Genomic DNA, 55549 nt, shown 5'->3' on the forward strand with positions numbered 1-55549 from the left:
CGCCGAGGAAACCGGACGAGAGCGCCCTGGCCGACGTCCGCTCCCGCTGGGAACAGGCCCGGCACCGGCACTCCTCCGACCGCATCACCGTCGAACACGCCCTGGCCGACCACAAACGCTGGAAGCAACTCCTGCGCTGGAGCCACCGCCGCGACAACCTGCCCGACACCTACCGCACCATCGCCGGCCTCGTCTCCGACCGCACCGCCAACGTGTGAACCACAGCCCTCCGACAGGCGATCCAGCCCTCACCCGCCATCACGCACCAACTCGCTACCGGTGCTATTCACCCCATGGAGTGCACTGATCACCGAAAGTGGCCGAACCCGGTAAGCGGACCGGCCCGCCCCACTCCCCTCCTTCGAACCGGCCGACAGCCGGCCGCGACCGCACCGAAGGAGACCGGTCCCATGACCGTCGTACCGCTCGACCCCGCCTCGCCCGCCTCGCACGCCGTGGGCATCGACTTCGACCAGACGCTGGTCGCGCACGACGACGGCTGGCAGGACGGCCGGATCTACGGCAGGCCGGTCCCGGGGGCGATCGAGTCGCTGCGCGCGTTGAAGCGGGTCCGTTCGGTGTTCATCATGACCGCCCGCCCGCGCCGCTTCCACCCCGCCGTGGCGGGGTGGCTGCGCGAGCACTCCGGGCTGGAGACGCTGGTGGACGAGGACCCGGAGCGCGCCTACTGGCAGGGCGACTGCCTGCTGGTGACCAACAAGAAACTGGGCGCCGCCGTCTACATCGACGACCGGGCGATCCGCTTCACCGGCGACTGGACCGCCACCCTCACCCAGGCCCGCCACGCGATCGGCCTCCCCTCGGCCCCGTCCTCGGCTGCCCGCCCACCGCGCAGCACACCGGCCGACCTGGCCCGGCACTTCCCCGACCGCTGCTGACCCGCCTCCGGTGCGCCACCGGCCCTCGACCGGCGGGCCGCTGACACGCCGTCACCGGACCTGCCGCCGCACCGGCGGGTCCGGCACACTGCTGACCGGGGGTCGGGAAACTTCCGGGAGGAGTGCCGTGTCCACAGCGAAGGCCGTCGGGGCGAGTACCGAGGACGGCGACCCGCTCGCGCTCGCGCTGTTCGGGCTCACCGTGGTCAGCGGGCTGATCGACGCCGTCAGCTACCTCGGCCTCGGGCACGTCTTCGCCGCCAACATGACCGGCAACGTGGTCGTCATCGGCTTCGCCCTGGCCGGGGCGCCCGGCTTCTCCGTCCTCGGGTCGATCACCTCGCTCGCCGCGTTCCTGCTCGGCGCGGCCCTCGCCGGGCGCCTGACGGCCGGGCGGCTGCGGTTCGCGCTGGTCGCGGAGACGCTGCTGCACCTGGCGGCGGCGGGCGTGGTGTTCGCCGCCGGCACCGGCGGGGACGTCCAGTACGGGGTGATCGCGCTGCTGGCCGTGGCCATGGGCATCCGCAACGCGACGGTCCGCAGCCTCGGCGTCCCCGACCTGACCACCACCGTCCTCACCATGACGCTCACCAGCCTCGCCGCCGAGCCGCACTCGCCCCGCCGGCGCCGCCGCTTCCTGGCCGCCCTGACCATGCTCGCCGGTGTCGTCCCGGGCTCCGTGCTCGTCCTGCACGGGCAGGCCGGCTGGGCCCTGGTCGCGGCGGCGGCCCTCACCACGGCCACCTGGGCGCTCTACCGCGAACCGGCGGACGGCTCCCGCAGCGCCTGAGCGGAGGCCAGTGGTCTCAGCCGCCGGTCCCAACCGCCGGTCCCAACCGCCGGTCTCAGCCGCCGGGCCTGCGCCACAGGACGGCCTCGCTGCCGGGCTGCCGCACCGAGAACCGGCCGGACGGTGAGAACTCCCGCAGCAGCGCGCGCAGTTCGGCCTCGAAGGCGGGCAGGCCGGCGCCGAACAGGTGCGGCGCGGAGGAGGACAGCGACAGCACGCCCGCCACCACCTGGTCCGCGTCCCGCTCCAGCGCCTGTCCACCGGGGACGACCAGCCGCTCGGGGCCCAGCAGCCCGGCCCGGGCGTACACCCGGGACTCGCCGCCGGGCGTGCCGTGCGGCAGGACGCCGCGCCCGGCCCGGCGGACCGGGCCCAGGTGGCGGCGCACCAGGGCGTCGATCGCGGGCTGCGGGACGGGCGGGTGCGGCAGCGGGGCGGGCTCGGCGGGGAGCGGCTCGGACTTCCAGTCGGCGAGGTGCACCAGGGTGCCGCCGGGGCGGAGCATGGCGCGGGCGGTCACGGCGACCGGCTCCCGGTCCATCCAGTGGAAGGACTGGGCGAACGCGATGACGTCGAACACGCCCAGCCCGTGCGGGAGTTGCTCGGCCCGGGCATGCACCCAGCGGGTCCGTCCGGCGAGTCCGGCGCGGGCGGCGGACCGGGCCGCCTCGGCGACCATGGCGGCGTCCGCGTCCAGGCCGACCGTCTCGGCGAACCGGTCGGCGAGCCCCAGCGCGAGCGTGCCGGGCCCGCAGCCGACGTCCAGCAGCCGCCCGGTGCCGTCCAGCCGCAGCGCCCCGGCGAGCGCGTCGGCCAGCCCGGGCGCGTACGGGAGCCGGCCACGGGCGTAGTACGGGGCCGCCCCCGCGAACAGCGTGTCGTCCCACTCCCAGCCCTCGACCACGCGTCCCGCCGCCTTCCGGTTCCGTCCCGCCGAGGTCCGATCATGGCGCGGAACCGTCCGGTGCGCCCCGTCTTTTCGCCAACCGTCCGGCTGTTCACCCTTTCTGGCGATCAGTCGGCATTCGTGCGCCCGGGCGGTCGGATTCGGCCGGCGAAGGGCGACGCGGAGCGATCGGCACTGATCGGGAGGTGGGCGAACGGGCGCGATCCGGCCATGATTCCCCCCGACTGGTCCAGACCATTGACGCTGTTCGGACCCGGGCAGAGGATCGATCGCACCGGGACGGAGCGGCCCCGCCCGATCCGGGCCTCCCCCTCCGCCACCGGCTCTCCCCACGACCGACCGATCCAAGGAGTCCCCATGCGCGCTCGCACCACCGCCAAGGCAGCCTCCGTCCTCGCCCTGGGCAGCGCTCTCGCGCTGACCCTCGGCGGCGCCGCGTTCGCGGCCGGCGGCCCGACCGACCTCAGCGGCAAGGGCTGCCCGAGCGTCTACAACAACCAGGCCAACGGCGGCACTTACACCCAGTCGTTGATCAAGAAGTTCGTCGCCGCCAACGGCATCCAGTACGGCGACTACAAGGTGGTCTTCCACAACTCGGCCGGCATTCCGTCGAACCTGCCGAACGCCGAGTACCGCTGCCACTGACCCCGCGCCCGGCAGCACCCGGTAGCGCTCGGTAGCGCTCGGCAGCGCTCGGCAGCACCCGACGCCCGGTCGGCGGAGGAAACTCCCCGGCCGGGCAGCGGCGTTCACCGATCCGTTCTCCAACCGGAGCCCCGCACAACGCCCCTGACGGCGCATCAGCAGAAAACCCGGACGGCGCGATCCGGTCACGCTTCCGGCCAAGTGGTCCAGACCATTGACCGGAGCGGCCGCACCCCAGCAGGATCTTGCACGCCGGGACGGCCCTCGCTCCCCCGGCCCGGCCGCCCCCTGCCCCGGCGGCCCCGCCGCCGACTTCCCCAGGAGTTCCGATGGCCCCGCGCCGCGCCGCCCGAGCACTCACCGTCACCGCCCTCGCCGGCGCCCTGGCCCTCACGCTGGCCGGCCCCGCCGCGGCGTCCCCCGTCGCCAACCTGAGCGGCCTGGGCTGCCCCGCCACCTACTCCAACAACTACGGCGACGGCCAGTTCCAGCAGTTCCGCACCTCCACCTACGTCGCGGGCAACGGCTTCCGGCACGGCGTCTACGACATCTACTTCATCAACTGGTCCGGCAGGCGCTACCAGGGCAGCGCCGACTACATGTGCTGACGCCCCGCCACCCCGGCCGACCCGCCCGGACCCGGCGCCGTCAGGGCTCCGGCAGCTCCGCCGACCGGCCCCCGGCCGCCCGCAGCGACGGTACGCACAGCGCGGCCCCGGGCAGCGCGTCGGGCGGACGGGAGAGCGTCAGGCCGATCACGGCGCACCCGGCCGCCGCGCCCGCCGCGACCCCGGCGGGTGCGTCCTCCGCCACCAGGCAGCGCCCGGGCTCGACGCCCGGCCGGTGCGCGGCCGGCAGGTACGCCTCGGGGTGCGGCTCGGCCTCCCGGACGCCCTCCCCGTCCTCCCCGTCCACCTGCACCGCCGGCAGCGGCGGCCCGGCCGGCGCGAACCTGCGCCGCACCGCGTCCCGGCCGCCCGAGGTGACCAGCGCCCAGCCGCCCGGGCGCAGCGCCGCCAGCAGTCCGGCCGCGCCGTCCCCCTCTCCCGCCCCCTCCCCCGCTCGGTCGGCCCGGTCGGCCCCGTCCGGCCACGGTCAACACCGGTCGGCGCCGCTCCCGCCGACCGTCCGGGGAAGGATGTGCGCACCGGCGGCCCGGAACGGCTGCGATTATTGCCGCCGGGGCGCCGCTATCCGAACGATTTCGGCCGGGATCACCCCTTTGACCATGGTTTGGTCCCGGCGCGGGAGAGTCCAGGACGTGGCCCGGGCATGGCCCGGAGCGGGTGGGGGACGTAGTCTGCGGGCATGACTGACGCCGCACACCTCACCCCCCAGGTCGCCTTCGAGACGCTGCTGGCGGGCAACCGCAGGTTCGTCGCCGGTTCCCCGAACCACCCCAACCAGGACGCCGCCCGCCGGGCCCAGACCGCGCCGTCCCAGACCCCGTTCGCCGTGCTGTTCGGCTGCTCCGACTCGCGGCTCGCCGCCGAGATCATCTTCGACCAGGGCCTCGGCGACCTGTTCGTGGTCCGCACCGCCGGCCACGTGCTGGGCCCCGAGGTCCTCGGCAGCATCGAGTACGGCGCGAGCGTGCTCGGCACGCCGCTGGTGGTCGTCCTCGGCCACGACTCCTGCGGCGCCGTCGGCGCCACCCGGGAGGCCGTCGCCGCGGGCTCCAGCGGCGAGGGCTTCGTCCGGGACGTCATCGAGCGGGTCACCCCCAGCGTGCTGGCCGCCAACGCCGCCGGCTACACCGACAACTCCGACTTCATCGACGAGCACATACGGCACACCGTGTCCCTGCTGGTGGACCGTTCGCAGACGCTGGCGGCCGCGGTCGCCGCGGGCACCACCGCCGTCGTCGGCCTCTCCTACCGCCTGGTGGACGGCACCGCCCACCTGGTCACCACCCGCGGCCTGGACCTCCCGGCCCCCGCCGCCGCCTGACCCCCGCCCGTCCGCCCTCCGGCGCTCCCCGCAGCCCCGTCCCGCACCCCGGGCCGGGGCTGCGGCGTTCGGCGACCCCCACCCCCGACCCGCCCCTCCCGGGTGACGCGGATCACAGCGGGGCGGGCGGAGGAGGCGAAATGCGGCGGCGCGCAGGGCGGTTGACGCGTGGGACCAGCTGTACACGGGCGTCCGCCGCCACCGACCGTGAGGAACCTCGATGACCGTCACCGAGCCCACCCCGGGCACCGACTCCGCCGACTCCGCAGGCTCCACCGCCTCCCGGGCGGCCGAGGTGCTGTCCCGGCCCGTCGCGATCAACGGGCTGACCGTGCCCAACCGCATCGCGATGGCGCCGATGACGCGCCAGTTCTCGCCCGGCGGCGTGCCCGGCGAGGACGTGCGCGGGTACTACGCCCGCCGGGCCGCCGCGGGCGTCGGGCTGATCGTCACCGAGGGGACGTACGTCGGCCACGAGTCGGCCGGCCAGAGCGACCGCATCCCGCGCTTCCACGGCGAGGAGCAGCTGGCCGGGTGGGCCCGCGTCGCCGAGGACGTCCACGCGGCGGGCGGAACCATCGTCCCGCAGCTGTGGCACATCGGCATGGTGCGCAAGCAGGGCCAGCAGCCGTTCCCGGACGCCCCCGCGATCGGGCCGTCCGGCATCCGGCTGGACGGCACCGAGGGGACCGGGCAGGCGATGACCCGCTCCGACCTGGACGCCGTGATCGGCGCGTTCGCCGAGGCCGCGGCCGCCGCCGAGCGGATCGGCTTCGACGGCGTCGAGCTGCACGGCGCGCACGGCTACCTGCTCGACCAGTTCCTGTGGGCGGGCACCAACCGCCGCACCGACGGGTACGGCGGCGACCCGGTCGCCCGGACGAAGTTCACCGCCGAGCTGGTCGCCGCGGTGCGCGCGGCCGTCTCGCCCCGGTTCCCGGTCATCTTCCGCTACTCGCAGTGGAAGTCCGACAACTACGACGCCCGGCTCGCCGAGACCCCGCAGGAGCTGGAGGCGATCCTCACCCCGCTCGCCGAGGCCGGCGTCGACGCCTTCCACGCCTCCACCCGCCGCTACTGGGTCCCCGAGTTCGACGGCTCCGACCTCAACCTGGCCGGCTGGAGCAAGAAGCTCACCGGCCTGCCCGCCATCACCGTCGGCTCGGTCGGCCTGGACGGCGACTTCCTCGGCGCCTTCGCGGGCGAGGGCGCCCCGGTCCAGGGCATCGACGACCTGCTCGACCGGCTGGAGCGCGACGAGTTCGACCTGGTCGCCGTCGGCCGCGCCCTCCTCCAGGACCCGCAGTGGGCCGCCAAGGTCCTCTCCGGCCGCACCGCCGACCTGCGCCCCTACGACGCGGCGGCGGCCCGCACCCTGCACTGACGCCGTCCCGTCCGTCCGTCTGTTCGCCCGTGGGGCCGCTCGGCCGGAAGACCCGCCGAGCGGCCCGCGGACCGTCCGGGGCGCCGGTCCACCCTCACGTCAGTCCTCCTCCCGCGCGGCCGGCAGGGTTGCGGTACCCGCGCAGCGGCGAGCGGGCCAGCAGGACGGCGGGCACGGCCATCGGCGCGACGCCCGCCCACAAGGCGGTGGGCGCCGACCGGGAGGCGGCCAGCGGGGTGGTGCCCCGGGTGACGACACCGGCCGCCGCCGCGACCCGGCCCAGGTAGCGGGTCGGCGTCACCCGGGCCCGCAGGTCCGCGGCGGCGATCGTCCGGCCCACGACGACGAAGCCGACCAGCACCTGGGCGGTCGCCACCAGCGGCACCGCCGCCCCGGGGAGGAGCCCGGCGAGCGGTGCGCCGACGGCGGCGACGGGGGCCGGCGCGGAGAACACGAAGACCATCCGGATCTCGCCGAACCGCCGCCGCAGCCGGGGCCCGACCAGTGAGGCCGGCACGCCCGCCGCCGCCCCCGCCGTCGACAGCGCGCCGTACAGCCACGGCGCCGGGCCGAGGTCGCGCAGCAGGAACACCGGCAGGACCGCCAGGATCGCGCCCGCACCCAGGTTGTTGAGCGCCGCCTGCGGGATCAGCAGCCGCAGCACCGGCCGCCGGGCCGTCACCCGGACGCCCCCGGCGATCTCGTGGCGCAGCCGGCGCGGACCACCGGAGGCTGCGGTGTCCGCGTCCGGCCGGACGCCGCGCACCAGCAGGCAGGACAGCAGGTGCAGGACGACGGCCGGCCCGTACAGCAGCGGGGCCGGGACGCTCTGGGTGAGGACGCCGACCACGCCCGGGGAGACCACCCGGATCGCGTTCTCGGAGGTCTGCCACCGGGCGTCGGTGTCGGCGACGCAACGTTTGGAGACCAGCAGCGGCAGCACGCTGGTGTGCGCGACGTCGAAGAACACCCCCGCCACGCTGACCGCCAGGGCCACCGCGAACAGCTGGGGCACCGTCAGAACGCCCCAGCGCGGAGGCGGCGTCGGCGGCGAGCAGCACGGTCCGCTTGCGGCGCCACCGGTCGACCCAGGCGGCGGCCGGCAGGCCCACCAGCAGGTACCCGAGCCGGGCGAACACCGCGACCAGGCCGGCCTCCAGCGCCGTCGCGTGCAGCACCACCACGGCGGTGACGGGCAGCGAGAACCCGGCGACCTCCGCCGCGGAGTCGCGCAGCACCTCCGTCTCGCCGCCGCCGTCCCGGACCGCCCCGGCCCGGCCCGGCTCCGCTCCCCCGTCCCGGTCACCACCGCCGGGCCCTCCCCTCCGCCTCGCCGCCGCCGTCGCCGTCGCCGACGGGAGCGGACCGGCCCGCACCAGGACTGCCTCGCACCGTCGGGCGGGTGTCCGACCGTACCCGGGAAGTCCTGTTGCGGGCTGACGCGCCGTCAACCGAACAGGGGCGGGGCGTCAGCCGGTGCACGCGGTGGCGCTGCGGTAGACCTCGTCCGAGGTGCCCGACGGCTCCGCCGCCCCCGAATCTGAGTGCGCGTACTCATGCCGCCCCCGCCGCCGTACGAGAGGCTCGCTCCTCGGACTACGCGCGCACAGCAGCACGGAGAGGATGCAGGCCGGTGAGCTCAACCGGGGGGAAGGCCACGCCCAGCCGAGGGACGGGCCGGTGGCGGGCGGTCAGCGGATCGCGCACGGCGAGGTCGGCGGCGGTCGGAGCCGGTCTGGGGCTCTGCTGGCTCGGTCTGGCCGCGCTCCCGTGGGCCGGCCTCCTCCCGTGCGACCGGCAACAGGAGTGGGGCTGCCTGGGGGTGGGGCTGCTGTTCCTCGCGGCCAGCGCCGTCGCCGGCTTCCTGCTGAGCTGGCTCGCACTGCGGCTGGTGGGCGTCCGCCCGGCCTGGCGGGTCGTCGCGGTGGCCGTCCTGCTCTTCTGGCTGGCCGACAACCTCTACTACCGAGCCGGCTCCCGGATCTCCCCGGACGTACTGCTGCCGTTCGCCTCCACCGCGCTGTTCGCACTCGCCGCCGTCCTGACCGCCCCCAGACCGCCCCGCTGGCGACCGCGCATCGCCCTGCTCCTCGTACTCGCCCTCTGCTGGCCGCTGTCCGCCCTCCTCGGCGAGCACCAGGCGGACGAACACCTCCGCGACGAGATCACCGGCGCCGGCGTCCCGCTGTACGCCCCGGACCTCACCGACTACCGCCTGCACAACCCCCTGGCCAACCAGCCCGCCCACTGGTTCGGCTTCACCCTGCTCCCCGCCCACCCGGCCACCGACAACCCCGACGACCCCGACGACGCCGACGACCGAGCCGTCCGGGTGACCGTCCAACCGGTACGGGACACCTTCCGCCCCCCGCTCTGCGACGCCCTGGACCTCGGCAGCACGGTGCGCGCCGAGAACTGCGAGCAGGTCACCCCGGACACCTGGCGCCAGGTCGGCCCCTACACGCTCCACTACTTCGTCCGCCGCGGCGACTACCTGATCGTGATGTCCGCCGACAGCAAGAACACCACCACAGCCGACCTGCAAACCCTGACGTCGACCCTCACCCGACGCACCCCGGACTACTTCCTTCACTGAGCGGCCCACCCCGACCCCGCTCCGAACACGGGACCGTCAGGCCCCGCCGTCAAGCCACGTGCACGACCAGCGGGTCGACCTCGTTCGGGGTGCGCGTCCTCCTCCACGACCGGACGCGGCACGTCCTGGCGCGCGTTGGCGATGACCTCGGTGTTCGCGCCGGTCCGGATGTCCTCCCCGCCGGCCTTGCGGCCGCCGGCCCGACCAGAGGCGGTCTCGTCAGCGCGCCAGAAATCGGCCCAGTTCCCTCGCCCTCCCGCGGAGTTCCTCTTCCCACGCCTGGCTGTCCTCGTTGTCGGCTGCGGATCCGTTCGCTGAAATCTGCAGGTCGCGAAACTCGGAAGCCGGAGCGGCGCTGAGCGACGCCGCCCCGTGCAGCTCGACGCCCGCCCGCTCGGCGAGAGCCAGCACCGTGATGAGGAATCCCTCGGTCAGAGCCCGCACGACGGCGTGCGGAGTCTGTCGGTGCCGGGCCAGGAGTGCGTGGGCGAAGACGCCGAGCGCCGCCGGGTCGACCTGGCACTCGTCCGACACCATGGGCCCGATGCCGGACGGGAGGTCAAGTTCTTCCTCGAAGACCGCCACCTGGCGCAGGAACAACCGGGATGCCCCGTTGGACGGGTTCCAGAGGGTCTCGTCGCCCCTGTCGTAGTACTGGCTCACCCGGTTGCCTCCCAGCCCGTCCGAAGAGGCAGCGTAGCCTGAGGATCTCTTGGGAACGGAGACCGTTGGCGGCACTATCCGGCGATACCAATCCCACAACCCGTCCGGGACCGGACGCTCGACAAGTCCCTCCGCAACCATCCGACGACCCCCGGCACCAGAAGAGACGGCTTCTCAGCCGACCCTCCCGGCCCGGTGGGCGGCGATCAGGTCGCGGTACCAGGCGAACGACGCCTTCGGCGTGCGCCGTTGCGTGGTGAAGTCGACGTGGACCAGGCCGAAGCGCTGGCTGTAGCCCTCGGCCCATTCGAAGTTGTCGAGGAGGGACCAGGTGCAGTAGCCGCGGACGTCGATGCCGTCGGCGGTGGCGCGGGCGAGGGCGTCGAGGTGGGTGGCGAGGTAGTCGATGCGGAAGGTGTCGTCGAGGGTGGCGTCGGTGGAGCAGCCGTTCTCGGTGATGGTGATCGGGGGGAGGGCGGCGCCGTAGCGGTCGCGGAGGGTCAGGAGGAGTTCGTGCAGGCCTTCGGGGACGACGGGCCAGCCGAAGTGGGTGCGGGGGACGCCTTCGACGGGGGCTTCGGCGAAGGGGAGGCCGGGGTCGGTGGGGGCGGCGATCCGGGTGGGGTTGTAGTAGTTGACGCCGAGTCCGTCGAGGCCGGGGGCGGCGATGAGGGTGAGGTCGCCGTCGCGGACGGCGCCGCCGAGGTCGGGTTCGGGGCCGAGGCCGTACGCGGTGAGGTCGGGGTAGCGGCCGAGGAGGAGGGGGTCGGTGAACAGGCGGTTGTGCAGGGCGTCGTAGGCGTCGGCGGCGGCGACGTCGACGGGATCGGAGGAGGCGGGGCGGACGGGGGTGAGGTTGTTGGCGATCAGGACGTCGAGGCCGCGGGTGCGCAGTTCGGCGGCGGCCAGGCCGTGGGCGAGGAGTTGGTGGTGGGCGGCGGGGAGGGCGTCGAGGACCAGGGCGTGGCCGGGGGCGTGGATGCCGAGGGCGTGGCCGTAGACCAGGTGCACGAAGGGCTCGTTGAGGGTGATGCAGGCGGGGACGCGGTCGCCGAGCCGGTCGGCGGCCAGCGCGGTGTAGTCGGCGAAGCGGTGGGCGGTGTCGCGGTGCAGCCAGCCGCCGGCGTCTTCGAGGGCCTGCGGGAGGTCCCAGTGGAAGAGGGTGGGCAGCGGGGTGATCCCGGCGTCCAGGAGGCCGTCGACCAGGCGGTCATAGAAGTCGAGTCCGGCGGGGTTGGCGGGGCCGCGGCCGGTGGGCTGGACGCGCGGCCAGGCGAGCGAGAACCGGTAGGTGTCGAGGCCGAGTTCGCGCATCAGGGCGATGTCCTCGGGCCAGCGGTGGTAGTGGTCGCAGGCGGCGCGTCCGGTGTCGCCGTCCCGGATCGCGCCGGGCCGTTCGCAGAAGGTGTCCCAGACCGACGGGCCCCGGCCGTCCTCGTCGACCGCGCCCTCGATCTGGTACGCGGCGGTGGAGGCGCCCCAGCGAAAGCCGGCGGGCAGGTCGTAGCGGTCGGTCATGGGGGTCCTTCCAGACGGCACGATCCGGGAAACGCGAGGAGTGCTCATATTAGGGAGCCCTGCCCGCTCGAAGCCAGGGTCGGGATCGGGGCCGGCGTCGGAATCAGGGCCGGGGGTCGGGGCCGGGGTCGGACGTGGCCGGGCCGTCCGGCGGAACGGCGCCCGGCCGCGGCGGTACTGTCGTCGCGGACGCCCGGCCGGCCGATGACGCCGCCGGGGTCCGCCCGAACTGACCAGACAGGTCCGTGCGGGGGCCGCGTCCAGCACGGCGGGGCCCGCGCCGGACGAAGCCGGAACGGTGGTCCATGGCCTCGCCCCGTCGTACGACGCTGAACGATGTCGCCCGGGAGGTCGGCGTGAGCGCCAAGACCGTCTCCCGGGTGCTGAACGGCGACGGGCCGACCTCCCGCGAGACCCGGGAGAAGGTGATGGCGGCGGTCGAGCGGCTCGGCTTCCAGCCCAACCTGATGGCCCGCAACATCCGCGTCGGCGGCCCGGACAGCACCGTCGGCCTGATCATCCCCGACATGGGCAACCCGTTCTACGGCTCCGTCGCCGGCGGGATCGAGAGCGCGGTGCGCGAACGCGGGCTGACCCTGCTGATGGGCTCCTGCGCCGACGACCCCGCACGGGAACGGGCGCTGACCGCGACCTTCCTGGCCCGCCGGGTCAGCGCGCTGCTGGTGGTCCCCACTGCGGGCGCCGACCACGCCCACCTGCGCACCGCCCGGGACGGGGGCCTGCCGGTGGTGTTCCTCGACCGTCCCGGCACCGGCCTCACCGCCGACAGCGTGGTCAGCTCCAACCGGGACGGCGCGCGCGAGGGCACCGCCCACCTGATCGCCGCCGGACACCGCCGGATCGCCTTCGTCGGCGACCGCCCGGCCACCCTCTACACCCGCCGCGAACGCCTGGCCGGCTACCGCGAGGCGCTCGACGCCGCCCGGCTGCCCCACGACCGCGCGCTCGTCCTCGACGGCCGCACCGAGGCCGAGGCCGCCGACGCCGTCCAGCGCGTCCTGCGCGCCCCGCAGCCGCCGACCGCGATCCTGGCGGCCAACAACTTCGCCGCCATGGGCACCGTCCTCGGCACCGCCCGGGCCGGCCGGCGCGACGTCGCGCTCGTCTCCTTCGACGACCTCCCGTTCGCCGAGGTCCTGGAACCCGCCGTCACCACCGTGGCCCAGGACCCGGTCGCCATCGGCACCGCTGCGGCCGGGATCGCCCTGGCCCGCCTCGACGGCGACCGCACCCGGGCCCGCACGGTCACCGTCCCCACCCGCCTCATCCCCCGCGGCTCCGGCGAACTCCCCCCGCGCGCCCGGTAGTTCCGCACCGCCGCCGCAGCAGCGACCGGGGCCGGCCACCCTCCCCGGACGCGCGCGGGCCCGCTCAGGACGGTGCCGGGACCATCCGGTGCAGGCCCTTGCGGTCGTAGTAGCGGGTCATGGCGAAGCCGAAGACCAGGGCCGCCGCGAAGCCGAGCAGGATCATCAGCCAGGCCCGGGTCAGGCCGGCGTCCGCGCGGGCGTCGAAGTAGAGGATCGCGCGGACGCCGCCGGCGACCTGGCGCATCGGTTCGAAGGCGCCGAGGAAGCGGTAGAAGGACGGGGTGGCCTGGAGCGGGATGGTGGCGCCGGAGGAGGGCAGGGCCAGGGCGATGAAGACGAACATCGCGACCAGCTGGCCGATCGAGCCGAACGCCGCGTTGATCGCCTGCACGCCCAGGCCGACCGTGAGGCAGGCGCAGAACGAGAACACCCAGAGCAGGGCCGGGTGCGGGGCGTCCATGCCGAGGATGCCGATCGTGGCCAGCATGATCATCGAGGCGGTGACGGCCGACAGTCCGGCCGTCATCGCCATCTTCACCACCAGGGTCTGGGTCCGGCTGATCGGCACCGTCGGGCGGCGCGAGTGCCAGGGGCCGATCTCGCTGTCCGCGTAGCCGAGCGCCGCGTCCACGCCGTTGTGCACCAGGTTGGCGCTGAGGAAGCCGGCCAGCACCAGCAGCAGCGTGTAGTAGAAGGCGCTCAGGCCGAGCCCGGTGTGCCGGGCGATCGGGTGCCCCTGCCGGACCTGCACGTCCACCGGGTCGGCCAGCAGCAGTTTCGAGGTGGCGGGCGCGTCCGGCGCGGCGGCCGTCAGCTGCTCGCCCAGCCGGGTCGAGGAGCGGTGCGCCGCGAGCTGGGTGATCTGCCCGGCCAGCGAGGACGCCAGCGACCCGGTGCCCGGGTTGGTGAGCGTCAGCAGCACCGGACGGGCCGTCGCCTGACCGGTGGTCAGCGCGGCCACGCTGCGGGTGAAGTCCTCCGGCACCACCAGCGCCCCGTACACCCGGCCCGAGGAGAGCCGGTCCTGGGCCTCGGCCATGGACAGCCGCTGCCACTGCACCTGCCCCGGCGGCGTCCCGGCCGCGACCGCGTCCGCCAGCTCCGCGCCCAGCGGCGCCGAGCGGCCGGGCGGCGGCGGCCCGGCGTCCGAGTCGACCAGCGCGATCGGCATCCGGTGCAGGTCGTCCTGCGGCGACAGGATGCCGCCCATGTACAGCAGCGACAGCACCAGCGCCACCAGCGCGCTCAGCACCCCCGGCACCAGCCACAGCCTCCACCGGCGCAGTACCCGCGACGCCGGTGCCTGCGGGACGTGCTCGGTCGGGGGGATTCCGGTCGCCATGCCACTCCCCGCACTCGTCGCCCCGCGGCCCCCGGCCGGGAGCCCTGCCGACGATAGGGCCCGCGGGCGCCGCGACCGGCCGCGACACCCGCCGGGCTCACCCCGATGGGGCAGTCGGCCGGGCCCGGCCGGTACGGCGGCGGCGCGGTTCAGGGCACGGACGGCGCGGCGGCGGCGGCCGGGCGGGTCCGGGAGCGGGCCGCGAGCAGGCGCAGTCCGAGGGTGGTGCCGAGGACCGCGCCGAAGCCGAGGGAGGTGGTGGTCAGCAGGGCGCTGGCGAAACCGGCGCCCGCGCCGCCGGTGCGGGCCGCCGCCGCGGCGAGCGACTGGAAGACCGCGGGGCCGGGCAGCAGGGCGCCGGTGATGCCGCACAGGATCATCACGGTGGGGGTGAGGTGCAGGCGCGGCGCGACGAGGGCGGCGAGCAGGGCCAGCAGCGCCGAGGAGCAGAACGCGGCCGGGGCGGCGGGCACCGGGAGGGCGGTGTGCAGGACGAGGTTGGCGGCCCCGGCGACCAGCCCGGCGGCGGTGGCCGGCAGCAGCAGGCGCGGCCCGCCCCCGTTGAAGGCGGCGTTCCCGGCCGCGCCGACGGCGGAGGCCAGCAGCACCACCGGCGGGGTCAGCGCGGCGAAGTGCACGTAGTGGGCGCTGTCGGCCCAGTCCCGGACGGCGAGGCCGGCCAGGGCGGTGCCGCCGAGCAGCCCGGCGAACAGGGTGGCCACCGTGATCAGGCGGCTCGCGGCCATCAGCGCGTAGCCGTTGACGGCGTCCTCGGCCAGCGAGACCACCGACAGGATCGGCAGCAGCAGCACCAGCACCGCCGCGGCGGCGGCCACCGCCTCCCGGCCGGTGAGGACGTCGAGTTGCAGGAGCAGCGTGCAGGCGCCGACGGTGGCGGCGCCCTGGGCGGCCGACAGGTAGAACGGCTGGAGCCCGGCCCGGCCCAGCAGCCACCCCAGCCGGCCGGAGAGCAGTTGCAGGACGAAGGCCGTCACCACCGCGCCCGCGGTGCCGCCGGCCTGCAGGCTGATCGAGGCCGCCAGGGTGGCCCCGCCGAGGGCGCCGGCGATCCACGGCCGCCGGGAGAGCCGGTCGGAGTCGGCCAGCAGGCGTTCGGCCCGGGCCAGCGGCAGGCGTCCGGAGCGGATCCGCAGCACCAGCCGGTAGAGCCGGTTGAGCCCGTCCAGGGAGCGGCTCTCGTCGGTGCGGGTCACCCGGGTCATCGACGTCGGCCGGCCCTCCGCCGGGCGGTGGTAGAGGGTGATCGTCCGGGCGGTGATGTCCACCTGGAGGTCGTCGTGCGGGCCGTAGGCGGCGGCCACCGAGGCCAGCGCGGCGTCGACGGCGCTGGTCTCGGCCCCGGCCTCGAACAGCCGCTGCCCCAGCGCCAGGGCGAAGCCCATCGCCCGTTCGGCCTGGTCCGTCCGGGCCCGCTCCGTCCGGGCCGCCTCCGGCTCCGTCGATGCGCCCGCCTCCCCCGTCCCGGTCGGTGCCGTCCCGGTCGATGCCGTCCCGGTCGATGCCGTCCCGTCCGATGCCGTCCCGGTCCGCTGCTCCGCCGGCCCGTCGCTCACCCCGTCGCCTCCGCCCGCCCGTGCACCGGCCCGCTGCCGCCGAGGGAGAGCGTACGGTCGCGGCCCGCCCGGACCCGGTAACGACCTGCCCCGGGACGCCCCGGCGGGCGCGATGCCCGTGGAGCTGGCTTCCTGGGAGGCGGGGCTCCGAGCGAGGGGCCCGCCGACCGGGTGCCACCGCCGTGGTGCCCGCCGTTCCGCCCCGGAAGGCGACCACCGTGCACTCCTCCGAAGACCCCCGGCCCGCCCCCGCCGACCCTGCCGCCCCCACGGCCCCCGACGGCGTCGGACCGAGCGTCGGGGACGCGCCCCGGCAGCCGCCCGCCGTCGAGCCGTACCGCCACCCGGCGGCCGGCTGGGGCGCGGCGAAGAGCGTGACGAAGTTCCTGGTCCGCGAGGGCGAGTACCTGGACGGGCCGCGCGCGATCATGAGGATGAACCACGAGGACGGCGGCTTCGACTGTCCCGGCTGCGCCTGGCCGGACGACCTCAAGGGGTTGAAGCTCGACCTCTGCGAGAACGGGATCAAGCACGTCGGCTGGGAGATGACCCGCAAGCGCGTGGACCGCGCGTTCTTCGCGGCGCACACCGTCACCGAGCTGTCGGAGTGGAGCGACTTCGCGTTGGAGGACCAGGGCCGGCTGACCGAGCCGATGGTGTACGACCCGGAGACCGACCGGTACCGGCCGATCGCCTGGCGGGACGCGTTCGAGCTGGTCGGCCGGACCCTGCGGGAGCTGGACGACCCGAACCGGGCCGCGTTCTACACCTCCGGGCGGCTGGGCAACGAGGCGACGTTCCTGTACCAGCTGATGGCCCGTGAGCTGGGCACCAACAACCTGCCGGACTGCTCCAACATGTGCCACGAGGCCAGCGGACGCGCCATGCAGGCCGCGCTGGGCACCGGGAAGGGGACGGTGGACCTCAAGGACTGGGAGGCCGCCGACGCCCTGTTCATCCTCGGCGTGAACGCCGCCTCCAACGCGCCCCGGATGCTCACCGCGCTCGCCGCGGCGTACGAGCGGGGCGCGCGGATCGTGCACGTCAACCCGCTGGTCGAGGCGGCGGCCCGGCGCACGATCATCCCGCACGACTTCGTCGACATGGCGCTCAACAAGTCGACGCGGACCAGCACGCTGAACGTCCAGCCGCGGATCGGCGGTGACATGGCGCTGCTGCGCGGCATGGCCAAGGCCCTCCTGGAGCAGTCGGCGCACGACCCGAAGGCCCTGGACCGGCGCTTCGTGGAGCGGCACACCAGCGGCTTCGCGGAGTACCGCGCGGTGTGCGAGGCCACCTCCTGGGCGGAGATCGAGCGGCAGAGCGGCGTCTCGCGCGCGCAGATCCTGGCGGCCGCCCGGATCTACCGGGACGCGGACCGCAGCATCGTCAGCTGGTGCCTGGGCGTCACCCAGCACGAGCACGGGGTGGACACCGTCCGCGAGATCGTCAACCTGCTGCTGCTGCGCGGCAACCTGGGCCGCGAGGGCGCCGGCCCCTCCCCCGTGCGCGGGCACAGCAACGTCCAGGGCAACCGCACCTGCGGCATCGACCACCGGCCGGGACGGGAGTTCCTGGACCGCCTGCGCGAGGTCTGCCGGATCGATCCGCCCACCGGGCACGGCAAGGACACCGTCGCGACGATCGAGGCCATGAACCGCGGCGAGATCGAGGTGTTCGTCGGCATGGGCGGCAACTTCGCGCTGGCCGCGCCCGACACCGCCTACACCCACGCGGGCCTGCGCACCTGCGCGCTGACCGTGCACGTGTCGACCAAGCTGAACCGCAGCCACCTCGTGCACGGGCGGCAGGCGCTGATCCTGCCCTGCCTGGGCCGCACCGAGAAGGACCGCCAGCGCGGCGGCGAGCAGTCCAGCTCCGTCGAGGACTCGATGAGCATGGTGCACCTGTCCCGCGGCATGAAGCGCCCCGCCTCCCCGCTGCTGCTCTCCGAACCCGCCATCGTCGCCGGGATCGCCCGCGGGGCGCTGCCGGACAGCGCCACGCCCTGGGAGTGGTACGTCGAGGACTACGACCGGATCCGCGACACCATGGCCGAAGTCCTGGACGGGTTCGAGGACTTCAACCGGCGGGTGCGGCTGCCGCTGGGCTTCCGGATCAAGCAGCCCGCCCGCGAGCTGGTGTTCCTCACCCCCTCCGGGAAGGCCGAGTTCTCCGCCGCCCCGCTGCCCGACGTCGTCCCCGCGCCCGGCACCCTCGCGCTCGGCACCATGCGCTCGCACGACCAGTGGAACACCACCATCTACTCCGACGACGACCGCTACCGGGGCGTCAAGAACCTGCGCACCCTGGTCTTCATGAACCCCGACGACATGCGCGAGCGGGGCCTCACCGAGTTCGACCCGGTCGACGTCACCGCCACCGCCCGCGACGGCTCCACCCGCTCGCTGCACGGCTACCTCGCCGTCCCGTACGACATCCCGCGCGGCTGCGCGGCCGGGTACATGCCCGAGATGAACGTGCTGTGCGCGATCGGCGACCACAGCACGCAGAGCGACCAGCCGATCATGAAGCACCTCAAGGTGACGGTCACGGCCGCCGCGTCCCGCCGGAAGGAGCCCGCGGCGGCCGGGTGACCGGCTGCTGGGCGGGGGCGCTCGACTCCCGGGCGGGGACGGGTTCCGGGCGGCGACCGGCACCGCCGGGTCCACCCCGGCCTCCCAGGGTTCGCCCGCCGCCGCGTCGTCCGCCTCCCGCAGTTCGACCACCGACGGAGGACGTGATCTGCGCATACCCCGCTGTACACCAGGTGCTCAGAGCAGGTGCGGCGCCCGCCAGGCACCCACCGGCGGCCTGCCGGGAGCCCGGTGGCGGCTTCAGCGGTGGGGCGCGGGCGGGCATTCATAGGATTCTCAGAGCATTCCAAGCTTGGCCCCGTAACTGACGCCACGCCAGAATTGATCGCAGCTCATCAAGTCGGGCGGTTCGCCGTCCCGGTGCACGCTCCCAGCACCCGTTCCAGGTCTCGTCCCCACACGAGGAGTTCTCATGACCGAAGACCTTTCGCGGCTCGCCGAACGTGCCCGACCCATCCTCCTGGGCCTGTGCCGGATCGTGGTGTCCCTGCTGTTCGCCTGCCACGGCGCGGCCACCCTGTTCGGCGTCTTCGGCGGTGCCCACGGCAAGGCGCCGCAGGTCGGCGAGTGGCCCGGCTGGTGGGCGGCACTGATCCAACTGGTGGGCGGTGTACTGGTGTTGCTCGGAATCGCGGTACGGCCCATGGCGCTGGTGTGCTCGGGCTCGATGGCCTACGCCTACTTCAGCGTCCACCAGGAGCACGCCCTGTGGCCGATCCAGAACGGCGGCGAGCCCGCCGCGATGTTCGCCTGGGCGTTCCTGCTGATCGCCGCCGCCGGCCCCGGCGGCCTCGCCCTGGGCAGCCTGCTGCGCCGCCGCGAGCGGGTGGCGAGCCCCGCCGTCGCCTGACCCGGCACGTCGGAGCGGCCCCGGACCCCGGTCCGGGGCCGCTCCGTTGCGTGCGGGCACCCCCTGGCCCCCGCCCCGAGGACGCCCACCGGGCCCGGCCGACGGTCGCGGCCCACCCCCGCGCGGTCCTGTACGACTGGCCCGCCCTGCTCGAACTCTCCTCCTACCGGACCTGGTTGAATCCGCACCCGGCCCTCGGCCCGGGCCCCGCCCCCGTGCACCTGAGCGGGCCGCCCCACCCGCCATCGTCGCGGCGGTGGTGCGCTCGCTGCTGCCGGACGCGGGCGTCCCGGACGCCCCGATCCGCCACGACGGTGCGGCCACCGCCTGAACCCGGCACCCCCGCCCCGCTGTTCGGTCCCCGCGACCGGGGCCGTTCGGCCCTTCCGGCCGCGCCGCCCGCATGTGGACAGTGACCCGGGTCAGCGATGTGTCCGGCCCGCCAGGCGGGCCGATCGGGTGGGCGTGGACGCCCGGGGAAGGCCGTGCGATGGAATCCGACGAGGTCATGCTGACGGTCCGACTCACCACCGCGGAGCGGACGTTGCTGCGACGGCTGGCGCACGGGCACCGGGGCGACGTCTCCGAGGTGGTCGCGGACGCGCTGCTGGACGTGCTGCCCCTGCTGCTCACCCGGGACGCGCCCCGGCCCGCCGAGCCCCCGAACCGTTTCGCCCCGTGCGCGGTGACGGTCTGGCTCCCGCCGGAACTCGTCGAACTGCTGCCCGCCCTCGCCACCCACCTGGCCACCCGGTACGCCGCCCAGCACGTCCCCCACCCGGCGCCCACGCCCTCCGCCGCGCTGGGCACCGCGCTGCGCCTGTGGCTCCGCCAGGACCCGGCCCGCCTCGCCGCCGCCCTGCAATCCCTGCACGGCGGCCACCCGCACGTCCGCACCGCCGCGGCCTGAACCGCAGCACCCCGTCCAATGCCTCCTGGGCGAACCCGGTCGAGGCGCGCTTCGGGCCCTTGCGACAGTTCACGCTCGCCAACTCGAACCATCCGAACCACCCGGTCCAGACCTGGGCCCTGCACTCCTGCCTCCGATGGCGCGGCACCGACGTCCGCCACCCCGACATCCTGGAAGCCCAGCGCAAGGAGCGCGCCCGCATCCGCAGCGAGAAAGTCATGCGCTGGGAAGAACGCTCCCTCAAGTCCCCGGGGCAACCGAATTTTCAAACCGGCACACTGCCTTCGTGAAAGGCTGCCGGCATGGACGAAGTGTCGGACCATCAGGCCATACGGAGTTTTCTGTCGACGATCCACGTCGGTGATCTCTGCAACGGGGTGGCGACGGAGATCACCCGTTCTCACGGGGTGGCGGTGACACTGGACGGATTCCCCGCCAAACCGCTGGGATCAGTCGGGCCTCTGGACCTGCCCTGGGGGCGACCTCGGACCGAAGCCGTGGAGCTCGGTCAGCGGATCATCGCCGAGGTGACAGCCGTAGATCTGGACAAGGGCCATGTCCGACTGTCAATGGCCGCCACTGAGAACCCGGAACTCTGGACGTTTCTGAAGCGACTCGACCGCGGCGAGATTCTCTCCGGCACGATCGCGGCGATCGAGTCGTTCGGCGTGTTCGTGGCGCTGGACGACGGTCCTGACCATCCGGTCTTCCCCGGCGTCGGATTCATCACGATCCCCGAACTCTCCTGGCACCGTTTCGAAGCAGCCTCGGACGTCGTTCAGGTGGGGGAGCGTGTCTCATGCGAGTTCCTTCAGTTCGACACCTGGAACGGAGAGGCCCGGCTGTCCTTGCGAGCGACGCAGCCGGACCCCTTCCAGGCCTTCGCCGACGGCCTTGCGGTGGGTCGGACATTGCGCGGAACCGTCACCAAACTGCTGCCGTTCGGCGCTTTCGTCCAGGTGGCCGACGGGATCGAAGGACTGATCCATCTCGAAGAGCTCGCGTGGACGCCCGTGAAGACGCCGGGGGACGTCATCCAGGTCGGCGACGAAGTCTCGGTCGTCGTCACCAGCCTCGACCGCGAATGGAGAAGGTTGGCTCTCTCACGACGGCAGGTCACTGCTTCAACCGGTGAACCTTCCCGGCCACAGCACTAGACACCGCGGTACCCCGGCCCCGCACCTGAACGGCAGCGCCTGGCACCTGCCCGCCGGGCTCCTTCGGAGCGCCGGGCGGTCGGACCGTGTACTGCCGTGTGCCCTGGCGCGCATCCGCCCAACCAGGGGAAACGTCTACCGAAGGCACGCAGGCCCGTGCTGTGCTGGTCGCATGACTCACAGTTGGCACTCCGGCCGTCGCGTCCCGTTCCTCGACACACTCACACCCGACGCGCGAGCGGCTCTGACCGAGCTGGGAGGAGGCCCACAGACGTTCTCCGCCGGGGAGGTCCTCATCGAGGAGGGTGAGGACCGGCAGGAGCTGTGGTTCCTCCACCGGGGAAAGGTGAAGGTGACCTGCCTGCTGGGCCGCGGTCGAGCCTGGCTGATGGACGTCAAGGGCGCCGGTGACGTAGTGGGTGAGGTGGCCGTGATGGACTCCGGACCGAGGTCGGCGACCGTCGTCGCGTCCACCGAGGTGGTCGCCACCGTCGTCTCCTGGCGGGACCTGCAACCGTTCTTCCGGAGCCATCCCGACGCGCTGCACGCCCTCTACCAGGTGCTCGGTGACCGGCTCCGCACGTCCGACCGCCGCCGCATGGAGTTCGGCGCGTACCCGGTCATGGTCCGACTGGCCCGGATCCTCGTCGAACTCGCGCTCACGTACGGGAAGCAGGGCCGGAACGCGACACGCATCGACGTGAACCTGTCCCAGCCCGAGTACGCCGACCTCATCGGGTCGAGGACGAACACCGTGCACAAGGCCCTCGCCGCGCTGCGCGAGGCCGAGCTGATCACCACCGGAGAACGGCAGACCCACGTCCAGGACCTCACCGAGCTGCGGAAGACCGCCCGACTGAGCGTGCCCACCGGCCGTCGCCGCCGCCACCGTTCCGCATAAATGCGGGATCCATGAGCCGGCCGCCCCCTTTCCCCCACAGTTGGCGTGCACCGCATCCAACTTCCTTGGAAAGGCGGCGAGTTGCCGTGACAGACACCCTCTCCCTCCGTCCTCCGGACGGATTCCCGCCCCGCCGGCTGTGCCTGGCCGCCGACATGGAGCACTACAGCCGCCTCGACACCCGGGCCCAGTCCGCCGTCCAGGCGGACCTGGTCCGGCTGCTGGACGAGGCGGCCCGGCTCTCCGGGCTGGACCGCACGGCCTGGGAACGCCAGCCGCAGGGCGACCTGGAGTTCGCGGTCCTCCCCGAGACGACGCCGGAACCCGCCCTGCTGGGGCCGTTCGTCCACCACCTGGCGGCCCGTCTCGGCACCCTCAACAGCCGTCCGGCCGCCCCGCGGATCCGGTTGCGGCTGGCGCTCGACACCGGCGTCGCCACCAGTGCCGCCCTCGGCCACGCCGGGCCGGCCCCGGTCGCCGTGGCACGGTACGTCAACGCGCCGCAGCTGAAAGCCGTCCTGGCCGCCCTCACCTCGGCCGACCTCGCCGTCATCGTGTCGGACCGGCTGTTCCAGGACACCGTGCGCTCCGGCCGCCCCGGGCTCGACCCGGCTCAGTACCTGCGCGCCCACGTGCGGGTCAAGGAGTTCGGCGGGTACGGCTGGATCCGGGTACCCGGCCACGGCCCCGACGAGATGCGGCCGTTCCTGGAGGGGCCGCCCGAACCGCGGCCCGCGCCCGAGGGCTCCGCCACCCGGCTGACCTCACTCTTCCAGCACGTGCGCCACGGGGTCGCCGTCGGCCGGGACGTGAACGGCGGCCTCACCGTCGGAGCGCCCCCGCCCGCCCCTGACAGCTCCCGGGTCCCCCGGTGACGGCCTCCCAGGACGCCGTGGCTCGGCCCCACCCGGACGTCGCCGCCCAGTGGGCGGACTACGGGGTGAACGTGGGTCACGCGGTGTACGGCGACATCCACATCCACCCGATCGCCGCCGCGGTCGGCCCGCCCGGGCACCGACCGGACGCGACCGGCCCGGCCTGGGCGGTGCGCCGCGCCGCCCTGGGCACCGCGTTCCGCTCCTTCGCCCGCGCCTGCGAACGGGCCGCCGCGGCACTGTCGTCCATCGGCCGGGTCCCGGCCGGAGAAGAGGAATGATGTCCTGGAACGATCCCCGCGTCTTCACCCTGGTCAACCGGGCGCTCCGCGCCATGCCCGACAGCAGCCGACCGCACCTCACGGTGGACGTCGGCCACCGTGAGGTGCGGCTCTCCCCGGAGGAGTGCAAGAGCGCCCTGTACGGACCGCACCGCGACGAGGCCCTGTGGACGGCGATCTGGCGGCAGACCGCCGCAGAGGCCCGGTACGAGCCCCGGGACGCCGCCGGCACGCACCGCCTTCTCGCCGTCTGGCTGGCCATACCCGGCGTGAACCGGAGCCTTCACCGGATCCTGCACCAGTTGCGGGTCGAACGCACCGACCTGGAGGCGGAAGCCGTGCTCGGCGTGCTCACCGCCCTCGACACCTCGGGCCCCGACACCACGAACACCGGCGGGCACCTGATCCGGACGGCGGTGAACCGGATGTGGAACTACGCCGTCCGGGCCCGGAGGGAAGTACCCGTGGTGGATGTCGCCCGCTTCGCCCGGGCCCGCAACACGCTGCCCCCGGCAGAGGAGCACCAGCGGCGACCCGGTACGTGGGAACTGCACGTCTCACCCCCGGCGCATCCCACCGGGCTGTTCGCCACCATCCGCTTCACCGAGTCCCGGCGCCGGGTGGAGGGCGAGCGGCTCGGTGCGCTCGCGCACGGCGCGGGACTGTCCGAGCTGGTCTTCCGCGCCCGCCGCCACCAGGAGGAAGAACTCCTCGGCACCCTGACGCTGCACCCTGCGGCAGGCCGGCGATGAACGCCCGGTCCGGCCCGCCCATGGGATTCGCCGAGGCCTTCGACCTGCCCCTGAGCATCGACGTGCGCACCGCGGCCCGCGCCGTCGGCGTCTGCCCCGGCACGGCGTACCGGCTCATCCGCCGGGGCACCTTCCCCTGCCCCGTGCTCCGGCTCGGCCGCCGCTACCGCATCGCCACCGCCGACCTGCTGCGCGCCCTCGGGATCGAGGAGCGCCCGGTCTACACGGCCGACCTGGAAGCCGGCGCCGCACACGCCGCCTGGCTCGACGACCTCTACACCAGTGAGACGGAGGAACCCTCGTGAACGCGCCGCAGCCCACCTCCCAGGAACTCGACCGCCCCCGGTCGTGCTTCGTCATCGGCCCCATCGGCAACCCGTACGCGAAGCACGGAAGCCCCGAACTCGACGCCTACGAGCACCACCTCACTGTCTTCGAGAAGGTGATCGCGCCCGCCTGCGAGAAGCACGGCTTCGTCGCCGTCCGGGCGGACGGCATCGCGCACGCCGGCGACATCACCGAGCAGGTCTGTCGGCACGTCATCGAGGACGGACTGGACGAGATGACCCGGCAGATGGACCTGATCACGCAGGCGATCGAGACCATCGGAACGGTCACCGAGCAGAACAGCAGCGAGTTGCTCGTCCTCACCCAGGCCAACGCCCCGATGAGCGCGTGTCTCGCGTCGGTGGCCCGGTTCTCGAGCACGCTCAGCACCCCGGCCGGTGAAATGCACGCCGCCGCCCAGGAGTTCGCGACCCGGATGACAGCCCTCGACAGCGGAATGCGAGCCGCGTTGAGCCTCATCGAAAACACCCCGCCCAAGGAGCGCGACGAGGGCAGTCTGGAATTCCTGGAACAGCTCGTCGCCCTGGAGGAGGCGTCCCGGATCGGGCTGTCGCAGATCAGCTCCTTCGGCACGGCTGCTGACGGCATGACTCTCCTGAGCCGCCACCTGCGCAAACCGGTGAAGGACATGTCCTCCGCTGTGAAACTGATGCTCTCCGTCGGCGCGTACATAGGCGAATGGGCCGACAAGGCCCGCACCCTGATCGAGAAAACCCTTGAGTGAATTCACTCCGGGCGGTACCCGGGCTCCGGAGCCCGGGTACCGCTCGCCGATGCGCCGATAGCCGCAACCGGCGTGCTGCTACAGCCAGTTGCGGCGCTTGAAGATCAGGTAGAGGCTGACGCAGACCACGCCCATCAGGCCGATCGCGAAGGGGTAGCCGAACATCCAGTGGAGTTCCGGCATCTCGTCGAAGTTCATGCCGTAGACGGTGCCGATGAGGGTGGGGGCGAAGAGGATGGCGGCCCAGGAGGAGATCTTCTTGATCTCGTCGTTCTGGGCGTGGCCGGCCTCGGCGAGCTGCTTCATCTCCTCGTTCTGGCGCTGGGAGACCAGGGTGGCGTTGACGGTGAGGATGTTCTGGAGCATCTGGCGGAAGCCGTCGACGCGTTCGGCGGCGTAGGTGGCGTGGTCGGCGACGTCGCGCAGGTAGCGCTGGAGTTCCTCGTCGGTGCCGTACTTCTGGAAGCCGCCCTCGAGGGCGCGGAGGATCTCCAGCAGGGGGCCGGTGGCGCGCTGGAACTCGATGACCTCGCGCGAGAGTTCGTAGATGCGGCGGGAGACCTCGGGGTCGCCGCCGAAGACCTCGGTCTCGATCTCGTCGATGTCGTGCTGGAGTCCGGCGATGACGGGGGCGTAGCCGTCGACGACGGCGTCCAGGACGGCGTAGAGGACGGCTTCGGGGCCGAGGGCGAGCAGTTCGGGGTCGGCTTCGAGGCGGCTGCGGACCATGGAGATGTCGGGCGACTGGGAGTGCCGGACGGTGAGGACGAAGTCGGGGCCGACGAAGAGGTGGATCTCGCCGAAGTCGACCTCCTCGACGTCGTCGAGGTAGCGGGCGGCGCGCAGCACGACGAACAGGGTGTCGCCGTAGCGTTCCAGCTTGGGGCGCTGGTGGGCGACGATGGCGTCCTCGAGGGCGAGCTCGTGGAGGTCGAACTTCTCGGCGGCTTCGACGAGTTGGGCCTCGGCGGGGCGGTAGAGGCCGATCCAGGCCATGGTGCCGGGCTTGCCGGGGAGTTCGCGGTAGATCTCGGCGAGGCTGGTGGGTGTCTCTATCCGGCGGCCGTCGCGGTAGACGGCGGCGTCGACGACGGAGCGTTCCAGCGAGACGGGTTCGTCGGAGTGGGGGTGCTGTTCGGAGCGCGGGTCCATCGAGTGCTCGGGGGCCGCGGTGCGGTCGGCGGGCCGCGGGGCGGGACGGCTGAAGGGTCGCTTGCTCGCGCGCACGGCGCGCACACGCCAGTCGGACACGGCGGTACCTCCACGGTTCTGGTGCCGCCGGGCCCGGACGGACGCGGACGCGGACGGGCGGGCGGGGCGGCGGGCCCCGGTGGCGGCCGCACGCGGGCGCGGGGCGGGGCCGGGCGTGAACGCGGGGGTTCAGCGGGCGGCGCGGCGCGGGCGCGGGCGGTGGTGCCGGGGGCCAGGAGCGGATGAGAACGTCCCGGAGCGGGGCCGACTTCGACCCGGACTACTGCACTCCACTGCTCTCACCTCCTGACGCTCCGGACGCCCGGGGGCGTCACGACCGCGGCCCAGTGTAGCCCCGTCGGCCCCGCCCGCCGCCCACCCGCGCCGCCCGCCCGCGCCGCCCGCCCGCCGCCCGCCTGCGCGGGAACACCGCCGGAAGCGCCCGCCCCGCACGCCCGTCCCGAATCGCCCGCGCGCGTCGCACGGCCGTTCCGGGCGTCCGAGGTGCCACGCTGGGCACGGCGGGTGGTCGGACGGTCCGCGCGACCGGTCCGCGGGTGGCCGGACGGTCCGCGCGACGCGCGCGCCGCCCGCGTCCCGGCCCCGCCGGCGTCCCGGTCCCGCCGCCTCCCCGGACCCGCGCGAGAAGGACCCGGCCGTGCCGCTCTTCGTCCCGTCCCCGCAACTGCTGCGCCCCGCGAGCCTGTTGGACGCGCCCGACAAGGTCCCGGACGCGCTGGCCGCCGGCACCCCGGAGCCGCTGCGGGCGGGCCTGGTGGGCCTGCTGGGCGAGGCGAAGGTGCTCAGCAAGGTGTCGGACCTGGTGAAGTACGCCTCCGACGCGAGCCCGTACCGCTTCGTGCCGCAGGTGGTGGTGGTCGCCGAGACGGTCCAGGACGTGGCCGCGGTGTTCGGCTACGCGCACCGCAACGGCCGCACGCTGGTGTTCCGGGCCGCCGGGACGTCGCTGAACGGGCAGGCGCAGGGCGAGGACATCCTGGTGGACGTCCGCCGCGCGTGGACCGGCGCCCGGATGCTGCCGGACGGCGTGCGCGCCCGGATCGCGCCGGGCACCACGGTGCTGCGGGCGAACGCGGCGCTGGCCCGGCACGGCCGGCTGCTGGGGCCGGACCCGGCCAGCGGGCGGGTGGCCACCGTGGGCGGCGTGGTCGCCAACAACGCGTGCGGGATGACGGCGGGCACCACCCGCAACTCCTACCGGCTGCTGTCCGAGGTGACCTTCGTGCTGCCGTCCGGCACCGTCGTGGACACCGGCGCGGCGGACGCCGACGCCCGGCTGCGGGAGGCCGAACCGGCGCTCCACGCGGGCCTGGCGGCGCTCAAGCGGGAGGTCGAGGCGGACCCCGCCCTGGTGGCCCGGATCCGGGCCAAGTACGAGCTGAAGAACACCAACGGCTACCGGCTGGACGCGCTGCTGGACGGCGCCACCCCGGTCGAGGTGCTGCGCGGCCTGGTGGTCGGCTCCGAGGGCACGCTGGGCTTCATCGCCGACACGGTCTTCGAGACGGTGCCGCTGGAGCGCCGCGCCACGACGGCGCTGCTGTTCTTCCCCGCCCTGGCGGACGCCGCCGCGGCCGTCCCCGGCTTCACCGCGCTGGGCGCCCGCGCCGTCGAGCTGATGGACGGCAACACGCTGCGCGCGCTGGCCTCCGTGCCGGGCGTCCCGGACGACTGGGCCCGGGTCCCGCGCGAGGTGACCGCCCTGCTGGTGGAGTTCCGCGCCCCGGACGAGGAGGCGCTGGCCGGGTACGAGGAGGCCGCCCGGCGCACCGTCGAACAGCTCGCCCTGGTCCGGCCGGTCGACTCCGCGACCAACGGCTTCACCCGGGACCGGGCCGTCGCCGCCGGGTACTGGCACGCCCGGGAGGCGTTCGTGACGGCCGTCGGCAAGGCCCGGCCGCCCGGCACCACGCTGATCACCGAGGACTTCGCCGTCCCGCCCGCCCGGCTGGCCGAGGCGTGCGCGGCGCTGCTCGAACTCCAGGCCGCGCACGGCTTCGACGCCGCCGTCTCCGGGCACGCCGCGCACGGCAACCTGCACTTCCTGCTCACCTTCGACGCCTCCCGCCCCGAGGACGTCCGCCGCTACGCCGCGTTCATGGACGCCTTCTGCACCATGACGGTCGAGCGCTTCGACGGCGCGCTGAAGGCCGAGCACGCCACCGGGCGCAACCTCGCGCCGTACCTGGCGCTCGAGTGGGGCGAGCGGGCCACCGCCCTGATGTGGCGGATCAAGGAGCTGTTCGACCCGCACGGGGTCCTCGCCCCCGGCGTGGTGCTCAGCCGCGACCCGGAGATCCACCTCAAGGGGCTCAAGTCCATCCCGCCGGTCGAGGCGGTCGCCGACCCCTGCATCGAGTGCGGCTTCTGCGAGGCCGTCTGCCCCAGCCACGACCTGACCACCTCGCCGCGCCAGCGGATCGTGCTGCGCCGCGAGATGACCCGCCAGGACGAGGGCTCCAGGGTGCTGGACGAACTGCTCGACTCGTACGGCTACGACGCGGTCGACACCTGCGCGGGCGACTCCACCTGCAAGCTGGCCTGCCCGGTCGGCATCGACACCGGCGCGCTGATGAAGGACTTCCGGCACCGGCGGCACTCGGCCTTCGAGGAGCGCGGCGCGCGGACGGCCGCCGACCGCTTCGCCCTGCTGGAGGCCGCCGCCCGCACCGGGTTGACCGCCGCCGCCCACCTGCCCGACCCGCTGCTGGCGGGCGCCACCGGCCTGGCCCGCGCCGCCGTCCGCCCCGACCTCGTCCCGGCCTGGCTGCCGGAGATCCCGTCCGGGGCGGCGAAGGCGCTGCCGCCCACCGGGCCGCGCGAGCGGGCCGCCGCCGTCTACTACGTGGCCTGCGTGAACCGGATCTTCGACTCCTCCGGCGACGGGCGGCACGCCTCGCTGCCGCAGGCCCTGGTCGAGGTCTCCCGGCGGGCCGGGCGGCCGGTGTGGATCCCCGCCGACCTGCCCGGGACGTGCTGCGCGACCATCTGGCACTCCAAGGGCTACGTCGAGGGCAACGCCCTGATGGCGAACCGGATCGTCGAACGGGCCTGGGAGTGGACCGGCCACGGCGAGCTGCCGCTGGTGGTCGACGCCTCCTCCTGCACGCTCGGCATCGCCGAGGAGGTCCTGCCGTACCTCGACGCGCGCAACCGGGAGCGCCACGCCCGGCTCACCGTCGTCGACTCCACCACCTGGGCCGCCGGCCTGCTCCCCCGCCTCACCGTCACCGCCCCGCTGACCAGCGCCGTCCTGCACCCCACCTGCTCGATGCGCCACCTGGACGTGGTCGGCGACCTGGCCGCCGTCGCCGGGGCCGTCAGCGCGGAGGTGGTCACCCCGGTGTACGCCGAGTGCTGCGGCTTCGCGGGCGACCGCGGCATGCTGCACGAGGAGCTGACCGCCGCCGCGACCCGGCACGAGGCCGCCGAGGTCCTCGCCCGGGACTTCGACGCCCACCTGAGCGCCAACCGGACGTGCGAGATCGGCATGGACCACGTCACCGGCCGCACCTACCGCTCCGTCCTGATCGCCCTGGAACAGGCCACCCGCCCGGCCGACTGATCCCCCGTCGGCCGGGCTACGGGCGGTGGACGGCCTCGCGGGCGACGATCAGCCGGTCCTCGGGGCGGATCGCGCCGATCCGCGGGTCGTTGTAGCGCAGCGGGCTGCCGTCGCGGACCACCGCCAGCAGGGGTTCGCGCACCCGGTCGGGGGACTGCCCGGTCTCGGCGACGGTGGGCGGGCGCTCGGCGACCTCCAGGCCGAGGCCCGCCGAGAGCAGGTCCTCCAGCACGGTGCCCACGGTCGGGTTGAGCGAGGCGACCCCCAGCAGGTGCCCGGCCGCGGCCGAGGAGGTGATGACGTTGTCGGCACCGCCCTCGCGCAGCAGCGGGGCGTTCTCGGCCCGGGCGACCGAGGCGGTGATGACGGCGGCGGGGTTCATCCGACGGGCGGTCAGCGCGGCGAGCACCGCGGTGTCGTCCCGGGTGGTGGCGATCAGCACGTGCCCGGCCTTGCCGAGCTCGGCCCGGTCGAGGATCTCGGCCCGGGTGCCGTCGCCGACGATGCCCGCCAGGCCGTGCCGGTTGGCCTCGTCCACCGCCGCCGGGCTGGTGTCCACCACCACGATCGCCCGGGGCGGCACGTCGCGGGCGCGCAGGGTCGCCACCGCCGCCCGGCCCTTGGTCCCGTACCCGACCACCACGGTGTGTCCGCGCACCGAGCGCCTCCACTTCTGCTCGCGCCACTCCGCGCGGGTGCGCTCGGTCAGCGCCCGGAACGTCGTCCCGACCAGGATCAGCAGGAACCCCAGCCGCAGCGGGGTGATGACCGCGGTGTTGACCAGCCGGGCCGTCCCGCTGACCGGCACCACGTCGCCGTAGCCGATCGTGGTCAGCGTCACTGCGGCGTAGTAGAAGCTGGTCGGCCAGTCGACCGGCCGCCCGGTGGAGTCCCGGTAGCCGCCGCGGCCGACGAACACCACGGCGGCGGCCAGCACCAGGATGCCCAGCCCGAGCAGCAGCCGCCCCAGGATCGTCCGTAGCGGCCCGCGCACCCGCCGCGGGGTCCGCAACCGTGCCCGCCACCGTTCCTCCCCGCCACCACCGCCCACTTCGCTCACGTTCCGAGTCTGCGCCGACCGGCCCGGCCCGGCGAACGCTCCGCCGCCCACCGGCGCCATCGGTCCCGTCGGCGGGGACGCTCACCGGACGTACCGTCATATGAGCGGACGGCAGGGGCGTGCGCGGGCTCGGCGGCTTGCCTCCGTGCGCCGGTCGGGTGAGGGTGCGGGAAGGTTTTGGCCGGGAATGCCCTGGGTTGCCCGAACCTGACGCACCACCGGAGCGTGAACGAGTGAGCACCCCTCCCCCGGCCGAACCGCAGCCCACCGACTCGCAGCCGACCGCCGACCAGCCCACCGTCCCGCAGCAGGCCGCCGTGCCGCAGCCGGCCGGCCCCGCACAGGCACCGGTCGTGTTCAACGCGCCGTTCTCGGACCGTTCCCAGTGGGCGGCCGGCGCCTCCTCCGCGTACCCGCGGGGCGGGCGGAACCCGGACGACAACAAGCTCGACCACCTGGTGCCCGGCTACGGCCCGGACGGGGACCGCTTCACCGCGGTGCGGGAGAACGCGCGCAGCTGGCGGACGCCGCTGGTGACCACCGAGGGCACCGCGGGCGGGTTCGAACTGCGGACCGGGGACCGGCTGGAGGCCCGCTGCCAGGTGACGGCCGACCAGGGCGTCTGGCCCGCGATCTGGACCTGGGGGCGGGACGTCGCCCCCGGCCGGTCGCAGCCCGGCCACGGGGAGGTGGACGTGATGGAGTACCACGACGGCCACCCGCGGATGCTGGAGCTGAGCAACCACGTCCGCCCCGGCGACCCGGCCTACCTGGACGACCTGGTGACGCCGGGCCGGTGGTTCACCCTCGCCTGCCTGTTCGGCCCCGACTCGGTCCGCTGGGAGCTGGACGGCCGTGAGGTGTACGCCGACGGCCGGGGCGTCGGCTCCGGCTGGCGGGCCTGGATCATCGTCAACCTGTCGGTCGCGGGCGGCCGTTGGGGCCACCGCAGTCCCCGCGCCAACAGCGGCCGGCTCTCCTGGCGCTGCCGGGACCTGACCGTCCGCCGCCCGCACTGACCCCACCCCGTCAGCCCGGCAGCGCGGCCAGGAACCCGGCGGCGGGGCCCCGTCACAACGCGACGGGGCCCCGCCGTACCGCGGCGGTCGCGCCCTACAGCTCCAGCGACACCCGGTAGCGGCGCAGCCACCCGTCGAGCAGCAGCACCACCTCGCCCGCGTTGCGCAGGTCCCGTCCGGGCGCGTCGGCGACGGCGTCCACCGCGGCGGTCAGGTCGAGCAGGTCGCGGCCGGGGGCGTTCCGGTCGGCCAGCAGGTCGCGCAGTTCGCCGCGCAGCGCCTCGCCGTAGCGCGGGTCCTGGGTGGAGGGGTAGGGGCTCTTGACCCGCTGGGCGACCGCCTCGGGCAGCACGTCGCGGGCGGCGGCGCGCAGCAGGGACTTCTCCCGGCCGTCGAAGGTCTTCATCGCCCAGGGGGTGTTGAAGACGTACTGGACCAGCCGGTGGTCGCAGAACGGGACGCGGACCTCCAGGCCGACGGCCATCGAGGCGCGGTCCTTGCGGTCCAGCAGGATCTGCACGAACCGGGTCAGGTGCAGGTGGCTGATCTCCCGCATCCGGCGTTCGTGGCCGCTCTCCCCGGCCAGCCGGGGCACGGCGGCCAGGGCTTCGCGGTAGCGGGCGTCCCGGTAGCCGGGGAGGTCGAGCCGGGCGAGCAGGCCGGGGGCGAGCAGCGACTGCGGCCCGAGGGTGGCGGTGCCGCCGCCGAATCCCCTGGTGAGGGTGTGGATCCAGGGGAAGCCGTCGTGGGCGACGGCCTGCGGGTCGTGGAACCACAGGTAGCCGCCGAACACCTCGTCGGCGGACTCGCCGGACAGCGCGACGGTGGACTGTTCGCGGATCGCCTTGAACAGCAGGTAGAGCGAGGTGTCGGCCTCGCCGAGGCCGACCGGCAGGTCGCGGGCGGCCAGGACGGCGTCGCGGTGGCGGCGTTCCATCAGGTCGGCGGTGTCCAGCACGATGTCGCGGTGCGCGGAGCCGACGTGGGCGGCCAGGGCGTGCGCGTAGGGGCCGTCGGGGGTGGCGCGCAGTTCGTCGGGGACGAAGTTCTCGGCCTGGCCGGTGAAGTCGACGGCGAAGGAGCGGACCGGTCCCCGTCCGGCGGCGGCCAGGCCGCGGGCGGCGAGCGCGGTGATCACCGAGGAGTCGAGGCCGCCGGAGAGCAGGGTGCAGAGCGGGACGTCGGCGATCAGTTGGCGGGCGACGATGTCGTCGAGCAGTTCGCGGACGGTGGCGATGGTGGTGGGCAGGTCGTCGGTGTGCTCGGACGACTCCAGCGCCCAGTAGCGGCGTTCGATCAGTCCTTCGCGGCGCACCCGCAGGGTGTGGCCGGGCTTGAGTTCGCGCATGCCGCGGTAGACGGCGTGGCCGGGGGTCTTGGTGAAGGCCAGCAGTTCGGCCAGGCCCTCGGCGTCGACCACGGCGCGGACCTCGGGGTGGGCGAGGATCGCCTTGGGTTCGGAGCCGAACAGGACGCCGTCGGGGGTGGGCCGGTAGTAGAGCGGTTTGATGCCCATCCGGTCGCGCACCAGCAGCAGTTCCTCGGCGCGCGGGTCCCACAGCGCGAAGGCGTACATGCCGTTGAGGTGCTCGGTGAACGCCTCGCCCCACTCCAGGTAGGCGTGCAGGGCGACCTCGGTGTCGCTCGCGGTCCGGAAGGCGTGGCCGCGGGCCTTCAGCTCGGCGCGCAGCTCTCGGTAGTTGTAGATCTCGCCGCTGTAGGTGGTGACCAGCACGGTGCGGCCGTCGTGCTCGGCGGTCATCGGCTGGCGTCCGCCGTCGAGGTCGATGACGGCGAGCCGGCGGTGTCCGAGGCCGACGTGGGTGTCCAGCCAGACGCCCGAGGCGTCCGGTCCGCGGCAGGCCATGGTCTGCGTCATCGCGGCGAGGGTGGCGTGCTCCGTGCTCAGGTCCCGGTCGAACGAGACCCATCCGGTGATCCCGCACATGCGAGGGGTGGCCCTTCCTCGAAGAGGCCGGTGCCGTGCCGTCCCGGTGGTGGCGGGGCGGGGCCGTCTCCCGTACGGCCGCACCGGCGCCCCGACGCTAGGCCCGGTGGGTGCATTCGACAACCAAAAGTTGGTCATGTACGCACAGTTCGGGCCACCCCCTCACCACCCCCCGCCATCACCCCCGCCACCACCCCCGTCGCCGCTCCTGCCGCCGTCCCGGGCCCGCCCCGCCCGGGGAGCCGGTCCGTTCGCCCACCCCCGCATCTGGCCCGAACCCGCCCCCGGGCCGCCCGAGCGGGCGTCAGGCCGACGCCGACGCCGACACCGGTGCCGGTGCCGGTGCCGACACCCGGTGCTCGGTGAAGCTGCGCGCCGTCGTCACCCCGGCCGTCCAGCGCAGCGCCTCCGGCCGGACCGGCTCGCCGCGCAGCAGCCGCAGGTACTGGCCGACCAGGTCCGCGCCCGCCGCCAGCGAGATCGGCAGGCCGCCCGAGCAGCGCGGGTTGACCTCCACCACCCGGGCCGGGCCGTCCTCCGCCAGGAAGCCCTGGACGTTGACCAGGCCGGTCAGGCCCAGCGCCCCGGTCAGCTCCGCCACCAGGACGTCCACCCGCGGGTCCGCGAACGTCGTCCCGCGGGTGGCGATGCCGCCGCGCACCTGGGTCCGCCAGCGCGGCACGGCGGCGTGCACGGTGCCGTCCCGGCCGATCAGGCAGTCCGCGGTGAACTCCCGTCCCGGCAGCAGGGTCTGCACGATCGGCTCGGGGACGCGGCGCAGCAGGGTCGGGAAGTCCGCCGGGTCGTGCACCGCGTGGACGTCCCGCGAGCCGCGCCCGCGCCGCGGTTTGACGATCCACGGGCCGGGCAGCTCGCCCGGCCCGCCGAGCGACGTCCCCGGGGCGGGGATGCCCTCGACGGCCCCGGCGAAGGCCCACTTGTCCAGGCAGGCGGTGACCGTCTCCGGGGCGGGAAACCAGGCCGCGACGCCCTTGTCCGCGAACTCCCGCTCCCGTCCGGCCAGTTGCTCCAGCTCCTCGCCCACCGTCACCACCAGCGCGTCGCACCGCCGCTCGACCGCGGTCGCCAGCAGCCGCTGCGCGAAGTCCGCCTCGCCGGCCGCCGGCAGCAGCACGCCCTCGTGGCCCAGGTGCAGGCCCACCCCGTGCGGGTCCGCGTCGCCCACCACCGGCACCAGGCCGGCCCGGGCCGCCTCCCGCGCCAGCACCACCCCGGCGGGCCCGCCGCCCCCGGTCACCAGCACCCGCACCGTCATCGCTCCTCCACCTCGTCCGTCTCGTCCGCCCTGTCCGTCCCGTTCGTCCTGTCCGCCCCGCCCGCCCCGCCCGCCCCGCCCGGCCCGCCCGGCCGCCGCGGGCGGCGTCCGATCCGCAGCGCGACCATCAGCAGCACGGCCAGCAGCAGCATCAGGTAGGACCACAGGGTGCCGCCCCAGTCGTGGAAGCCGACCATGGTGGGGATGCCGTAGTCCTGGCCCACCCAAAGCACGGCCACCAGCCGCGCCAGGTTCGCGGTGGCGAACAGCGCCGCCGCCGCGACCGCCCCGACCAGCCGCTGGCGCCACGTCCCGCCGAGGATCAGCAGCGAGACGCCCGCGCAGGCCGCCACGACGGTGAGCGCCGAACAGGACGGGGTGATCCGGATGAAGAACGGCTGGTACCCGTGGAAGCCGTGCACCAGGTCGGTGCCGGGCAGTTGGCGGACCATCGACAGCCCGCACCAGCGGGCCACCGTCCCGGTCGCCGCCGCCTCCGCCCGGGTGACCGGCCCGGCCGCCCAGTGGCCGAGGGCGAGGGTGGTGGCGATGACCGCCAGGACCCGCAGCAGCGGGGCCAGCGGCCGGGCCGGGCCGACCGCCGGGCGGGGCCGGGACGGGCGCGCCGCCCCGGGGAAGGTCGGGAGCCTCACAGCCGGGCCCCGATCGCCGCGTTGGGGGCGGCCGCGGTCCGCTCGGTCTTGACCCAGGAGTACGCGGAGCCGACCCGCCGGTCGATCAGGGCCCGGGTGCACAGCAGCATGGAGAGCACGAACAGCGCGGGGAACAGCAGCAGCAGGAAGACCTCCCGCCGCCGCGTCCCGGCCCGGACGAGTCCGCCGCCGATCTCCAGCACCGGTCCGGCCAGCATCAGCGGGGCGACCGGCCACAGCGGCACGGTGAGCGCCAGTCCGGGCCAGGAGGCTTCGACGCCCGCCAGCAGCAGGGCGACGGCGCACAGCACCGGCACGTGGTAGAGGTACAGGAACAGCAGGGCCTCCACCTTGCCGAGGGCGCCCAGGTGCCGGGAGCGCAGCAGCGCGTCCCGGTGGTCGGCGCAGACCTGCTGGTGGCCGCGCGCCCAGCGGTAGCGCTGGCGCCAGTAGCCGCGCAGCGTGGTGACGGCGAGTTCGGTGTCGACGGCGTCCTCCGCGTAGCCGACCCGGCGGCCGGAGAGCCAGACCCGGACGGTCAGGTCGGTGTCCTCGGTGACGGAGTCGACGTTCCAGCCGCCGAGTTCGCGCAGCACCGAGGTGCGCACCGCGCAGTTCGCGCCGCCGTACGCGGGCAGGCCGAAGGCGCTGCGCCGGCCGGCCATGTTGACCAGGTAGCCGCACAGGTAGTCGACGGCGACCAGGCGGGCGATCAGGCTGTCGCCGGGGTTGCGCACCACGCAGCGCCCCTGCGCGGCGCCGGTGCCGGGGTCGTCGAAGGCCCGTACCAGGGCCCGCAGGCAGCCGGGTTCGGGCTGGTGGTCGGCGTCGAAGACGACGGTGATCTCGCCGCGCACCAGTTCCAGCGCCTCGTTCAGCGCGGCGGACTTCCCGCCGACGGCGCCCGCGGCCCGGCGCAGCACCCGCCAGCGGGGGTGCGCCTCGGCGGCGCGCTCCAGCAGGGTGCCGGTGTCGTCGGCGGAGCGGTCGTCGACGAAGACCACGTCCAGCCGGTCGGCGGGGTAGTCGAGGGCGGCCAGCGCGCGGGTCAGCCCGTCCACCACCCTGGCCTCGTTGTGGCAGGGCACCAGCACCGTGACGCTCGGCAACTCGCCCTGCTCGTCGGCCGGTCGGGCCGGAGCGTGCAGCGCCCCGGCGAGCAGCACCAGGTGCCGCAACAGGTAGAGCCCGAACACCCCGGCGAGGAAGCCGGCCAGCGCGTGGTGCGCCCAGGCCGGGCGCCACCACAGCAGCCCGGCCGCCGCCACCGCCACCACCGCCGAGAGCGCCCACCGCGCCCGTTTCACAGCGCCTCCCGTACGGCGTCGAGCGCCTCCGCGACCGTCCCGAAGGACGCCGACTCGCTTCCTTGGTCCGCCCGTCGGCGGTACTCGCCCTGCCGGACCCGGAGCACCGGGATGCCCAGCCGGGCCGCGCCCGCGACGTCCTTGTCGGGCCGGTCGCCGACCATCAGCGCCTCGCCGGGCGCGCACCCGAGCAGTGCCAGCGCCTGCCGGAAGCCGTCGGGGGCGGGCTTGCGGGCGGCCCGCCCGCCGGGCAGTTCGTCGGTGCACACCACGTGCGGGAGCAGCGGGGCGAGGCCGGTGGCGACGAGTTTGGCGCGCTGCTGGGCCGGGTTGCCGTCGGTGAGCACCACCAGCGGGACGGCCGCGGCGAGCCGGGCCAGCCGTTCGGTGACGCCGGGGTACGGGTCGAGCCGCACCGGCCGGAACTCCCGGAACACGTCCACGAGTTCGGCCGCCGTCCGGGCCTCGTACCCGCCGACCCGCTCCAGGGCCCGGTCGACGATCCGCCCCCGGTCGCTGCCCTGCGCGGACACCTCGGCCAGCGCGGCGCGCAGGGCCGGGCGCAGCGCGGCGGGGGCGGCCTGCGCGACCGCGTCCCAGGCGGCGGCGAGGAACTGCGCCTGCGGGTAGAGGGTGTCGTCGAGGTCGAGCAGGACGCCCCGGCAGCGCGCCCCCGCGCCGGAGGCCGCCGTCCCCGTACCGGAACCCGCCACCGCCGTACCGGAACGCGCAGTCCCCGCGCCGGAGCCCGCCGTCGGCGTCATGCCCGGACCTGCCGGGGGACGGCCGTCGCGGCGGGCGCGGTGACGGTGAGGGTGAGCAGGCTGCGGGTCGCGGTGAACGCCTCGGCGGCCTCCAGGCGGCCCTGGAAGCCGCGGAAGCGGGCCTGGGCGGCGAGCGCGTCGAGGTCGACCCGGCGGGAGCCGACCACCTGGGAGAGGTGGTGGCGCAGCAGGGCGAGCTTGCCGGGGACGTGCCCGGTGACGTCGCTGTAGACGGTGGGGTGGAAGTCCAAGGTGGTGGGGCCCTCGTAGTGCAGCAGGTGGGGGTGGGTGCGGGCGGCGGCGACGGTGGCCCGGGCGGCGGCGCGGTGGTCCTGGTGGGAGTCCTCGGCGGCGTGGGTGAGCACCAGGTCGGGCCGGAACTCGGCGAGGACGTCCTCGATCCGCCGGGTGAGCGCGGCGTCGTGCGCCAACTCGCCGTCCCGGAAGCCACCCCGGTACAGCCGGGCGTCCAACTGCCGGGCGGCGGCCTGCTGTTCGCGGTCGCGCAGTTCGGGGTCGCCGGGGCCGAGCCGGCCGTCGGTGAGCACCAGCAGGCCGACCTCCGCGCCTTCCGCCCGGGCCTTCACCAGGGTCGCGCCGCAGCCGAGTTCGATGTCGTCGGGGTGCGCGCCGACGGCGAGGATCCGCATCAGGCCGCCCCCCGCCCGGGTTCGCGCAGCGCGAGCCGGTCCGCGCGGTGCAGGGTGGTGACGAGGGCGGCGATCCGCTCGCCGGTGCGCCCGTCCCCGTAGGGGCAGGGCAGTCCGGCGATCCGGCGCTGTTCGGCGGGGTCGAGCAGCCGCCGGGCGGCGGCCACCGCCCGGGCCGGGTCGAGTCCGGCGAGCGCGGCCTGGCCGAGGGCGACGCCCTCGGGCCGGGGGGTGCTCTCGCGCAGCACGACGGCGGGGACGCCGAACCAGCCGGCCTCCTCCTGGAGGCCGCCGGAGTCGGTGGCGACCAGGGTCGAGGAGGCGATCAACTCCAGCATCCGGCCGTGTGGTTGGGGTTCCAGCAGCTCGATGCCGGGGTGCCGCAGGCCGTCGGTGAGCCGGTGCGCGGCGAGCCGGTCGGCGGTGCGCGGGTGCAGCGGGAAGACCACCGGCCCGCAGCTGTCGGCCAGCGCCCGGACGGTGGCGACCAGCGCGGCCAGCCGCTCGGGCGCGTCCACCGTGCCCGGGCGGTGCGCGGTGACCAGGACGCCGCGCCGCCGCCCGACCGGCACCGCCGCCACGCCCGAGGTCCGCAGCACGTCCAGCACGGTGTTGCCGACCACGTGCACGGCGTCCGCCGGGACGCCCTCGCGCAGCAGGTTGTCCCGGGCGCCCTCGGTGGGGGCCAGGTGCAGGGTGGCGAGGTCGGCGGCGACGGTGCGGTTGTTCTCCTCCGGGGAGAGCGGGTTGCGCGAGCGCAGCCCGGCCTCGACGTGCGCGACGGGCACGCCGTGCCGCCGGGCGGCGAGCGCGACCAGCGGCACCGTCCAGGTGTCGCCCTGGACGACCGCCAGGTCGGGGCGCGGCCCGGCGGCGAAGTGGGCGAGGGCGTGGGCCAGCAGGGCGCCGGTGCGGGCGGCCTCGTCGCCGGTCAGCTCCCAGGACTCGTCCGGGGGGACGCCCAGGTCGGCGAAGAAGGCGCCGGCCATCCGCCGGTCGTGGTGCTGGCCGGTGGCGACGACCCGGACGCCGGCCCCGGCGGCGCGCAGGGCGTGCACGACGGGGGCGAGCTTGACGATCTCGGGGCGGGTCCCGGCGAAGACGGTGAGCTGCGGGGCCCGGCCGGGACGGGTGGTCCCGGCCGGGGTCCGCCGGTGTGCGGCGTTCATCAGGAGACGGGGACCTCGAGTCCGCTGCGGTGCTTCTGCCAGGCGGAGTAGCCCGCGTACCCAGCGCCGGCGGCGAGCGCGGCGCCGGCCAGCAGCGCGCCGGAGCCGAAGGCGGGGGTGTCGACGGTGGCGGCGGTACGAACGATGGTGACCCGGTCGATCTCGGTGCCGGCCTTGGCGCCCTCCACCGAGATGCCGCGCACGGTGAGCGTGGCGGTGCCGCCGGGGGCGGCGGGCTTGACGTCCACGGCGAGCAGGTTGTGCCCGCGGTAGCGCACCCGGGACCAGTCGACCGCCTCGGTGACCTTGCCGCCGGCGCCGAAGTAGCCGGCCGCGACGCCGGAGGCGTCCTTGACGTTGCCCGCGTAGCTCTCCGGCCCGTTCGAGGGCAGGCTGTACAGGCTCGCGCCGCCGCCGCCCGCCACGATGTAGGTGGTGCCGTCGGTGACCGGGCTGACGGTGTCGCCGACGCCCGCGGTGCGGGTGGGCTTGCCGCCGCGGATCGGGTCGGTGCGCTCGTACATGTGGTTGTGGCCGTTGATGACCAGGTCCACGTTGTACTTGTCGAACAGCGGGGCCCACTTCTCCCGGACGCCGCCGTCGGAGACGTGGCTGGTGGTCACCGCGTAGGCGCAGTGGTGGAAGAAGACGATGATGAAGTCGATGGTGGGCTTGGCCCGCAGGTCGGCGAGGGTGCGCTCCAGCCAGCTGGTCTGGGCGCCGCCCGAGTAGTCCTTGTTGGCCGGGATCTCGTAGGAGACGTCGTTGGCGTCCAGCGACAGCACCGCGACGTTGCCGTAGGTGAAGGCGTACACGCTGGGGCAGTTGGCGGGGCCGTTGGTCGGCAGGTCCAGGCGCTTGGCGTGGCCGCCGTAGCCGTTGGGCGAGTACCAGGCCTCCATGTCGTGGTTGCCGGTGGCGACCATCCACGGCACGGACTGGGCGACCGGCTCGATCTGCTTGAGGTAGCCGTCCCAGACCGCCGGGTTGTAGCTGTCGTTCAGCTTGCCCTGGCCGTTGGGGTCGGCGTAGCAGATGTCGCCGGCGAGCAGGTGGAAGACCGGGTTCTGCGCGGTGATCTGCGCGTTCTCCAGCGCGGCCTGGGCGCTGGCGCCCTGGTCGCCCATCGCGGTGAAGGTGAACGGCTTGAGGCCGGAGCCGCTGCCGGCGGGGCCGGTGGTGAAGGAGTTCACCGGGCCGGACGCGGCCTCCAGGCCCTCGTGGCCGACGGCGTAGTAGTACGTGGTGTTCGGTTCGAGCTTGTCGAGCGCGGCGTGCCCGTAGTACTGCTCCAGCGGGGCGCCGGTGCCGTAGTCGCTGTGCAGGTTGCGGATCTCGGCCTGCACGGTCTGGCTCAGGTCGGTGGGCGAGGTGCCCACCCGCAGCACGGGGTTGGTGACCGCGGACGGCACCTGCCAGCCGACCCGCATCTGGGTGGCCGGGTCGTTGCCGAACGCGAGGTGCCGGCCGAACGGCACCACGGCCGAGCCGGGCGTGTCGGCGTACGCCGGGCGGCTGAGCAGCATCGGTCCGGCCGCGACGGCGGCGGCGCCGAAGACGCCGGCCCGCAGCACGCTGCGCCGCGACACGCCCTTGCGGACGTACTGCCAGTACTCGTACTGCTCGGCGATGGTCATCTCGTCGGCCCGGCGGCGCGACACCCGGAAGCCGGGAAGGTCCACGGGATTTCCCTTCGTGGTGTGGTGGTGCGGAAGCGGAACCTCGCCTTCGCCCGATGGAGGTTCACGCCCCGAGATGACCTGTTCGGAGACAGCCGGTAAACATTCATACGATCAGATCGGGCGCTCCGGTGAAGATCGCCTGAATGCCACCTGGTGGTCCCCGGCGGCACCCCCCTCTCGCGCCCGCCGCCCGGCGGTGGTGAACTGTTGCGGTGAGTGATCAGCGCGACAGCACCGAACCCCCGCTCCCCGGCACGGCCGTCGAGCGCCGCCCGGCCCCCGTGGTCCGCTGCCGCCGCTGCCACCGCCCGCTGCACAGCCCCGAGTCCCGCTGGGAGAAGCTCGGCCGCCACTGCGCCGACGCCCCCGAGCGCACCCGGGTCTACGTCATCGACCAGGACCACCTGCCGGGCACCTGATCCCCCGTCAGCCCCCGCCCGCCCGCACCGCACCGGACCGGAGCGCACCGGACCGCACCGCCCCGGACCGGCGGGGGCTCCCGCTCACCCCGCCGCCTCCCGAACCGCCCGGCTCCCCCCGCCCGCCAGCACGTCCTCGCACCCGCAGCCGGGCCCGGTGGCCGGATGGGTCGGGGGGCCGTCGTACCCGGCGCGGCGTTCGCGGTCGGCCAGCGCCCCGGCCAGGACGGCCCGGTGGACGGCCCGGGCCAGCCGGGCGCCCCAGCGGGAGCGGGGGCCGCCGAAGGGCTCGACCGCCGCGCCCGGCCGCGGGGCGCGGACCGCGACGCAGACCGCGTCGGAGGGGGTGCCGGAGCAGTCGTACCCGGCCTCCAGCAGGGCCTGGACCTTCGCCTCGGTGGCGGTGGTGAGCAGGTTGAGCAGCCCGGCGTCGGAGAGCGGCGCGGGGACGACGGCCAGGATGTTGATGGTGCCGGGCGCGTGGCGGGCGGGCGGGACCTCGGGGGCGGCGGCCCAGGTGGGGACGCCGATGCCGGTGGTGACCACGGCGGTGGCGCCGCCGTCCTCGGCCCAGGTGCAGGCGTCCACCTCGGCGGCCGTCATCAGTCCGGTGCCGGGGCCGGTCAGGCCCTGCGCGGCGGCGAGTTCGGCCAGGTGCCCGGCCGGGTCCATCCGCCCGTACCCGGCCCGGACCTGAGCGTTGAGCACCCAGTGCCGCTCGCCCAGGCCGCCGCCGAGGACGCCGGAGCCGGCCATCCGCCAGCCCGGCCCGGCCCGCCACACCAGCAGGTGCCGGCACGCCCCGTCCTCGATCCGCCCGGCCCGCTGCACCGTCACCACCGGGGCCGCCGGGTCCACCAGGTCCCCCGCGCCCGCCCCGTCCGCCCCGTCCGCCCCGTCCGCCGCCCGCTCCTCGCTCATGGTCCGCCAGCCAACCACACCGCGGCGGCCGGAATTCGCCCCGGCCCGACCGGATGCGGCAGAGTGGCGTCATGACCCCGCCCCCCGCCGCGCCCGCCGCCCGCGCCGCCCGCGCCCCGGCGGCCGGGGCGCGCCGCCGACCGGTGCAGCAGCGCAGCCAGGAGCGCTACGAGCGGCTGCTGGACGCCTGCGCGGGGCTGCTGGACGAGGCCGGGCCGGCCGGGCTGACCACCAAGGAGGTGGCGCTGCGCGCCCAGGTGCCGATCGGCACCCTCTACCAGTTCTTCGCGGGCAAGGAGGGCCTGCTGGCGGCCCTCGCCGAACGCAACCTGGCCCGCTTCCTGGACGGCCTGGCCCGCCGGGTCGCGGCGGCCGGCTCCCCCGACCTGGCCGCCTTCACCGACCACGCGGTGGACGAGTTCGTCACGATGAAGCGCTCCGTGCCGGGCTTCGGCCACCTGGACTTCGGCCTGGTCGGCACCGTCCCCGCCGAGGTCGACGAGCTGCACCTGCTGGACGCCGAGCTGGACAACAACGCGGCGGTCGCCGTCCGGCTGCGCGCCATCGGCGGCGGGCTGTTCGCGGCGCCCGGGTACGGGCTGGCCCTGCGGGTGGCGATGGAGTGCGCGGACGCGGTGCTGAAGCTGGCGTTCCGGGCCGATCCGGCGGGCGACCCGGTGCTGATCGCCGAGTGCAAGCGGCTGGTGCGCAGCTACCTCGCCGACGTCCCGCCGCGCGGGTGACGGGTTCGGCTTTGCGCCGTCCGGGTAGCCGCCGCACAGTGGAAGGGAAGTCCGAAGGCCCTGTCCGATCCGCCGGCGGGAGTTGTCCGATGCAAGCCACCGTGGGAGACCACGTCCACATGTACAGCAGGTCGGTCGGCATGACCGACCGCACGGGTGAGATCGTCGAGGTGCGCGGCGCCGACGGCGAACCGCCCTACCTGGTCCGCTTCGAGGACGGCCACGCCGGCCTCGTCTACCCCGGCCCCGACTGCCTCGTCGAGCACCGCGTCGACGGGGAGCAGCGCTGATCCCGGCCCCCGCCCGGGCCAGGTAGGAGGAGCACCCGCCCTTGTCGCCGACCCTGCCGGGCCCGCTGGCCCACCTCGCCCCGCTGCTCGACGACTACGGCTACCTCGCGGTCGGGGTGCTGGTCTTCCTCGACAACTGCCTGCTCCCGGTCCCGGGCCAGACCATCCTGGTGCTGGCCGCCGTGTACGCGGGCGCGGGGCAGCTGTCGCTGCCGGTGCTGCTGCTGGTGGCCGTCCTGACCGCGTTCGCGGGCGACGCGCTGGCGTACGTGCTGGGCCGCACCGGCGGCCTGGCCCTGGTGCAGCGCTGGGGCCGGTACGTCCGCCTCACCCCGGAGCGGATGGCCCGCGCCGACGCCTTCTTCCGCCGCCGCGGCGCCCTGGTGGTCACCGGCGCCCGCTTCGTGGACGGCCTGCGGCAGACCAACGGCCTGCTGGCGGGCACCACCGGCATGCCCTGGCGCCGCTTCCTGCTCGCCAACGCGGCGGGCGCGGCCCTGTGGGCGGGCGTGTGGTCGGCCGTCGGCTACTTCGCGGGCAGCAACATCGACACCCTCTACCGCGAGGCCGTCCGCTACCAGGTGCTCCTGTTCGCCGTGCTGGCCGCCCTCGCCGTCCTGCTGGCCGTCCGCACCTGGCTCCGCCGCCGCCACCGCCCGCCCCGCGACGGCGCCGCCGGCCGCATCCCGCACCAGGGCGGCCCGGACGGCGGTCAGGGCGGCGGCGGGGACGGTGGCGACAGCGACGGCAGCGACCTCCCCAGCGACCACCGGTGAGCCGCCGGCCCGGTCAGCGCAGGGGGACCACCTCGAAGGCGGCGGCGAAGCGGGTGCCCAGGCGGGAGCCGGCCGCCCGGCCCGTGCCCTCCAGGAACTCGGCGGCGTCGGCCATCTCCCCGCCGAGGCCGTCGAGGTAGGCGCGGTGGGCCTCCAGCGAGGCGACGCCGGCGGCGAAGGTGTCGGTGGTGTCGGCGGCGTGCCGGGCGTCGGGGGAGCCGGCCGCCCAGAGCTGGCGGACGCCGTTCCAGGGGTCGAGTCCCTCGGCGGCGAGGTCGCGGAAGACCCAGCGGTTGCCCGCGTCGCGGACGGCGTCCAGGGTGGCCCGGCCGACGGCGATGTGGTCGGCCTGGTTGGGGAGGACGCCGCCGTAGCTGTCCCGGAAGTTGGTGGTGATCACGATGTCGGGGCGGTGCCGCCGGATCGCCCGGGCCAGGTCGCGGCGGAGCGGCAGCCCGTACTCGACGGTGCCGTCGGGGTGGCCGAGGAACTCGACCGTCCCGACGCCGACGATCCGGGCCGACTCGACCTGTTCGCGCTCCCGGACGGGCCGGCACTGCTCGGGGTCCAGGCCGTCGATGCCGGCCTCGCCGCTGGTGACCATCAGGTAGCTGATCCGCTTGCCCTGGCCGGTCCAGCGGGCGACCGCGGCGGCGGCGCCGTACTCCATGTCGTCGGGGTGGGCGACGACGGCGAGGGCGCTGTCCCAGTCCTCGTCGAGCGGCCGGTACGGGGGCGGGGCCTGGTCGGTGGTGTCGCTCATGGTCCTGTGCTGCCTTTCGCCGGGGCCCCGCCCGTCCGGGGCCGGATGGTGCGGACGGTGCCGTGCGCCGGGGTCCTCTGACGGGGGGTCACCGCCCCCGGAGCGCCCGCCGCGACGCGACCGGCCGCCGCGACGCACTTCCACGGTAGCCCCGGCTCAGCCGGGCGTCGCGGTGTGCAGGCGCAGCGGCAGGCCGTGTGGGGCGGCGCGCTCGGCGGGGTCGAGGCGGGCGAGGAGGTCGTCCTGGACGGCCCGGGCCTCGGCCTGGAGTGCGGCGAGGCGGGTGCGGCCGGCGTCGGTGAGGGTGAGGCGGCGGCGGCGGTCGGCCGGGTCGCGGGCGCGGTCGATCCAGCCGTGGGCGGCGAGCAGGTCGGCGGCCTGGGCGGGGTCGCCGGGGTCCGGGCGCAGGCGGGTGGCGGGGCCGCGCTGGGTGTGCGGGCCGAGGGCGGCGAGGGCGGCCGGCGCGGCGCGGTGGTACGGGCGCGGGCCGTCGGCTCCTGTGCGACCGCGCCGCGGTGGCGCAGGCGCTCGGCGCGGCCCCGGGCCCGCCCCGGGGGCGACGCGTTCGTCTGCCGGGCCGCGGACGTGGCCGCCGCGCACGAGCCGGCCGGGCGGGTGGCAGCTCGGCCCCGGCGCCCGCCGACCGCCCGGGGCGGGGCGCGGGCCTGCGCGCCGCGCACCTGCGCCACCGCGGCGCGGTCGTACTGACGGGCCGTCGGCTCGTACGCTGGCCGGATGTGCTGGAGCGCGGAGGCCGATCTGATCGCCGGGGGCGCGGTGGCGGCGGTCGGCGCCGCCGCGGTGGTGCGCGCCGGGGTCTCGCGGCGGCTGCCGCTGGCCGCGCTGCCGCTGCTGCTGGGCGGGCACCAGCTGGTGGAGGCGGGCGTCTGGTCGGGCTGGGCGTGGGCCCGGACGGTGTGGGCGGTGATCGCGCTGCCGCTGCTGCCGCTGTACGTCCCGGCGGCGGTGTGGTGCGCGACCCGCCGCCGCGCGGCGCTGTGGTGCGCCGCGCTGGGCGCGGCCGTCGCCGTCCCGCTGGCGCTCGCGGTCGCCCGGCACCCGGTGGCGGCGCACGTGCACGGCCACACGCTGGGGTACGCGATCGGCGTCCCGGCGGCCGGGCCGCTGCTGGCCGGGTACCTGGTGGCCGTGCTGGGGGCGCTGCTGGGCTCGGGCGACCGGTACCTGCGCCTGCTGGGGTGGATCACCGGCCTGGGCGCGCTGGTCTGCGCCCTGCTGTGGCGCCTCGCGTTCGTCTCCACCTGGTGCGCGCTGGCCGCCGTCGCCTCGGTGCTGCTCTACCGCTGGGCGGCCGTCAGCTCGTCGAGCAGCGCCAGCGCTTCGCCCACCGAGCCGCCGGGGTCGGGGACGGGGTAGAGCACCCCGCGCACCGTCCGGTCGGCGTCGACCACCAGGGTGAGCCGCTTGAGCCGGTCGGCGCCGCCGGCCCGGAAGGTGGGCAGCCGCAGCGCGCCGGTCAGCCGCAGCGCGGCGTCCGAGAGCAGCGGGAACGGGATCGTCCGGTGGGCGGCGAACGCGGCCTGCTGGTCGGGGCGCTGGGTGGAGACGCCGTGCACGGTGGCGCCGCGGGCGGTGAACTCGGCCAGCCGGTCGCGGTAGGTGCAGGATTCGAGCGTGCAGCCGACGGTGCCGGGGATGTCGTCCCAGCCGGGCGGGTAGCCCTGGGTGCCGGGGGCGTACGCGCCGGGGAAGCAGTACAGCACCGTCCAGGGGGTACGCCCGACCGGGTCGGTGAGCGGCGGGCGGGCGCTCTCCGAGGCGGCGGGCAGGGCGAGTTCGGGCAGGCGGGTGCCGACGAGGGCGTGCACCCGGTGGGCCTCGGCGGAGTCGGGCGGCGCGGTGGCGGTGAGGGTGCCGTCGCCGAGCAGGTGCCGGCCGCCCCAGTCCTGGAGCGCGACCAGCACCGGCAGCAGCCCCCAGCCCTTGTCGGTCAAGTGGTAGGCGTAGCGCGGCGGGTGGGCGTGGTAGAGGCGTTTCTCGACCACGCCGTCCTCGACCAGGGCGCGCAGCCGGGCGGTGAGCACCTTGCGGCTGATGCCGAGCGATTCGTGCAGGGCGTCGAACTGGTGGGTGCCGCCCGCGAGGTCGCGCACCAGCAGCAGGGTCCACCAGTCGCCGACCACGGACAGCGCCTGGGCGATGGAGCAGTCGGTGTCGCCGACGTCGGTGTAGCGCATGGCACCACCTTGCCACCGCGGCTCCCCCGCCGCCTATAGTGAGTTCCCCAAGGGAACTCACTGCCTGCCACCAGGGGGAACGCCACATGAGCACCACCCGCACCGAACGACCGCCCACGGCGCCCGCCGCCCGCCCGGCCGCCGCGTTCTGGCGCTACTGGACGGCCACCACCGTCAGCGGCCTCGGCGACGCCGTCACCGCCGTCGCCCTCCCGCTGACCGCCGTCTCGGTGCTGCACGCCAACGGCTTCCAGGTCGGCCTGGTCACCGCCGCCGGGTACGTGGCCTGGCTGGTGATCGGCCTGCCGGCCGGCGTCCTGGTGCAGCGCCTGCCGCTGCGCGGCACCCAGATCGCCATGGACCTGCTGCGCGCCGCCGCGATCGCCTCCGTCCCGCTGGCCGCCGCGTTCGGCGTGCTGGGCCTGCCGCACCTGGTCGCGGCGGCGCTGCTGGTCAGCTTCGCGAGCGTGGTCTTCGACGTCGGGAACTCGACCTTCCTGCCCGGTGTGGTGCCGGCCGAGCAGCTCACCGCCCGCAACAGCCTGACCTCCGGCACCCACGCGGTGAACCAGCTCGCCGGGCCCTCGATCGGCGGCGTCCTGGTCCAACTCCTGGGCGCGGCGGCGGCGTTGGTCGTGGACGCGGTCAGCTTCCTGTGCTCGGCGGCGCTGCTGCGCACGCTGCCCCGGGCCGCCGCCGAACGCCCCGCGCCCACCGCCGGCCGGCCGTCCTTCGGCGCGCAGATCCGCGAGGGCTGGCGCTACGCGACCCGGCACCCGGTGATCGGCCCCTGCCTGGCCGAGGCGACCTGCGTCAACTTCGTCTGCGGCGCGCTGATGGCCGTCGTCCCGCTGTTCCTGGTGCGCACCCTGCACGCCCCGGCCGGACTGGTCGGCGTGCTGATGGCCGCCGAGGGCGCCGGCAGCCTGCTCGGCGCGGCGCTCACCCCCCGGCTGGCCGCCCGCTTCGGCACCGCCCGCACCCTGGTGTACGGCTCGCTGGTCGGCGTGGCGACGGCCCCGCTGATGCCGCTCGCCCCCGGCGGGCCCGGGCTGCCGCTGTTCGCGCTCGGCAACGCCGGGTTCGGCGCCTCCGTGGTGGTGCTCAGCATCCTGACCCGCACCTACCGGCAGCGCACCGTCCCCGCCGCGCTGCTGCCCCGGGTGATGGCCACCGTCCGGTTCGTCTCCTGGGGCGCCATCCCGGTCGGCGCACTGGCCGCGGGCGCCGCCGCCTCGCTCTGGGGCCCCCGCACCGCCCTGGCCCTGGCCTGCGCGCTGACCGCGCTCTCCCCCGTCCTGCTGCTCTCCTCCCGGCTGCGCGGCGCCCGCGAGCTGACCGACGTCACGGCCTAGTGCCGCGTCAGGCCGCCTTCGCCCGTCAAGGAGCGGTGTCCGGTGCGTGCTCTCGGCGTGCCGGCCGGAAGCCCCCGTCCTGGGTGTACTCGGCTTTTCGGCCGGTGCGGCGCGAGGGCGTGCCAGACACCGCGACGGGGCGAAGGGTTGCCTGACGCGGCACTAGGCCGGGTCCGAGAGCCGGACGAAGCGGCACCCGGCGTCCAGCATCGCGGGCAGCGCCCGCGCGTAGCCCTCGCCGGTGCCGGCCGCCGGGTGGTTGAGGTGGCTGATCACCACCGATCCGGGCGGCGTGGCGGCCACCGTGGCGGCGACCTGGCCGGGGGTGAAGGTCGCGCCGCCGTCGCCGTTCACCGCGAAGCCGGCCACCCGCTCGCCCAGCTCCCCCACCAGCGCCACCCCGACCTCGTCGTAGTGCGCCGTCCCGGCCCGGAACCAGCCGGGGGCCCGCCCCAGCAGCCCGGTCAGTTTGGCCCGGTTGCCCGCCACCTCCTCGTACGCGGCGGCCGGGTCCGCCGTCCCGGTGATGCCGTACGCCGAACGGCCGGTCACCGACAGCGGGCGGTGCGCGGTGCCGTGGTTGCCCAGTTCGAACAGCGGGTCGGCGGCCAGCTCGGCGAACGGCCCCGGGTTGGCGTCCACCCAACGGGCGTTCAGGAACAGCGTGGCGGGCACCCCCAGGCGCCGCAGGGTGCCGATCAGCGCCGCGTCGTACCCGTCCCCGCCCGGCCCGCCGCACGCGTCGAAGGTCAGCGCCAGCGCCCCGCCCGGGACGGTCGTCACGACGCCCGGCAGGTCGGTGCCCCAGCGCTGCGGCGCCCGCCCGGCGTACCGGGCCAGCACCTGCTCCCGGTGGGGCGGCGCGGGCGGCTGCGCGCCGGACGGGGCGGCGGGCGGCGCGGACGGGACGGACGGGACGGCGGTGCCGGGTGCCGTCGGCGGCCGTCCGCCCGGTCCACCCGGCCCGCCCCGCGCCGCGCCGCAGCCCGCCGTGAGTCCGAGCGCCGCCGCCAGTACCGCCCGCCGTCCGACCGTCCGCGCCACCCGCGCCGTCCGCGCCATCCGCGCCGCTCCTCGCCGTCCGCCGTGGCCGCCGTGACCACCGCCACGAGTGTCACTTCCCGGCGCGGCCGGTGCCATCTGCGAAGCTCGGCCGTATGGCTTCCTCCCCGCGACCGCACTACCTGCAGTGGACGACCGTGGCCCCGGTGCTGGCGTTCCTGCTGCTCCTGGCGACCTGGCACCGGGACCTGCCCTGGCCGGTGGTGGCCCTGGTGGCCTGCTTCCTGGCGGTCTCGGTGGTGGCGGCGGTGCACCACGCGGAGCTCATCGCGCACCGGGTCGGCGAACCGTACGGCTCGCTGGTGCTGGCGGTGGCCGTCACCATCATCGAGGTCGCGCTGATCGTCACGCTGATGGCCGACGGCGGCGACAAGAGCGCCGGCCTGGCCCGGGACACCGTGTTCGCCGCCGTCATGATCACCTGCAACGGCATCCTCGGACTGTCCATCCTGGTCAGCGCGTTGAAGTACCGGGTGGCGGTCTTCAACGCGGAGGGCACCGGGGCGGCGTTCGGCGCGATCGCCACCCTGGCCACGCTGAGCCTGGTGCTGCCGACCTTCACCACCTCGCAGCCCGGCCCGCAGTTCTCCACCACCCAGCTGGTCTTCGCCGCGACCGCCTCGATCGTCATCTACGGCCTGTTCGTCTCCACCCTGACGGTCCGCCACCGGGACTACTTCCTGCCCGTCACCGCGGCGGGCGAGATCGTCGACCCGCTGGACGAGCACTCCGAGACGCCGACCATGCGGGAGACCCTGGTCAGCGTCGCGCTGCTCGCCGTCGCGCTGGTCGCGGTGGTCGGCCTCGCCAAGGGCGTCTCGCCCACCATCGAGCGCGGCGTCGCCGCCGCCGACCTGCCCAACGCGGTGGTCGGCGTGGTGATCGCCCTGCTGGTGCTGCTGCCCGAGTCGATCGCCGCCGTCCGGGCCGCCGTCCGCAACCGGGTCCAGATCAGCCTCAACCTGGCCCTCGGCTCCGCCCTGGCCTCGATCGGCCTGACCATCCCGGCCGTGGCGATCGCCTCCAGCTGGCTCTCCGGGCCGCTCGAACTCGGCCTGGGCGCGAACCACATGATCCTGCTCGCCCTGACCGTCGCCGTCGGCACCCTCACCGTCATCCCCAAGCGGGCCACCCCGCTACAGGGCGGCGTCCACCTGGCCATCCTCGGCGCGTACCTGGTCCTGGCCGTGAGCCCGTAGCGGCCCCGGGCCCCGCCCGGGCACGGCTGGACGAACTCGCGGTGCGCCCGCGGGGTCGTCCAGCCGCCCCGGCCGACTCGTCCGCCGGCGCGCTCTCCTCCCCCCGACGGCGCCCGCGTCCGCACTCCCCTGCGGCGTCCCGTCCCGCATCCGCCTCGACCCCGCGGCCCGTACGCGGGGCACGGGCGGTCCAGCCGTTCCGACTCGTGGGGTTGGGGCGGCGAGGCAGGGGCACACGTCCCGGGCGTGCGCGGGGCAGCAGGCGGCCCGGCCCTCGGTGGACGGGCCGCGGTGGGAGGACGACGACGGGGTGGGGATGGACGACAGGATCGACGTCGACGCACTGGCGGTACCGGAAGTGCTGGACAGTCCCGCCCTGCGGCCCGGGCCGCCGCGGGGCGGAGCAGCGGGCTGGCTGCTGCGGCACCGGGTGCAGCCGGTGGGGCCCGCGGCGGCGGAGGAGCACAGCGAGCCGCAGGCCTGGTGGAAGGTGATGTGCCTGACCGGTGTCGACTACTTCTCCAGCCTGGCGTACGTGCCCGCGATCGCCGCGCTCGCGGCCGGAGCGGTCTCGCCGCTGGCGACGCTGCTGATCGTGGCGCTGACGCTGGTGGGGATGCTGCCGATGTACCGCCGGGTGGCCCGGGAGAGCCCGAACGGCGCGGGGTCGGTGGCGATGCTGGAGGACCTGCTGCCGTTCTGGCGGGGCAAGGTGTTCGTGCTGGTCCTGCTGGGGTTCGTGGCCACGTCCTGGATCATCACCATCACCCTGTCCTCGGCGGACGCCTCCGTGCACCTGGTCGAGAACCCCTACCTCTCCGGTGCGCTGCACGGCCACGAGGTCGCGCTGACCGTCGGTCTGCTGCTCCTGCTGGGCGGGGTGTTCCTGCTCGGCTTCAGCGAGGCGGTCACCGTCGCCATCCCGCTGGTCTCCCTCTTCCTGCTCCTGAACGCGGTGACCATCGGCGCGGGCGTGGTGGAGGTGTTCACCACGCCGGGTGCCTGGTCGGCCTGGACGGGGGCGCTGGGCGAGGGCGGCGGCGGCTTCGGCGGCCTGCTCGGCCCGGCGCTGCTGGCATTCCCCCTGCTGGTGCTGGGCCTGTCCGGCTTCGAGACGGGGGTGAGCATGATGCCCCTGGTGGCCGCCGAGGGCGCAAGTCCCGAACAGCGGCTGGACGCGCGGGTCCGCAACGCCCGCAAGCTCCTCACCACCGCGGCGGCCGTCATGAGCGTCTACCTGCTGGCGGCGAGCTTCGTCACCACCGTCCTCATCCCGCACCGGGAGTTCGAGGCGGGCGGCCGGGCCAACGGCCGGGCGCTGGCCTGGCTCGCCCACCAGGAGCTGGGCGAGGCGTTCGGCACCGCCTACGACGTCAGCACCATCCTGATCCTCTGGTTCGCCGGCGCGTCGGCCATGGCGGGGCTGATCAACATCGTCCCCCGCTACCTGCCCGACTACGGCATGGCCCCGGAGTGGGGGCGGGCCGTGCGCCCCGTCGTCCTGGTCTACACCGCCCTGTGCATCGTCATCACCGTCGCCTTCGGCGCCGACGTCAACGCCCAGGCCGGCGCCTACGCCACCGGCGTCCTCGCCATGATGGTCTCCGGCGCGTTCGCCGTCACCGTCTCGGCGGTGCGCCGGCGCCGGCGCGTCGCCACCGCCGGTTTCGCCGCCCTCACGGCGGTGCTGCTGTACGCCCTGGTGGCCAACATCGTCGACAAGCCGGACGGCATCGCCATCTCCGGGATGTTCATCGCCGGCATCGTCGCCGTCTCGTTCGTGTCCCGGGTCTCGCGCACCACCGAACTGCGCGCCGAGAGCATCACCCTCGACCCCGCCGCCCGACGGTTCGTCACCGACACCCTGGCGCACGACGGGTCCATCAACATCATCGCCAACCGCCGACAGGCCGGAACCGCCGACGAGTACCGGCACAAGGAGCAGGAGCAGCGCGGGGACAACCCCGTCCCCGGCCCCGCCGACGTCCTCTTCGTCGAGATCGACGTGGTGGACCCGTCGGACTTCAGCGGCGCCCTGCTGGTGCGCGGCGTCGAAGTGGACGGCTACCGGATCCTGCGCACCGAGGCGCCCGCGGCGCCCAACGCGATCGCCGCGCTCCTGCTGGCCCTGCGCGACTCCACCGGTGTCCGGCCGCACTGCTACTTCGCGTGGGCCGAGGGCAGCCCGTTGAAGCACATGCTCCGCTACTTCCTGCTAGGGCGCGGCGACACCGCCCCCGTCACCCGCGAGATCATCCGCAGGCACGAACCCGATCCCGCCCGCCGCCCCGGCATCCACGTCGGAGCCTGACCGGCCTCGCCCCCGGTCCGGCCGGAGAGCACCCGCGGTCGACGGGTCCGGCCGGTCGACCGCCACCCGGGACCTGCGAGGCGACCCCCGCGCCCTGCGGCAGTCGGCTCCGGCATCCGGGGTGCACCTCCTCGACACCTCGGCCGCTCCTCGGCCACCCGACCGGGACCCGGCTCGGTCGGGTGGCCGAGGAGCGGCACCGCGGCGCTTCCGGCGGCGGCACCCGTCAGGCGTCCACGGTCCTGGCCTCCAGCGGCGCGGCCGCGTCCTCCGGGGTCTTCGCCGGCCGGTCGGCGAGCTTGAGCCAGATCACTCCGGCGATGATCACGGCCAGCCACACGGCCTGGACCGCGGTGAGGGTCTCGTCGAAGATGACGGGGCCCAGCAGCGCCGCGCCGACGGAGCCGATACCGGCCCACACGGCGTAGCCGATGCTGACGTCGATGGTGCGCAGTGCGACGCTCAGCGCCCAGAGCGTCAGCAGGAAGAAGACGACGGCGACCAGGGACCACGTCAGGCGGGTGAAGCCGTGGCTTCCGCCGACGGAGAGCGCGTAGCCGACTTCGAACCCGCCGGCGAGTAGGAGCACGATCCAGGAATTGGCCGAGGTGCGCCCGGTGTCGGACATGTGTGGAAGTCCTTTCGAGGGATGGGTCGGACGGGGACGAGGACGGGGCGGGATTCTCAGGCGGCGCCGCTGAGTTGGAGGCCGACGACCCCGGCGATGATGACGACGATGCCCACGGCCTTGCGCCAGTTCAGGCGCTGCCCGAAGAGCAGCGCGCCGAGGAGGGTGATGCCGATGCCGGCGACGGAGGTCCAGATCGCGTACCCGACGCCCACGTCGAAGGTGAGCAGCGCCCTGCTGAGGAAGAAGGTTCCGAGAGCGCCGGTGATCAGGGTCACGGCTGTCCACGTACGGTTCTTGAAGCCTTCGGCCTTACCGGCCGCGATCGCGACGGCGATCTCGAAGATGTCCGCGATCGCGAGGTAGAACCACTGCATGGCTGGTCCTTTCGTTCGTTGGAGGTCGGTGTTGCGCCGGGGGAAGAGGGAGCGGGAACGGTCCGCCGCGGGTCTGCGGCACGGGAGGTCGCGGGCGGGGCGGCAACGGCGAGGCGGTGTTCCGCTGCGCGCCGACGGGCGGGAGCGGACGGCGGGGCAGGCCGGTCCGGGCTCGACGGGGCTGCCGGGCGGCCCGGCGGGCCGATGTGATCGGGCGTCGCGCCGCACCCGGGTGGCACGGCCGGTCGACGGCGTCAGCGACGTTCCGCCGGCCGGCCGGTGCGACGGTCCGGCACTCGGGTCAGGTCAGCACCCGTCGATCCGGCAGGCGGGGGCGTCGCCGGCGGCGGCCTGTTCGGCCCGGGCGTCGAGCACGGCCTTGCGGATCTGGGCCGCGGTGGGGACGCCTTCGATGCGGTGGCGCCCGTCGATGATGATCGTGGGAGCGACGGAGACGCGGAAGGCCTCGGCGGTCCGCAGCGCCGCCCGGTGGGTCTCGGTGTAGCTGCCGGCGATCAGCGCCTGACTGAACTCGTCGGCGTCGAGCCCGAGTTCGGCGGCGATGTCGGCGAGGACCTCGATCCGGCCGATGTCCCGGTTCTCCTGGAAGAAGGCCCGCAGGAGGCGCGGGGTGTACTCCGCGGCCCTGCCGTGCTCGGCCGCGTACTGGTAGCCCTCGAAGGCGAGCCGGGTGTAGGGCTGCGGGGAGACCGTCGGCAGGGTGAGGTCCACGCCCATCCGCCGGGCCATCGGGTAGACCGAACGCTCCCAGATCGCCGGCAGGTACGGGTCCTCCGGACGCAGGGTCGGAGCCGGGTGGGGTCGCAGCTCGAACGGCATCCACTCGATCTCGACGTCGAGGTCGCGGACGGCCTCCTGCAGCGGTCCCTCGGCGAGCATGCAGAACGGACAGACGTAGTCCGACCAGACCTTGATGCCGACCTTGCCGGTCGCCGTACCGGTCATGACCGCCCCCGTTCCATCGCGAGGAACTCCTCGAACGGCTTCGTCCCCTCCGGGAGCCGCAGCCAGGTGACCTTGATCGGCCAGTTCTCCGGATCGTCGGCGAAGATCGAGTACGAGCTCGTGTAGTCGAAGCCGTACCGGGCGGCCGTCTTGCGGTCGACCACGTTCACGATGTGGCTGACGTTGAAGTACAGCGCGGCCATGTAGCACAGGGCGCACGGCTCGCCGGAGGCGAACAGGGT

At 75.0% G+C, this 55549-nt stretch carries 53 protein-coding genes and 3 pseudogenes (1 of these 56 cut by a window edge); 30 read left to right on the plus strand and 26 right to left on the minus strand.

The genetic code is table 11. The annotated features are described in order from the left end of the window. The 3 genes and pseudogenes from ACIP60_RS18275 to ACIP60_RS18285 form a co-directional block, all read left to right on the plus strand. A pseudogene (locus ACIP60_RS18275) lies at window positions 1-218 on the plus strand (IS5/IS1182 family transposase); the annotation flags it as partial. 192 nt (window positions 219-410) lie between these two features. Further along, window positions 411-899, plus strand: coding sequence for a hypothetical protein (locus ACIP60_RS18280; protein ID WP_400685412.1), 489 nt, complete (start codon window positions 411-413; stop codon window positions 897-899). 127 nt (window positions 900-1026) lie between these two features. Next, complete coding sequence (locus tag ACIP60_RS18285; protein ID WP_400685415.1) at window positions 1027-1689, plus strand: YoaK family protein; 663 nt, start codon at window positions 1027-1029, stop codon at window positions 1687-1689. 55 nt (window positions 1690-1744) lie between these two features. On the opposite strand, the gene ACIP60_RS18290 is transcribed toward ACIP60_RS18285, so the two are convergent. Next, window positions 1745-2593, minus strand: coding sequence for a class I SAM-dependent methyltransferase (locus ACIP60_RS18290; protein ID WP_400685417.1), 849 nt, complete (start codon window positions 2591-2593; stop codon window positions 1745-1747). A 360-nt stretch (window positions 2594-2953) separates the two neighbouring features. Here ACIP60_RS18290 and ACIP60_RS18295 point away from each other — a divergent pair, with 360 nt between their 5' ends. Together ACIP60_RS18295 and ACIP60_RS18300 are read left to right on the plus strand one after the other, a co-directional pair. After that, complete coding sequence (locus tag ACIP60_RS18295; RefSeq protein WP_400685420.1) at window positions 2954-3241, plus strand: hypothetical protein; 288 nt, start codon at window positions 2954-2956, stop codon at window positions 3239-3241. Window positions 3242-3570: 329 nt separating this feature from the next. Beyond that, window positions 3571-3849 carry a hypothetical protein gene (locus ACIP60_RS18300; protein WP_100834882.1) on the plus strand — a complete coding sequence of 93 codons (279 nt, stop codon included), beginning with the start codon at window positions 3571-3573 and terminating at the stop codon, window positions 3847-3849. Window positions 3850-3889: 40 nt separating this feature from the next. Here the strand turns inward: ACIP60_RS18300 and ACIP60_RS18305 are convergent. Next, a pseudogene (locus ACIP60_RS18305) lies at window positions 3890-4267 on the minus strand (HAD-IA family hydrolase); the annotation flags it as partial. Window positions 4268-4549: 282 nt separating this feature from the next. Here ACIP60_RS18305 and ACIP60_RS18310 point away from each other — a divergent pair. Next, the gene (locus ACIP60_RS18310; protein WP_100834884.1) at window positions 4550-5191 is read left to right on the plus strand and encodes a carbonic anhydrase; all 642 of its coding nucleotides are present in this window, start codon (window positions 4550-4552) and stop codon (window positions 5189-5191) included. A gap of 220 nt (window positions 5192-5411) precedes the next feature. Next, window positions 5412-6575, plus strand: coding sequence for an NADH:flavin oxidoreductase (locus ACIP60_RS18315; RefSeq protein WP_400685423.1), 1164 nt, complete (start codon window positions 5412-5414; stop codon window positions 6573-6575). Between the two features lie 94 nt (window positions 6576-6669). On the opposite strand, the gene ACIP60_RS18320 is transcribed toward ACIP60_RS18315, so the two are convergent. After that, window positions 6670-7590 carry an MFS transporter gene (locus ACIP60_RS18320; RefSeq protein WP_400685425.1) on the minus strand — a complete coding sequence of 307 codons (921 nt, stop codon included), beginning with the start codon at window positions 7588-7590 and terminating at the stop codon, window positions 6670-6672. 807 nt (window positions 7591-8397) lie between these two features. Between ACIP60_RS18320 and ACIP60_RS18325 the strand changes: the two genes are divergently transcribed. Beyond that, a complete protein-coding gene (locus tag ACIP60_RS18325) occupies window positions 8398-9171 on the plus strand; it encodes a hypothetical protein (RefSeq protein WP_400685428.1) in 774 nt (257 codons plus the stop codon). 219 nt (window positions 9172-9390) lie between these two features. On the opposite strand, the gene ACIP60_RS18330 is transcribed toward ACIP60_RS18325, so the two are convergent. Further along, on the minus strand, window positions 9391-9834 hold the full coding sequence (locus tag ACIP60_RS18330; RefSeq protein ID WP_400685431.1) for a DUF6086 family protein: 444 nt from the start codon (window positions 9832-9834) through the stop codon (window positions 9391-9393). A 174-nt stretch (window positions 9835-10008) separates the two neighbouring features. Then, window positions 10009-11352 (minus strand): GH1 family beta-glucosidase, encoded by a 1344-nt coding sequence (locus tag ACIP60_RS18335; protein WP_400685433.1) that lies wholly within the window; start codon window positions 11350-11352, stop codon window positions 10009-10011. A 305-nt stretch (window positions 11353-11657) separates the two neighbouring features. Between ACIP60_RS18335 and ACIP60_RS18340 the strand changes: the two genes are divergently transcribed. Continuing rightward, window positions 11658-12680, plus strand: coding sequence for a LacI family DNA-binding transcriptional regulator (locus ACIP60_RS18340; RefSeq protein ID WP_400685436.1), 1023 nt, complete (start codon window positions 11658-11660; stop codon window positions 12678-12680). Window positions 12681-12744: 64 nt separating this feature from the next. On the opposite strand, the gene ACIP60_RS18345 is transcribed toward ACIP60_RS18340, so the two are convergent. Together ACIP60_RS18345 and ACIP60_RS18350 are read right to left on the minus strand one after the other, a co-directional pair. Continuing rightward, window positions 12745-14025, minus strand: coding sequence for a YhgE/Pip domain-containing protein (locus tag ACIP60_RS18345; protein ID WP_400685439.1), 1281 nt, complete (start codon window positions 14023-14025; stop codon window positions 12745-12747). A 149-nt stretch (window positions 14026-14174) separates the two neighbouring features. After that, window positions 14175-15599, minus strand: a complete 1425-nt coding sequence (locus ACIP60_RS18350; RefSeq protein WP_400685442.1) for a threonine/serine exporter family protein — start codon at window positions 15597-15599, stop codon at window positions 14175-14177. 218 nt (window positions 15600-15817) lie between these two features. On the opposite strand from ACIP60_RS18350, the gene ACIP60_RS18355 reads away from it, so the two are divergent. The 11 genes and pseudogenes from ACIP60_RS18355 to ACIP60_RS18405 all read left to right on the plus strand — a co-directional run bounded on the left by ACIP60_RS18355 (window position 15818) and on the right by ACIP60_RS18405 (window position 24994). After that, window positions 15818-18196: an FdhF/YdeP family oxidoreductase gene (locus tag ACIP60_RS18355; RefSeq protein WP_400685445.1), complete on the plus strand. Its 2379-nt coding sequence runs from the start codon at window positions 15818-15820 to the stop codon at window positions 18194-18196. A 412-nt stretch (window positions 18197-18608) separates the two neighbouring features. Continuing rightward, window positions 18609-19046, plus strand: coding sequence for a DoxX family protein (locus tag ACIP60_RS18360; RefSeq protein WP_111552443.1), 438 nt, complete (start codon window positions 18609-18611; stop codon window positions 19044-19046). Between the two features lie 490 nt (window positions 19047-19536). After that, complete coding sequence (locus ACIP60_RS18365; protein ID WP_400685449.1) at window positions 19537-19956, plus strand: hypothetical protein; 420 nt, start codon at window positions 19537-19539, stop codon at window positions 19954-19956. Between the two features lie 8 nt (window positions 19957-19964). Further along, window positions 19965-20246 (plus strand): annotated as a pseudogene (locus ACIP60_RS18370) (hypothetical protein); the annotation flags it as partial. Between the two features lie 12 nt (window positions 20247-20258). Next, window positions 20259-21113, plus strand: a complete 855-nt coding sequence (locus ACIP60_RS18375; RefSeq protein ID WP_400685452.1) for a S1 RNA-binding domain-containing protein — start codon at window positions 20259-20261, stop codon at window positions 21111-21113. A 172-nt stretch (window positions 21114-21285) separates the two neighbouring features. Next, window positions 21286-22014, plus strand: coding sequence for a Crp/Fnr family transcriptional regulator (locus tag ACIP60_RS18380; protein ID WP_400685455.1), 729 nt, complete (start codon window positions 21286-21288; stop codon window positions 22012-22014). An 86-nt stretch (window positions 22015-22100) separates the two neighbouring features. After that, on the plus strand, window positions 22101-22889 hold the full coding sequence (locus ACIP60_RS18385; RefSeq protein WP_400685458.1) for a hypothetical protein: 789 nt from the start codon (window positions 22101-22103) through the stop codon (window positions 22887-22889). A 17-nt stretch (window positions 22890-22906) separates the two neighbouring features. Then, window positions 22907-23170, plus strand: a complete 264-nt coding sequence (locus tag ACIP60_RS18390; RefSeq protein WP_400685461.1) for a hypothetical protein — start codon at window positions 22907-22909, stop codon at window positions 23168-23170. Then, window positions 23170-23922 (plus strand): hypothetical protein, encoded by a 753-nt coding sequence (locus ACIP60_RS18395; RefSeq protein ID WP_400685464.1) that lies wholly within the window; start codon window positions 23170-23172, stop codon window positions 23920-23922. The genes ACIP60_RS18390 and ACIP60_RS18395 overlap by 1 nt, the downstream gene beginning before the upstream one ends. Continuing rightward, on the plus strand, window positions 23919-24227 hold the full coding sequence (locus tag ACIP60_RS18400) for a helix-turn-helix domain-containing protein (RefSeq protein WP_400685466.1): 309 nt from the start codon (window positions 23919-23921) through the stop codon (window positions 24225-24227). Before ACIP60_RS18395 ends, ACIP60_RS18400 begins: the two co-directional genes overlap by 4 nt. After that, window positions 24224-24994, plus strand: a complete 771-nt coding sequence (locus ACIP60_RS18405) for a hypothetical protein (RefSeq protein WP_400685469.1) — start codon at window positions 24224-24226, stop codon at window positions 24992-24994. The genes ACIP60_RS18400 and ACIP60_RS18405 overlap by 4 nt, the downstream gene beginning before the upstream one ends. A 78-nt stretch (window positions 24995-25072) precedes the next feature. Here the strand turns inward: ACIP60_RS18405 and ACIP60_RS18410 are convergent, their stop codons facing one another. After that, entirely contained in the window at window positions 25073-26245 is a 1173-nt protein-coding gene (locus ACIP60_RS18410) for a magnesium and cobalt transport protein CorA (RefSeq protein WP_400685472.1), read from the minus strand. A 598-nt stretch (window positions 26246-26843) separates the two neighbouring features. On the opposite strand from ACIP60_RS18410, the gene ACIP60_RS18415 reads away from it, so the two are divergent. Next, window positions 26844-29771 (plus strand): FAD-binding and (Fe-S)-binding domain-containing protein, encoded by a 2928-nt coding sequence (locus ACIP60_RS18415; RefSeq protein ID WP_400685475.1) that lies wholly within the window; start codon window positions 26844-26846, stop codon window positions 29769-29771. 16 nt (window positions 29772-29787) lie between these two features. On the opposite strand, the gene ACIP60_RS18420 is transcribed toward ACIP60_RS18415, so the two are convergent. Beyond that, complete coding sequence (locus ACIP60_RS18420) at window positions 29788-30831, minus strand: potassium channel family protein (protein ID WP_400685478.1); 1044 nt, start codon at window positions 30829-30831, stop codon at window positions 29788-29790. Between the two features lie 233 nt (window positions 30832-31064). On the opposite strand from ACIP60_RS18420, the gene ACIP60_RS18425 reads away from it, so the two are divergent. Next, complete coding sequence (locus ACIP60_RS18425) at window positions 31065-31850, plus strand: beta-glucanase (protein ID WP_400685481.1); 786 nt, start codon at window positions 31065-31067, stop codon at window positions 31848-31850. Between the two features lie 94 nt (window positions 31851-31944). Here ACIP60_RS18425 and asnB read toward each other — a convergent pair whose 3' ends face one another. The 8 genes from asnB to ACIP60_RS18465 form a co-directional block, all read right to left on the minus strand. Further along, window positions 31945-33798 (minus strand): asparagine synthase (glutamine-hydrolyzing), encoded by a 1854-nt coding sequence (gene asnB, locus ACIP60_RS18430; protein WP_400685484.1) that lies wholly within the window; start codon window positions 33796-33798, stop codon window positions 31945-31947. 304 nt (window positions 33799-34102) lie between these two features. Next, window positions 34103-35074, minus strand: a complete 972-nt coding sequence (locus ACIP60_RS18435) for an ATP-grasp domain-containing protein (RefSeq protein WP_400685487.1) — start codon at window positions 35072-35074, stop codon at window positions 34103-34105. Beyond that, a complete protein-coding gene (locus ACIP60_RS18440; protein ID WP_400685490.1) occupies window positions 35071-35727 on the minus strand; it encodes a hypothetical protein in 657 nt (218 codons plus the stop codon). The genes ACIP60_RS18435 and ACIP60_RS18440 overlap by 4 nt, the downstream gene beginning before the upstream one ends. Beyond that, on the minus strand, window positions 35724-37034 hold the full coding sequence (locus tag ACIP60_RS18445; RefSeq protein WP_400685493.1) for a glycosyltransferase: 1311 nt from the start codon (window positions 37032-37034) through the stop codon (window positions 35724-35726). The genes ACIP60_RS18440 and ACIP60_RS18445 overlap by 4 nt, the downstream gene beginning before the upstream one ends. Continuing rightward, window positions 37031-37747, minus strand: coding sequence for an HAD family hydrolase (locus tag ACIP60_RS18450; protein WP_400685496.1), 717 nt, complete (start codon window positions 37745-37747; stop codon window positions 37031-37033). The genes ACIP60_RS18445 and ACIP60_RS18450 overlap by 4 nt, the downstream gene beginning before the upstream one ends. A 47-nt stretch (window positions 37748-37794) precedes the next feature. Further along, window positions 37795-38448: a PIG-L deacetylase family protein gene (locus ACIP60_RS18455; protein WP_400685499.1), complete on the minus strand. Its 654-nt coding sequence runs from the start codon at window positions 38446-38448 to the stop codon at window positions 37795-37797. Then, entirely contained in the window at window positions 38448-39617 is a 1170-nt protein-coding gene (gene wecB, locus ACIP60_RS18460; RefSeq protein WP_400685502.1) for a non-hydrolyzing UDP-N-acetylglucosamine 2-epimerase, read from the minus strand. Before wecB ends, ACIP60_RS18455 begins: the two co-directional genes overlap by 1 nt. After that, window positions 39617-41299 (minus strand): purple acid phosphatase family protein, encoded by a 1683-nt coding sequence (locus ACIP60_RS18465; protein ID WP_400685505.1) that lies wholly within the window; start codon window positions 41297-41299, stop codon window positions 39617-39619. The genes wecB and ACIP60_RS18465 overlap by 1 nt, the downstream gene beginning before the upstream one ends. A 212-nt stretch (window positions 41300-41511) precedes the next feature. Here ACIP60_RS18465 and ACIP60_RS18470 point away from each other — a divergent pair, with 212 nt between their 5' ends. Continuing rightward, window positions 41512-41718: a DUF6011 domain-containing protein gene (locus tag ACIP60_RS18470; RefSeq protein ID WP_100834910.1), complete on the plus strand. Its 207-nt coding sequence runs from the start codon at window positions 41512-41514 to the stop codon at window positions 41716-41718. Between the two features lie 84 nt (window positions 41719-41802). Here the strand turns inward: ACIP60_RS18470 and ACIP60_RS18475 are convergent, their stop codons facing one another. Continuing rightward, the gene (locus tag ACIP60_RS18475) at window positions 41803-42639 is read right to left on the minus strand and encodes an adenosylcobinamide amidohydrolase (RefSeq protein ID WP_400685509.1); all 837 of its coding nucleotides are present in this window, start codon (window positions 42637-42639) and stop codon (window positions 41803-41805) included. A gap of 71 nt (window positions 42640-42710) precedes the next feature. Here ACIP60_RS18475 and ACIP60_RS18480 point away from each other — a divergent pair, with 71 nt between their 5' ends. The 3 genes from ACIP60_RS18480 (at window position 42711) to ACIP60_RS18490 (ending at window position 44448) form a co-directional block, all read left to right on the plus strand. Then, the gene (locus ACIP60_RS18480; RefSeq protein ID WP_400685512.1) at window positions 42711-43382 is read left to right on the plus strand and encodes a TetR/AcrR family transcriptional regulator; all 672 of its coding nucleotides are present in this window, start codon (window positions 42711-42713) and stop codon (window positions 43380-43382) included. 89 nt (window positions 43383-43471) lie between these two features. Next, entirely contained in the window at window positions 43472-43672 is a 201-nt protein-coding gene (locus tag ACIP60_RS18485; protein ID WP_400685515.1) for a DUF1918 domain-containing protein, read from the plus strand. 41 nt (window positions 43673-43713) lie between these two features. Beyond that, window positions 43714-44448: a DedA family protein gene (locus tag ACIP60_RS18490; RefSeq protein ID WP_400685518.1), complete on the plus strand. Its 735-nt coding sequence runs from the start codon at window positions 43714-43716 to the stop codon at window positions 44446-44448. 13 nt (window positions 44449-44461) lie between these two features. Here the strand turns inward: ACIP60_RS18490 and ACIP60_RS18495 are convergent, their stop codons facing one another. Beyond that, a complete protein-coding gene (locus ACIP60_RS18495) occupies window positions 44462-45211 on the minus strand; it encodes a PIG-L deacetylase family protein (RefSeq protein ID WP_400685521.1) in 750 nt (249 codons plus the stop codon). Between the two features lie 156 nt (window positions 45212-45367). Beyond that, window positions 45368-45811, minus strand: a complete 444-nt coding sequence (locus ACIP60_RS18500; RefSeq protein WP_400685524.1) for a MarR family transcriptional regulator — start codon at window positions 45809-45811, stop codon at window positions 45368-45370. Window positions 45812-45946: 135 nt separating this feature from the next. Here ACIP60_RS18500 and ACIP60_RS18505 point away from each other — a divergent pair, with 135 nt between their 5' ends. Next, on the plus strand, window positions 45947-46588 hold the full coding sequence (locus ACIP60_RS18505) for a DUF6629 family protein (protein ID WP_400685527.1): 642 nt from the start codon (window positions 45947-45949) through the stop codon (window positions 46586-46588). Here the strand turns inward: ACIP60_RS18505 and ACIP60_RS18510 are convergent. After that, window positions 46510-47409 (minus strand): winged helix-turn-helix transcriptional regulator, encoded by a 900-nt coding sequence (locus tag ACIP60_RS18510; RefSeq protein ID WP_400685530.1) that lies wholly within the window; start codon window positions 47407-47409, stop codon window positions 46510-46512. The two genes, ACIP60_RS18505 and ACIP60_RS18510, sit on opposite strands and share 79 nt — an antisense overlap. Before the next feature lie 86 nt (window positions 47410-47495). Here ACIP60_RS18510 and ACIP60_RS18515 point away from each other — a divergent pair, with 86 nt between their 5' ends. Continuing rightward, on the plus strand, window positions 47496-48764 hold the full coding sequence (locus tag ACIP60_RS18515) for an MFS transporter (protein WP_400685533.1): 1269 nt from the start codon (window positions 47496-47498) through the stop codon (window positions 48762-48764). Between the two features lie 162 nt (window positions 48765-48926). Here ACIP60_RS18515 and ACIP60_RS18520 read toward each other — a convergent pair whose 3' ends face one another. Beyond that, window positions 48927-49826: a polysaccharide deacetylase family protein gene (locus ACIP60_RS18520; protein ID WP_400685536.1), complete on the minus strand. Its 900-nt coding sequence runs from the start codon at window positions 49824-49826 to the stop codon at window positions 48927-48929. Window positions 49827-49921: 95 nt separating this feature from the next. Here ACIP60_RS18520 and ACIP60_RS18525 point away from each other — a divergent pair, with 95 nt between their 5' ends. Further along, window positions 49922-51025: a calcium:proton antiporter gene (locus ACIP60_RS18525; RefSeq protein WP_400685539.1), complete on the plus strand. Its 1104-nt coding sequence runs from the start codon at window positions 49922-49924 to the stop codon at window positions 51023-51025. A 316-nt stretch (window positions 51026-51341) separates the two neighbouring features. Beyond that, window positions 51342-53336, plus strand: a complete 1995-nt coding sequence (locus ACIP60_RS18530; protein WP_400685542.1) for an amino acid transporter — start codon at window positions 51342-51344, stop codon at window positions 53334-53336. 226 nt (window positions 53337-53562) lie between these two features. On the opposite strand, the gene ACIP60_RS18535 is transcribed toward ACIP60_RS18530, so the two are convergent. The 4 genes from ACIP60_RS18535 to ACIP60_RS18550 form a co-directional block, all read right to left on the minus strand. After that, window positions 53563-53964, minus strand: a complete 402-nt coding sequence (locus ACIP60_RS18535; RefSeq protein ID WP_100834921.1) for a multidrug efflux SMR transporter — start codon at window positions 53962-53964, stop codon at window positions 53563-53565. 56 nt (window positions 53965-54020) lie between these two features. Next, window positions 54021-54341 carry a multidrug efflux SMR transporter gene (locus ACIP60_RS18540; protein WP_100834922.1) on the minus strand — a complete coding sequence of 107 codons (321 nt, stop codon included), beginning with the start codon at window positions 54339-54341 and terminating at the stop codon, window positions 54021-54023. 306 nt (window positions 54342-54647) lie between these two features. Then, window positions 54648-55307: a DsbA family protein gene (locus tag ACIP60_RS18545; protein ID WP_400685546.1), complete on the minus strand. Its 660-nt coding sequence runs from the start codon at window positions 55305-55307 to the stop codon at window positions 54648-54650. Next, window positions 55304-55549, minus strand: the 3' portion of a protein-coding gene (locus tag ACIP60_RS18550; protein ID WP_400685549.1) for a nucleoside deaminase. The gene runs 243 nt beyond the window's last position; the window shows 246 of its 489 coding nt (coding positions 244-489); the start codon falls outside the window, past its right edge — the gene reads right to left on this strand; its stop codon occupies window positions 55304-55306. Before ACIP60_RS18550 ends, ACIP60_RS18545 begins: the two co-directional genes overlap by 4 nt.

This window comes from Kitasatospora sp. NPDC088783 (assembly GCF_044750705.1).
Classification (GTDB): domain Bacteria; phylum Actinomycetota; class Actinomycetes; order Streptomycetales; family Streptomycetaceae; genus Kitasatospora; species Kitasatospora fiedleri.

Bases quoted from the DNA above. Each gene is read 5' to 3' on its own strand.
- ACIP60_RS18310 (WP_100834884.1), top strand. From the start codon at position 4,550: ATGACTGACGCCGCACACCTCACCCCCCAGGTCGCCTTCGAGACGCTG.
- ACIP60_RS18525 (WP_400685539.1), top strand. From the start codon at position 49,922: ATGGCTTCCTCCCCGCGACCGCACTACCTGCAGTGGACGACCGTGGCC.
- ACIP60_RS18510 (WP_400685530.1), bottom strand. From the start codon at position 47,409: ATGCGCTACACCGACGTCGGCGACACCGACTGCTCCATCGCCCAGGCG.
- ACIP60_RS18505 (WP_400685527.1), top strand. From the start codon at position 45,947: ATGTGCTGGAGCGCGGAGGCCGATCTGATCGCCGGGGGCGCGGTGGCG.
- ACIP60_RS18295 (WP_400685420.1), top strand. From the start codon at position 2,954: ATGCGCGCTCGCACCACCGCCAAGGCAGCCTCCGTCCTCGCCCTGGGC.
- ACIP60_RS18300 (WP_100834882.1), top strand. From the start codon at position 3,571: ATGGCCCCGCGCCGCGCCGCCCGAGCACTCACCGTCACCGCCCTCGCC.
- ACIP60_RS18435 (WP_400685487.1), bottom strand. From the start codon at position 35,074: ATGACGGTGCGGGTGCTGGTGACCGGGGGCGGCGGGCCCGCCGGGGTG.
- ACIP60_RS18280 (WP_400685412.1), top strand. From the start codon at position 411: ATGACCGTCGTACCGCTCGACCCCGCCTCGCCCGCCTCGCACGCCGTG.
- ACIP60_RS18380 (WP_400685455.1), top strand. From the start codon at position 21,286: ATGACTCACAGTTGGCACTCCGGCCGTCGCGTCCCGTTCCTCGACACA.
- ACIP60_RS18360 (WP_111552443.1), top strand. From the start codon at position 18,609: ATGACCGAAGACCTTTCGCGGCTCGCCGAACGTGCCCGACCCATCCTC.
- ACIP60_RS18315 (WP_400685423.1), top strand. From the start codon at position 5,412: ATGACCGTCACCGAGCCCACCCCGGGCACCGACTCCGCCGACTCCGCA.
- ACIP60_RS18540 (WP_100834922.1), bottom strand. From the start codon at position 54,341: ATGCAGTGGTTCTACCTCGCGATCGCGGACATCTTCGAGATCGCCGTC.
- ACIP60_RS18335 (WP_400685433.1), bottom strand. From the start codon at position 11,352: ATGACCGACCGCTACGACCTGCCCGCCGGCTTTCGCTGGGGCGCCTCC.
- ACIP60_RS18375 (WP_400685452.1), top strand. From the start codon at position 20,259: ATGGACGAAGTGTCGGACCATCAGGCCATACGGAGTTTTCTGTCGACG.
- ACIP60_RS18345 (WP_400685439.1), bottom strand. From the start codon at position 14,025: ATGGCGACCGGAATCCCCCCGACCGAGCACGTCCCGCAGGCACCGGCG.
- ACIP60_RS18400 (WP_400685466.1), top strand. From the start codon at position 23,919: ATGAACGCCCGGTCCGGCCCGCCCATGGGATTCGCCGAGGCCTTCGAC.
- ACIP60_RS18535 (WP_100834921.1), bottom strand. From the start codon at position 53,964: ATGTCCGACACCGGGCGCACCTCGGCCAATTCCTGGATCGTGCTCCTA.
- ACIP60_RS18545 (WP_400685546.1), bottom strand. From the start codon at position 55,307: ATGACCGGTACGGCGACCGGCAAGGTCGGCATCAAGGTCTGGTCGGAC.
- ACIP60_RS18455 (WP_400685499.1), bottom strand. From the start codon at position 38,448: ATGCGGATCCTCGCCGTCGGCGCGCACCCCGACGACATCGAACTCGGC.
- ACIP60_RS18515 (WP_400685533.1), top strand. From the start codon at position 47,496: ATGAGCACCACCCGCACCGAACGACCGCCCACGGCGCCCGCCGCCCGC.
- ACIP60_RS18485 (WP_400685515.1), top strand. From the start codon at position 43,472: ATGCAAGCCACCGTGGGAGACCACGTCCACATGTACAGCAGGTCGGTC.
- ACIP60_RS18495 (WP_400685521.1), bottom strand. From the start codon at position 45,211: ATGAGCGACACCACCGACCAGGCCCCGCCCCCGTACCGGCCGCTCGAC.
- ACIP60_RS18475 (WP_400685509.1), bottom strand. From the start codon at position 42,639: ATGAGCGAGGAGCGGGCGGCGGACGGGGCGGACGGGGCGGACGGGGCG.
- ACIP60_RS18520 (WP_400685536.1), bottom strand. From the start codon at position 49,826: ATGGCGCGGACGGCGCGGGTGGCGCGGACGGTCGGACGGCGGGCGGTA.
- ACIP60_RS18395 (WP_400685464.1), top strand. From the start codon at position 23,170: ATGTCCTGGAACGATCCCCGCGTCTTCACCCTGGTCAACCGGGCGCTC.
- asnB (WP_400685484.1), bottom strand. From the start codon at position 33,798: ATGTGCGGGATCACCGGATGGGTCTCGTTCGACCGGGACCTGAGCACG.
- ACIP60_RS18365 (WP_400685449.1), top strand. From the start codon at position 19,537: ATGGAATCCGACGAGGTCATGCTGACGGTCCGACTCACCACCGCGGAG.
- ACIP60_RS18530 (WP_400685542.1), top strand. From the start codon at position 51,342: ATGGACGACAGGATCGACGTCGACGCACTGGCGGTACCGGAAGTGCTG.
- wecB (WP_400685502.1), bottom strand. From the start codon at position 39,617: ATGAACGCCGCACACCGGCGGACCCCGGCCGGGACCACCCGTCCCGGC.
- ACIP60_RS18340 (WP_400685436.1), top strand. From the start codon at position 11,658: ATGGCCTCGCCCCGTCGTACGACGCTGAACGATGTCGCCCGGGAGGTC.
- ACIP60_RS18480 (WP_400685512.1), top strand. From the start codon at position 42,711: ATGACCCCGCCCCCCGCCGCGCCCGCCGCCCGCGCCGCCCGCGCCCCG.